Origin of the sequence: Streptomyces sp. NBC_00654, assembly GCF_026341775.1 — a bacterium.
Taxonomy (GTDB): domain Bacteria; phylum Actinomycetota; class Actinomycetes; order Streptomycetales; family Streptomycetaceae; genus Streptomyces.
Genome location: NZ_JAPEOB010000001.1, coordinates 1,033,572 through 1,090,981 on the forward strand (window position 1 = coordinate 1,033,572; position 57,410 = coordinate 1,090,981).

Consider the following 57,410-nt stretch of genomic DNA (forward strand, 5'->3'; position numbering starts at 1 on the left):
GACCCCTCTCGATTGTCAAGCTACGTTCCAACGCTATCAAGGCATCAGACATCTGACGTCTCATGCTTCTTCAGCTGGAAATGATCCCCGCGATCGTGTCTCGGCTCCGTGTTCCGCCCTCCGTCCCACCTTCACCTTCCTGGAGGACCCGTGCCCGAGCTGAGATCAGCCGGTGTGGAGCGCCGCACCTCGTGCTGATCGCCATGGCGCTGTCCCGCAGCCCGCGTCTGCTGATCGCGGACGAGCCGACCACCGCCCTCGACGTCACCGTCCAGGCCCAGGTCGTGGAACTCCTCGTCCGGCTGCGCGAGGAACTCGGCTTCGCCATGGTCCTGGTCTCCCACGACCTGGCCCTGGTCGGTGATCTCTCGCACCGGGTCGCGGTGATGTACGCGGGCCGCCTCGCCGAGATCGGCGCCACCCGCTCCGTACTCACCGACCCCACCCACCACTACAGCCGCGGCCTCCTCGGCTCGGTCGTCTCCCTGGAGGCGGGCGCCGAACGGCTGCACCAGATCCGCGGGGTCGTCCCGGCGCCCCAGGGCTTCGGCGAGGGCTGCCGGTTCGCCTCGCGCTGCGGCGAGGCCACCGAACTGTGCCGCACCGCCACCCCGGAACTCACCGCACGCGGCAGTGCGGACGACCACGGCTTCGCCTGCCACCACCCGGCGACGTCCGCCGCACAGCTGGAAGGGAGCGCCCTGTGATCAGGCTCGACGGCGTTCACGTACGCCACAAGGCACGCAGCGGAGGCGTCTTCCGCCGGGACGCCGTGCACGCCCTCACCGACGCCACCCTGGAGATCGAGCGCGGCGAGATCGTCGGCCTGGTCGGTGAGTCCGGCTGCGGCAAGTCCACCCTCGCCAGGGTCCTGACCGGGCTGCAGAAGCCCACCGAGGGCCGGGTCGGCTTCCGCGGCCGCGATCTGTGGGAGATGTCGGCGGCCGAGCGCCGCGACGACTTCGGGTCCGCGGTCGGCGTCGTCTTCCAGGACCCCTCCACCGCCCTCAACCCACGGCTCACGGTCCGCCGGATCCTGCGTGACCCGCTGGATGTGCACGGACGCGGCACCCGCACCTCCCGCGAGGCCCGGGTCGAGGAACTCCTCGACCTGGTCGGCCTGCCCGGCCACACCCTCGCCGCGCTGCCCGGCCGGCTCTCCGGCGGCCAGCGCCAGCGGGTGGCCATCGCCCGCGCGCTGGCCCTCGAACCGGAACTGATCGTCGCCGACGAGCCGACCTCCGCGCTCGACGTCTCCTTACGCGCCCAGGTCCTCAACCTCCTCGTCGACCTGCGCGAACGCCTCGGCCTCGGCATGGTGTTCATCTCGCACGACATCCAGACCGTGCGGTACCTCGCCGACCGCATCGCCGTCCTCTACCTCGGCCGCATCGTCGAGGAGGGCCGGGCCGCCGATGTCGCGGGCGCCCCGGCGCACCCGTACACCGAGGCCCTGCTCTCGGCGACGCCCAGCCTGCTGGAGACCACCGAGCGGATCGTGCTGACCGGCCCCGTGCCGTCGGCCACCAACCCGCCGTCCGGCTGCCCGTTCCGCACCCGCTGCTGGAAGGCGGACGACGAGTGCGCCACGGTCTTCCCGGCCGTCACCTCCGGGCCTGACGAACACCGCTGGCACTGCGTCCACCCCCAGAACCCCGCGTCCCTCACCGGGGACCCGACCCCCGTACCGTCCGCAAGGAGCACCGCATGACCGCCCGAACTTCCCAGTACTCCGGCGTGATCCCGCCCGTCGTCACCCCGCTCACGGCGGACGGGGACATCGACCGGGCCTCCCTGGAGCGGGTGGTCGGCCATCTCCTCGACGGAGGTGTCAGCGGCCTCTTCGCCCTGGGCAGCTCCGGCGAGACCGCGTACCTGACGCCGTCGCGGCAGGACGAGGTCATCACGGTGATCACCGGTGCGGCGGCGGGCCAGGTCCCCGTCATCGTCGGGGCCATCGAGACGACCACCAACCGCCATCGAGCGGGCCCGCGCCGCGGCCGGACTCGGAGCCGACGCGGTGGTCGCCACCGCACCCTTCTACACCCGGACCCACGCCGACGAGATCGACCGTCACTTCCGGGACATCGCGGCCGCGGTCGATCTGCCGCTGCTCGCGTACGACGTACCGGTCTGCGTCCACAGCAAGCTCGACCCGGAACTGCTGCTGCCGCTCGCCGCCGATCGCGTGATCGCCGGGGTGAAGGACTCCAGCGGCGACGACGGCTCGTTCCGCCGACTGGCCCTCGGAGCCCGCGAGCTGCCGGGCTTCTCCCTGCTCACCGGCCATGATCTGGTGGTCGACGCGATGATGCTCAGCGGCGCCGACGGCTCGGTCCCGGGCCTGGGCAATGTGGACCCGCACGGCTATGTGCGGCTGCACGAGGCGGCGGTACGGGGCGACTGGGTGACGGCGAGGGCCGAACAGGACCGGCTCGTCGCGCTGTTCGACATCATCCGCGCGGCCCGCCCCGGCACCGCGTCGGCCACGGCCGCCGGCCTCGGCGCGTTCAAGACGGCCCTGATGCTGCGCGGCATCATCGCGACGAACGTGATGAGCCCGCCGATGCGCCCCCTGGACACCGAGGAGACGGCGACGATCGCCGCCTGCCTGGACCGCGCGGGCCTGGACCGCGCCTGCCTGGACCGGGTGTGAGGACACACCGGGTGTGAGGGCACACCGGGTGTGAGGGCACACCGGGTGTGAGGGCACACCGGGTGTGAGGGCACACCGGGTGTGAGGGCACACCGGGTGTGAGGGCACACCGGGTGTGAGGACGGACCGGGTGTGAGGACGGACCGGGTGTGAGGACGGACCGGGTGTGAGGACGGACCGGGTGTGAGGACGGACCGGGTGTGAGGACGGACCGGGTGTGAGGACACACCGGGTGTGAGGACACACCAGGTGCGAGGACGGACGCCAGGTGCGAGGACAAGAGGGGCGTCCCGTGCGACGTCCCTCAGCCCGGCCGGGGCTCCCTTGACGGCACCGGGGCTCGGGCATAGCGTCGCCCGGATACTGAGCAAGCGCTTGGAGAGGCAGCCCGTGCCGCACACCGACCCGATGCCTGCCCCGGACCCGGTCGGGCCCGCCCCCGCGGACCCCGGAGCCACCGCTCGAATCGAGGCCTCCCTCACCGCGCCCGGCGCTCCCTTCGCGGTGACGCGTGCCGAACACGGGCCGCTGGTCTACGTGGACGGGCCGCGCACGCTCCGCGAGTTCGTGGAGACCACCTGGGCGTACGGCGACCGGCCGTTCCTGATCGCCGACGAACGCCGGTACTCCTACGGCGAGTTCTTCGCCGCGGCCTCCGCCCTCGCGTGCAGGCTCAGCGGGACGTACGGGCTGCGCCCCGGCGACCGGGCCGTCGTCGCGATGCGCAACCACCCCGAGTGGCAGATCGCGTTCTGGGCCGTGCAGCTGGCCGGACTGGTCGCCGTACCGCTCAACGCCTGGTGGACCGAGGAGGAGTTCGCGTACGCCCTCGACGACTGCGAACCGCGTGTGCTCCTGGTCGACGGGGAGCGGTTGCCCAGGGTGGCGGGCTGGGCGGGGAGGGCCGGGGCGCGCGTGGTGCTGTTCCATGGCGGGCCGCCCGCCGGGGGCGCCGATGCGGCGCGTGTGGAGCGGTACGAGGACCTTCCCGCCCCCGACCCGATGGCCGCGCCGCCCGACGTGGAGGTCCGGCCCGAGGACGACGCCACGATCATCTACACCTCCGGCACCACCGGGCGTCCCAAGGGAGCCGTCGCCACCCATCTCGCCCAGGCCGGAGCCGCCCTGAACCCGCGCTATCACGCCGCGGCCTCCGCGCTGGGGCGCGGGGTCCTCCCGGGGCAGGGGCCCGCGCCGGTCTCGCTGATGACGTTCCCGTTCTTCCACGTCGCCGCGTTCACCGCTTTCTACGCGGCGATGGCGGCGGGAGGCTCGCTCGTCCTGATGCGCAAGTGGGACGTGCCCGAGGCGCTCCGGCTGATCCGCGAGCACGGCGTCACGCACTACGCCGGAGTCCCGGCCACCGCGCTCCAGCTGCTCGCCGCCGCCTCCGAGGGGGCGGACGAGGGGCTGGAGAGCCTGGCGATGCTCAACACGGGCGGCGCCGCCGCTCCGCCGGACCTGGTGGCCCGGCTCACCGCCCGGTACGGCGAGCGGATCGAGCCCCGCAACGGCTACGGCCTCACCGAGACGAGCGGCGGCGTCCTGGCGAACTTCGGCGCCGAGTACCGGGCCCACCCGGACAGCGTCGGCCGCCCGACCCCGACCACCGAGGTACGGATCGCCGGGCCGCGGGGCGAGGCGCTGCCGGACGGCGAGGCCGGAGAGCTGTGGCTGCGCGGCCAGGCGCTGGTCCGGGGCTACTGGCGCGACGAGGAGGCGACCGCCGCGGCGTTCACCGACGGCTGGTTCCGTACGGGCGACCTCGCCGTGCTGCGGGAGGGCCGGATCAGCATCGTCGACCGGATCAAGGACATGGTGATCCGGGGCGGCGAGAACGTGTACTGCATCGAGGTCGAGGCCACTCTGCACGACCACCCCGATGTCGAGGACGCGGCCGTGCTCGGGGTGGAGCACCCCGTGCTGGGGGAGGAGGTCGCGGCCGTCGTCCGGCTGCGTACCGGTGCGGCGGTCACGGCGGACGGGCTGCGGGAGCACGTCGGGCGGCATCTGGCCGCGTTCAAGGTGCCGGCCCATGTCCTGTTCACCGATGAGCCGCTGCCCCGCAACGCGACCGGGAAGATCCTCAAGCGGGAACTGCGCGGCCCGGTCCGCGACCGGGTGCAGGAGCAGGAGCAGGAGCAGGAGCAGGCGTAAGGGCCAAGGGCCAAGAGCCAGAAGTCAGGGGTCAGGGGCGGGTGATCCGTATCCGGTAGTCGCCCGCCGAGTCCTTGCCGAGCACGGATATCCGTATGCCGTTGGCCCGGTCGGTGAACGTCTCGCCGGGCCGGAACGGCGCGTCGGACAGCTCGGCGTGCACATTGGGCCGCCGGGTGCAGCCGCCGCTGTCCTCGGTGCTGTCCGCGACGGAGACCGGGCCCTGGCCGGTGTCCACGTCGGAGCTGACCTTGTAGACCAGTACGCCGGGCCGGCAGACCGCCTCGTCGTTGCCCGCGGCCGTCCGTACCTCCACCGCGTAGCCGGACTGGGCGCCCAGTGGCACGAAGGCGAGCTTGGTCCCGCCGGTGGTGGCCAGCGGGCCGAGGACGTGGTCACTGGTGCCGGGCCGGGAGGCGCAGCTGATCTGGCTGTTGTCGAGCCAGCCGAGCTTCCACTTGTGCCAGCCGAGGAAGTCGTTGTTGGCCCCCCAGTCCTCGGACATGATGTCCCAGTGCCCGACGGAGCCGCCGCCCTCCATGGTGTAGAGGTCGGGCAGCCCGAAGACATGGCCGTTCTCGTGCGGCAGGACGCGGTAGCCCGTCTCGGCGTACGAGCCGGAGCCGTCGTCCTGGCGGCTGTAGACGAACGAGGTGTTGGCGAGCGGGACACCGTCCGCGTACGGGGCGTCGTCGTTGCCGGAGAAGGTCACCGACAGGACGGTGTCCAGCGCCGAGGGCCCGGCGTTCGGGGTGACCAGCACATTGACCAGGTCGTACGCGGAGAAGTCCACCCTCGGGTCGGCGACCTCGACGAGGTCCTTGACGAGCTTGCGGTAGCCCGGTTCGTAGGGTGAGCCGCGCTCTATCCCGTACTCCGCGAACGGCAGCGGCATCCGCAGCCAGGTCTTCACCGGGGCCTCGGGCCGGTAGTCGAGTCGGCCGTAGGAGCTGGTCCGGAACCAGTCCGAGGTCTGCGGGAAGAACTCCGCGAACCGGTCCTCGGCCGTCCCGGAACCCGGTGCGTCCGGGAAGTCGATCATCAGATTGAGCGCTCGGACCTGACCGGTGGAACGGGAGTAGCCGGGCGGGGTCGGCATGCCCTCCGACATCTGTACGCCCATGGTGGCCGGGATCCGGCAGGGGCCGTCCCCGGACTCCGGCACGGCGGCCACCGGGCCCGCGGCGGCGGGCCCGGATACGGGGAGGGTGGAGCTGGCCGATGCCATGGCCGCGATGACCAGGGCGGTGGCTCCGGCGAGAGCGGCCGGGCGGCGGTATCTGCGTATCCGGTGGCGGGGCTGCTGCATTTCAGGCGCCTTCGGGTCCGCGGCAGCCGGCCGACCCCTGACTGCGCTCTGGCGATCAGCCTGTGCCGGGCGGTGCGGGGCCGCTCGCTGGGTGCGCCGATCGGAGGGTTTTCCCCTCAAGTGGTGTGACCCAGGTCACCCTCAAGGGGGAAATAACCGGGGAACCTCTCCCCGTTTACACCTGTGTCCCCGCGAAACGGGGAAACGATCCCCGGTTACCCGGAGGGATCGACCGGACACTCGGAGGGAAGGCCGCAGTCGTGCAGACCGTCGACGAAACCGCAGCACCGGCAGCCCGGCGCCGTACGCCCCGTCCGCGGGCCGACGCGCTGCGCAACCGGGAGCGGATCGTGGCGGCCGCCCGCGAGATGTTCGTCGAGTTCGGACCCGAGGTCCCGCTCGACGATGTCGCGCGCCGGGCCGGAGTCGGCAATGCCACGCTCTACCGGAACTTCCCCGACCGGGCGGCGCTGACCCACGAGGTCGTCCTCGCGGTCACCTCCCGCACCACCGACCGGGCCGAAGAGGCCGTCGCGGCGGAGTCCGATCCGTTCGCCGCGCTCAGCCGCTTCGTGCACGCGGCCGCCGACGAACGGATCGGCGCCCTGTGTCCGATGCTCTCCGGCGTCTTCGACAAGGACCACCCCGACCTGCTCGCCGAGCGCCGGCGCCTCGAAGAGGCCGTCGAAGGGCTTGTGCGGCGGGCCATGACCGCGGGGCGGCTGCGCACCGACATCGCCGTCGGTGACGTACTCGTCGCCCTCTCCCAGCTCACCCGGCCACTGCCCGGCACCGCCTGCCTGGACATCGACCGGTTCGCCCACCGCCATCTGCAGCTGTTCCTGGACGGCCTGGAAACCCCGGCCCGCTCCGTACTGCCCGGATCGGCGGCGACCTTGGAGGACATGCGGCGTCGCTCCTGACGCCCGCGCCCATCTGACCTCTCCGGCCCGAGGGCCCCGCCCGGCCGACGACTTCACCCACGCCTCCGTTCGCCTTCGTGTGCGCACGGGTGCGACGCGCGGGCTCCGGCGTGCGCTCATTTCCGCCCGCTGACGACCTGCACGACCTGCACGACCCTGCACGGCCTCCACGACCCTGCACGGCCTCCACGGCCTCCACGACTTTCAAGGCCTCCGCGGCCTCGACGACTCCCACGACCTTCTCGACGATTCCCACGACCCTCACGGCACCCACGACCTTCACGACGTCCTTGCGCGTCCTCGCACGTCCCTAGGTGGCTACTCCCATGTCAAAAACGGCCGACACCCTGCTTCCCGACCCAAGTCGCTGGAAAGCCCTGGCCTTCATCGCGCTCGCCCAGCTGATGGTCGTCCTCGACGCGACCATCGTGAACATCGCGCTGCCGTCCGCCCAGACGGACCTCGGGATCTCCGAAGGCAACAAGCAGTGGGTCATCACCGCCTACGCGCTCGCCTTCGGCGGACTCCTGCTGTTCGGCGGACGCATCGCCGACCTCTGGGGCCGTAAGCGCACGTTCGTCGTCGGCCTGATCGGCTTCGCGCTGGCCTCCGCCCTCGGCGGAGCGGCCACGGGCGAGGCGATGATGTTCGGCTCCCGCGCGCTTCAGGGTGCCTTCGGCGCGCTGCTCGCACCGGCCGCCCTCTCGCTGCTCGCCGTGATGTTCACCGATGCCAGGGAGCGCGCCAAGGCGTTCGGCATCTACGGGGCCATCGCCGGTGGCGGTGGCGCGGTCGGCCTGATCCTGGGCGGCTTCCTCACCGAGTACCTGAACTGGCGCTGGACGTTCTTCGTCAACATCCCGTTCGCGGTGATCGCCGCGGCGGGCGCGTACTTCGTCATCCGTGAGCCGGCCGGCGGCCGCAACCGCTCGCCGCTCGACATCCCCGGTGTGATCCTGTCCACGCTCGGCCTCGTCGCCCTGGTGTACGGGTTCACCCGTGCCGAGTCGGCCGGCTGGTCCGACGCGCTGACCGTCTCCATGTTCGTCGCGGCCGGAGCGCTGCTGCTGGCCTTCGTCGTGACCGAGTCGCGGGTGAAGTCGCCGCTGCTGCCGCTGCGCGTCCTGACCGAGCGCAACCGCGGCGGGGTCTACCTCTCGCTGGGTCTCGCCGTCATCGCGATGTTCGGCCTGTTCCTGTTCCTGACCTACTACCTCCAGGTCGTGAAGGGGTACTCGCCGGTCAAGACCGGCTTCGCGTTCCTCCCGATGATCGCGGGCATGATCACCGGCTCGACCCAGATCGGCACCCGGCTGATGACCCGTGTGCCCCCGCGCCTGCTGATGGGCCCCGGCTTCCTGGTCGCCGCCCTCGGCATGCTGTTCCTCACCCAGCTGGACATCGACACCAGCTACGCGAGCGTCATCCTGCCCGGTCAGCTGCTGCTCGGCCTCGGCATGGGCACGGCCTTCATGCCCGCCATGTCCCTGGCCACGCACGGTATCGAGCCGCGCGACGCGGGTGTCGCCTCCGCGATGGTCAACACCTCGCAGCAGGTCGGCGGCGCCATCGGCACGGCGCTGCTGAACACCATCGCGGCCGGCGCCACCACGGCGTACGTCGCCGAGCACGCCGCCCGCGCCACGGACCCGAAGCTTCTGGAGCTCCAGGCGATGGTCAGCGGTTTCGCCAGCGCCATCTGGTGGGCGGTCGGCATCCTCGTGGCGGCTTCCGCCATCGCGGTGACGATGATCAACACCGGGCGTCCGGGCGCGGGGCCGGGCGTGGGTCCGGGTTCGGCCGGTTCTGCCGGGTCTGCCGGTTCGGGCCGGGGCGCCGGTGCCGAGGACGAGTTCAAGATCCCCGTCATCGCGCACTGACACCCGCCGGTACCCGTACCGGCAGCCGGATGTGATCTGCCCTGGCCCCGCTCAGCGGAGCCAGGGCAGATCCGCGTCCGTACCCTCCGGCTCCAGACCGGTGGCGAGTACCCGCATGATCTCGCCGAGGCTGCGCACCTGCTCGGGCGTGAGCCGTTCGAACATCGCCTGCCGTACGGCGGTGACGTGCCCCGGTGCCGAGCGGCGGAGCATCTCGTGGCCCTCGTCCGTGAGCACCGCGTTCTGGCCGCGTTTGTCGGACGGGCAGTCCTCGCGCCGCACCCAGCCGCTCTTCTCCAGCCGCGCGACGGCGTGCGAGAGCCGGGAACGGGTGATCTTCGCGTTCCTGGCCAGCTCGGTCATCCGCATCTGGCGCCGGGGCGCCTGGGCGAGCTGGACGAGCAGTCCGTAATAGATGTGCGGCATGCCGGCGTCGCGCTGCAACTGGCGGTCGAGGTGATCCTCCAGGAGCGTGGTGGCATGCAGATAGGCACGCCAGACGCTCTGTTCGTCGTCGGTGAGCCAGCGCGGCGCGCTGGTGGATGCCGTGGTCATGTACTCCACTGTACGACCTTTTCTTGAAAGTTTAACTAGATGAAGCTAAGGTCTCCAGAGATAGGAACTTGAAGATTCAAGAAGCATCGCCGGAAGGTTACGCAGGAAACCTGAAGAAGGAACCCCTGAGTATGGCCTTGTGTGACCTGTGGAGCGCCTGCCTTGAGCCACCGTGGATTGGGGAAGTGCCATGACTGTCACCGCGGAGCGGATGCCCGCCCTCTACCTCTCGCACGGCGCACCGCCGCTCGCCGACGACCCGGTCTGGCCCGGCCAGCTGGCCGCCTGGTCCGCGGGGCTGCCCCGCCCCCGCGCGATCCTGATGGTGTCCGCGCACTGGGAGGAGGCCCCGCTCGCGCTGGGCGCCACCGAGCCCGTGCCGCTGGTCTACGACTTCTGGGGCTTCCCCGAGCACTACTACGCCGTGCGGTACGACGCCCCGGGCGCCCCGCGGCTGGCCGAGAGCGTGCGCAAACTGCTGCGCGGCGCCGGTACGCCGGTGCAGGACATCCCGGACCGCGGGCTCGATCACGGTGCGTATGTGCCGCTGGTGGAGATGTTCCCGGGTGCCGACATCCCCGTACTCCAGATCTCCATGCCCACGCTGGACCCGCGGAAGCTGATGGACATCGGGCGCAAACTCGCCCCTCTGCGCGACGAGGGCGTACTGATCGTCGGCAGCGGCTTCTTCACACACAACCTGGCGGCCCTGCGGCACCCGGGCGGCGGCATCCCCGGCTGGTCGGCCGAGTTCGACGACTGGGGCGACCGGGCGCTCCAGGAGCAGGACATCGATGCCCTGCTGGACTTCGAGCACAAGTCTCCGGCGGGCCGGCTGGCGCACCCGCGCACCGAGCACTTCGCGCCCCTGTTCGTGACGCTGGGCGCCTCCGAGGACGAACTCGACCGCGGGCGCAGCGTCATCGACGGATTCTGGATGGGGCTGGCGAAGCGCTCGGTGCAGTTCGGCTGAGTTCTCTCTACAGGGCCGGCGGGTTCAGTTCGATCGCGCGCCGGGCCGCCGCGAGGGCGGTCGCGTCGCCGACGTCCAGCGCGGTGTCGGTGAACTTGATGGTGTGGTCGTCGCCGTGCGCGGCCGCCCGCTCGAACAGTTCCTCGGCCGTGGTGGCCGCCGGTGCGTACGGGGCAGGTGCGGCGGGTGTGTAGGCGGCGGTGACCGCGGCGCTCGCGGCCCAGGCCGCCGCCAGGCTCGGGGCCCACAGCTCGCGGGGGAGCGCGGGCAGGGTGCGCAGCACCGCGTTGGGCGCGGTCGCCGCGTGTACCAGCATGATCGGCTCGCCGTACCCGTGAGTGGCGTAACGGTGGGTCGAGGCCCGGACCAGCTCCTCGAGTGCGGTGCGGGCGGCGTCCGGGCCGGCGGGAGTCCGCTCGGGCCAGCCCGGGAATCCGGTGAGCTGCGCCAGCCGGTCCAGTACGCCGCCGCTCTGCACGGCCACCGCGGGCACCGCGTCCAGCGCGGCGGCGGCGCTCGGCGCGGGGGTGAGCGTGGGGAGGTCCGGCAGCGGCTGGTGCCGGGCGGCCCAGTAGCCGAGAGCGTGGGCCAGCTCCTGGACGCGGGGCGCGGTCGGCTCCCCGGCCAGCAGGGTGCGTACGGAGTGGCCCACCCGGATCACCGGGTGGGTGGCGCCCGCCGCGATGCCGGGCAGCAGGGTCGGCCACCACTCGGCGAGTACGTCGCGCCAGGGACGCTCGGCCGTCTCCCGCTCGAAGTACGCCGTCCAGTCGGCGATGCGGCGCGGATCGCCGAGCGCCTCCCGCCAGTTCCGTGCGGTCACCGGCGCATCGGTGTCCGGCATGTCCTCCAGCTTCGCCTTGTAGTGGTCGAGCCAGCGGTGCACGGCCGGGGCCTGGCCGTGCCGTACCAGTGCCTCCACGGCCATCGGCCCGTGATTGCTGAGCCAGCCGTCGCGCTCGGGACCCGAGAGATGGAGGCGCTCCAGGGCTTCGTCGAGGGTTCCTGTGGTGTCGTCCATGCCACTTCACGCTAGAGACCCGCGGGGCGGCGCGTATCGGGCCGCGGTCCCGGTCGGTATCGGTCCGAGGTCCCGGCCGGGATCGGGCCGCGGTCCCGGTCGTATCGGTCCGGGGTCCTGGTTCCGGAGGCCGCCCGGCTTCCGGCTGCCGACAATGCGGACATCCTGAGCAACCGGTGGACGTTACGGGTCGTCTTCAGGGGTGGGGGGCGCAGTCGGGGGCGTCGGGTGAAAGAGGCCGTTCGCGTGTGAGCGCGGTCTCACGGGCGACATGGTGGCAGATGTCCGTGAGTGCCCCCGGATCGGCTTCCGTACCGGTCCTGACCTGCGCTTCCGCGGGTAAGGACGGCATGCCTCCGGCGACCGGCGGCGGACAGGGTACTGCATGATCGCGAAAATGAATGAGTGGCATGGGAATTCTGTCCGGATTCCAGTCGTTGTTTCCATCGGATGCAGGGCACCCGAAAGGTGTCGCGACCTACATAGCAAGGGAGCACGCATGGCAACCCGTGCCGTCGCCCGTCGTTCGTCCACCACCGGTGGGACCGACCGGGCAAGCAGTGTTCGCGCCACAGGCGAGATCGCCGATCGCGACCTGGTCGGCATGTACCTGGACGAGATCGCACGCACACCACTGCTCGACGCCGCGAAGGAAGTCGACCTCTCGCAGACCATCGAGGCGGGCGTCTACGCCCAGCAGATCCTCGACGGCGAAGTGGAGAGCGAAGCCGGTGGGGCGAAGCGTGAGGAGCTGGAGGCGCTGGTCGCCGAGGGCGAGCGCGCCAAGGACATATTCATCCGTTCCAACCTCCGGCTCGTCGTTGCCGTGGCCCGACGCTATCCGCGGGCGGGGCTGCCCCTGCTCGACCTGATCCAGGAGGGCAACGCGGGCCTGGTGCGCGCGGTCGAGAAGTTCGACTACGCCAAGGGCTTCAAGTTCTCCACGTACGCGACGTGGTGGATCCGTCAGGCCATCACGCGTTCCATAGCCGACCAGTCCCGCACCATCCGGCTTCCCGTCCACCTGGTGGAGGAGCTCGGCCGGATACGCCGGGTACAGCGCGAGTTCAACCGCGAGCACGGACGCGACCCGGAGCACGCGGAGATCGCCGCCGAGCTCGACTCCAACGCTGAGCGGGTCGGCAATGTCCTGGACTGGGCCCGTGACCCGGTCAGCCTGAACATGTCCGTGGACGACGACGGCGACACGCAGTTCGGTGATCTGCTGGAGGACACCTCCGCCGTCTCGCCCGAGCAGTCCGTGATGACCTTGCTGCGCAGCGAGGAGCTGGAGGACCTGATCGGCAAGCTGGACAACCGGACGGCTTCGATCATCAAGATGCGCTACGGCATAGAGGACGGCCGCGAGCGGACCCTCACCGAGGTGGGCAAGGAACACGGCCTCACCCGGGAGCGGATCCGCCAGATCGAGAAGCACGCGTTGCTCGAATTGAAGCGAATGGCTCACGACACGGGCTTTGACGCTGCGGCGTGAGCCAATAACCCGTAACCTCCCAATCAAGCCGGTTCGCACCGGCCCACCCGACCGGTTCATGCCGGTCCCCTGAGCTGAGTCCCGGCGCCCACCCCCCCCGGCGCCGGGGCTCATTCATGTGTGCGGGGCGCGACGCCCTGTGCGCGGGCGCCCCGCTCAGGATGCGGCAGGCGGTGCCGCCGGTGCCTCCGCCGGTGCCTCCGCGGGGGATGCGGGGGCCGGGCCGGGCCGCGTGGCACGTGCCAGGCGGGCGCCCAGGCCGGCGACGTACTCCACCAGCTGCGGCGGACCGTGCACCGAGAACTCGCAGTCCACCAGGGCCAGCCGCAGGGCCAGCCACTCCAGCGAGTCGGAGGAGACGGCGCGCAGCCGGCAGCTCTGCTCCCCGGTCACCTCCGGCGCACCGAAGGCCGCGGGCAGCCGCGCCGCCACGAACTCCGCGGGCGCCCCGAAACTCACGTCGAAGCGCAGCTCCGGCTTCATCCGGGCCATCGAACGGGCCAGGAACTTCGCGGCGTCCCCGCTCCCGTCGCCCCTCGTGCCTCCCCCGCGCTCGCCGCCCCGGCCGCTCCTGCCTCCCTTGCCGCTCCTGCCCGTCCCGTTGTTCCCGCCGGTCCTGCCCGTCCCGCCGTCCCCGCCGTTCCCACCGCCATCGCCGGCCTCCTCGTCCTCACCGGGCAGCGGCCGGGGAACGAACCGGGCACCTGTCGCGAACGGCTCACTGACCCGGTCCACCCGGAACGTACGCCAGTCCTCGCGCTGGAGGTCGTACGCGACCAGATACCAGCGCCGCCCGGTGCTCACCAGCCGGTACGGCTCGACCTGCCGCTTCGTCTCGGTGCCGTCCCCCTTACGGTAGGTGAACCGCAGCCGCTCCTGCCCGGTGGCCGCCGAGGCGAGCGTCGTCAGGGTCTGTGGATCGATGAGGGAACCGTCGCCCCGGGTCAGCGGGACCGTGGCGTGCTGAAGCGCCGAGACTCGGTGCCGCAGCCGTGAGGGCAGCACCTGTTCCAGCTTCGCCAGGGCGCGTACGGAGGCCTCGTCGACGCCCTCGATGGCATGCCCGGCGCCTGCCCGCAGCCCCACCGCGATGGCCACCGCCTCCTCGTCGTCCAGCAGCAGCGGCGGCATGGCGGTGCCCGCGACGAGGCGGTAGCCGCCGACCGAACCGCGCGAGGCCTCGACCGGATAGCCCAGCTCGCGCAGCCGGTCGATGTCGCGGCGGATCGTCCGCGCGCTGACGTCGAGCCGCTCGGCAAGCTCGCTGCCCGGCCACTCGCGGGGCGTCTGGAGGAGCGACAGCAGATTCAGCAGTCGTGCCGAGGTATCGGTCATGGGTTCAGGATGCCGGTCCAACAGGTCATGAACTGACCTAATGGGTCTCTAGCTTCTCCGCATGCCTTCTTCCGAATCACTGCCGTCCACGGCGGCCGCACCCATGGAGCCGAAGGGGCCGACAGCCCCGGTGGCCCCCGCCGACAGGCGCCGCTGGTTCGCGCTCGCCATCGTGATGACCGCTGCCTTCATGGACCTGGTCGACGTCACGATCGTCAACATCGCCATCCCGAGCATCAAGCGGGACACCGGCGCCTCCTTCACCTCGATCCAGTGGATCACCGCCGGATACGCCCTCGCGTTCGCCGCCGGGCTGATCACCGGCGGCCGGCTCGGCGACATCTACGGCCGCAAGCGGCTCTTCCTCATCGGCATCGGCGGCTTCACCCTCGCCTCGGCCCTCTGCGGCTTCGCCGCGAACCCGGAGATGCTGGTCGCCTCCCGCATCCTCCAGGGCGGCATGGCGTCGCTGATGGTGCCGCAGGTGCTGTCGATCGTCCATGCCACCTTCCCGGCGCACGAGCGCGGCAAGGTCTTCGGCCTGTTCGGGGCGATCGTCGGACTCGGCGCCGTCTCCGGACCGCTGCTGGGCGCGCTGCTCACCGAGTGGAACCTCTTCGGGCTCGAATGGCGCCCGATCTTCCTGATCAACCTGCCGGTCGGCATCGCGGGACTGATCCTGGGGCGGAGGTTCATCAGCGAGTCGAAGGCGCCGAAGGCGCTCCGCCTCGACCTGGTGGGCGTCCTCCTGGTCACGCTGGGCCTGCTGATGCTGCTGTACCCGCTCACGCGCGGCCGCGAGCTGGGCTGGCCGCTCTGGGGCCACGTATCGATGGTGGGCAGTCTGCTCGTGTTCCTGGCGCTGATCGCGTACGAACGGCACAAGGCCCGTTCGGACGCCTCGCCGCTCATCGAGCTGTCGCTGTTCCGCGTCAAGAGCTTCGCCGCGGGCATCGCCGTACAGCTGACCTTCGGCATCGGCCTCGGCATCTTCTTCCTCGTCTGGACGCTCTACATGCAGATGGGCCTGGGCTGGAGCGAGCTGCGGGCGGGTACGACGGGCATTCCGTTCTCGATTGCCGTCTCGGTCGCCGCCGGGGTCTCGGTGCAGAAGCTCGTACCCCGCTTCGGCCGCAAGGTCCTCCAGGCGGGCGCGCTGCTGATGATCACTGGGCTGCTGCTCTACATCTGGGAGGCGGAGCGGTACGGCATGGGCATCGAGGCATGGCAGATGGCCCTGCCGCTGGTGGTCATGGGCGTGGGGATGGGGCTGATCGTGGCCCCGCTGACGGACGCGGTGCTCTCCGAAGTGCCCAAGGAGCACGCGGGATCGGCGTCCGGGCTGATCAACACGGTCCAGCAGATGGGTACGGCGCTGGGGCTGGGGCTGGTGTCGGTCGTCTTCTTCGGGGCGATCGGTGACCGGCTCGGCCCGGAGGCGGTGGGCCCGGCGTTCGTGAACGCGTTCCAGCAGTCGCTGTGGTGGGTGGCCGGAGTGCTCGCGGTGATCTTCCTGGTGATGTTCGCGCTGCCCGCCAGGCCGCGGGCCCATGTGGAGGGCGCGGGGGACGACGGTACGGAGGCGGACGGCACGAGGGGTGCGGACGGCACGGGTCGTGCTGGTTCCGCAGCCGGGACCGGTGACACCGGGGCCACCAAGGAGCCGGCGCTGACGCACTGACGTACCGGCGCACTGACGTGCCGGCACGGTGAGGTGGCCGGCGCACTGACGTGCCGGCTCGCGGTGAGGTGGCCGGGGGCTGAGCCCGGCCGATGCCTCCGCCGGTGTCCCGCCGACGCCCTCACCGGCGTCCCGGCCGACGGCTGCCCGCGCGCCCTGTACGAACAGGGGGCGCGGGCAGCCGTGCGTGGGTCAGCAGATCCGGGTGCGGTTCTCCATGGCCGCGCGGGCGTCGCGCTCGGCCCCGTACACCTCGCACATGTGGCGGCCGTCCGGGGTAGCCGTGTGCTCGACCTCCCACAGGCTCGTCTCGCTGCCGTCCAGCAGCAGGAAGGCGTGCTCGTAGAGCGTGAAGCCCGCGTCCTGCCCGTCGACACGGCACTGGCGCCCGAAGATCTGGGTGATGTGGTGGGCGAAGGCGGCCCGCAGCATCCGGGCGGTCTCCTCGCCCGGCCGGTCGCCGTTCTCCGCGCGGCGCAGGACGCGGCGGGCGTGGTCCGCCGAGTTGTCCGGTGCGTACATCCGGGGCAGCGGGGCCGGGGGAGCGGACATCAGGAGGGTGAGGACCTCCAGGTCCGGCTGCGGGCCGTCGTCGCCGAAGACCGGGGCGTCCGAGAAGCTCCCGGCCAGCCTGGTGGCGGCGACATGGGCGTCGGCCTCGTCGTCGTACAGCTCGTGGCGGCGGGGGACCGTGATGTCCCGGCCGCCGCTGTGGACCAGCTCCCACAGGGTCAGGGCGGAGCCGTCGGAGAGGAGATAGGTGTGCCGGTAGGTCTCACGGTGCAGGACGGAGCTGTGGTGCGAGGAATGCAGGGCACTGCTGTGCGCCAGAGCCGTACCGAGTCGGTCGACCGTGATGTCGGGCAGGTCGAACGAGTTGAGGGCGCGTCGCAGGAGTCGGTCGAGGTGCTGCTCGGTTGTCTCGTACGGATCGCTCAAGGTGCTGTCTCCAGGCCGTCGCCGCGTGTTACTTGATGCGTGCATAACGTAGTCCCTGGGTCTGACATCGTGACCGGGGTTCGTAAAAACGTAGGGCACACGCAGAAAGTTCCCGGACGATTTCGGGAGGTTCGGGTGAACTTCCTTGCCGGGGCGGTCAGTCGGGCCGCTGTGCGCCCCCTCGGTGACGATGCCCCGGCGGCTGCCGTTGGTGCGTGCCGCCGCCCAGGGGCGCCGCTCATGTCAGCCGCCGTAGAGGTCCGTGTACGAGGGGAACGCGCCCCCCGGGCCCTCGGTCCCCTCGGCCGCGCGTACCGCCTTCACGATGGCGCGGGCGAGGGTGTCGGCGCCCGCGGCGAGGATCTCGTTCAGCGCGACCGGATTTCCCGGCGTGAGCGGCAGCTGCCCCGTGGCCAGGGCGAAGACCGTATCTCCGTCGGTCAGCAGATGGACGGGACGCACGGCGCGCGCCAGTCCGTCGTGCGCGGTGCCCGCCAGCTTCTGGGCCTGGGCCCGTACGAGGGCGGCGTCGGTGGCGACGACGGCGATGGTGGTGTTGAAGGGCGGGGCGCCGCCCCCGGCCGCCTCATGCGCCTCCTGCGCCCGTGTGAGCCGCCGCAGCGCCTCACGGTGCGCCTCGGGTGACGGATGCGCGGGCGGCTCCCCCGCGCCGTACTCCCCGTAGAGCACCCCGGTCCTCGGATCCAGGACCGACCCCGCCGCGTTGACCGCGGCGAGCGCGGCGACGGTCACCCCGGAGGCGAGCCGCACGCTCGCCGTGCCGATGCCGCCCTTGAGCCGCCCGGCCACCGCCCCGGTTCCCGCGCCGACCGCTCCCTCGGCCACCGGCGCCCCCGATTCCGAGGCGGCGGCGGCCATCACCGCGGCGCGGCCGGTCGAGGCGTCGGGGCGGGCCCGCCAGTCACCGCCGCGCCCCAGGTCGAAGAGGCAGGCGGCCGGAACGACCGGTACCACCTGATCCGGGCGGGGGCCGACCCTGACGCCCCGGCCCTGCTCCTCCAGCCAGGCCATCACGCCGGACGCGGCGTCCAGGCCGTACGCGCTGCCGCCCGTGAGGACCACCGCGTCGACCCGCTGCACCAGATTGCGCGGGTCCAGCGCGTCCGTCTCCCGGGTCCCCGGTCCGCCGCCGCGCACATCCACGGCGGCCACGGCGCCGCCCTCGGGCGCCAGTACGACGGTGGTTCCGCTCAGGGCGCCCTCTCCGGCCACCCGGGCATGGCCGACGCGGATACCGGCCACATCGGTCAGCGCGTCCCTCCTCGGCGGCTCCGGGCGGCGGCGGGGGTCTTCACGGGTCATCACATGCTCCTCGGTACTGGGCTGCTCGGGCCTCGGACGGCTCGGCGGTGATGCTGCGGGCTATGCGGACGAACGTACAGGCGGGGTGAGCGGCAAGAGCCGGGAAATTTCTTGTGAAAGAATTCACAAGCGAACTAAGGTCCAAAGTCCCGGAGAAACCCGCAGTTCAGAAGGGGTGTGCCCGCGCACGTGCGGAAACGGTGGGGACCTTTGGCCTTTCGCCGGGGACCAATGCGGCCATCCGGAAGCGGAAATCGGGCGTGGAATGGAGGCAGAGAAAAAGAGGCGCACGGACGGAATCGGAAGGTACGGGCCATGACGGCAGCTGCTGCGGAGACGACGACGGACAGCGGAGCCTGGGACGGCTTCAAGGGCGGGCTGTGGCGGGACGCGATCGACGTCCGCGACTTCGTCCAGCAGAACTACACCCCGTACGAGGGTGACGGTTCCTTCCTCGCCGGCCCCACCGCCAGGACCACGGCGGTCTGGGAGAAGCTCCTCGCGCTGTTCCCGGAGGAGATCGCCAAGGGCGTCCTCGACGTGGACGTGAAGACCCCGTCCCGGATCGACGCCTTCAAGCCCGGCTACATCGACGCCGACCGTGACCTGATCGTCGGCCTCCAGACCGATGCCCCGCTCAAGCGCGCCATCATGCCCAACGGCGGCTGGCGGATGGTCGAGGGCGCCCTCGACGCGTACGGCTACAAGGCCGACCCCGAGGTCAGGGAGATCTACACCCATCTCCGCAAGACCCACAACGAGGGCGTGTTCGACGCCTACACCCCCGAGATCCGCGCCTGCCGCTCCTCCGGCATCATCACCGGGCTGCCCGACGCCTACGGCCGCGGCCGCATCATCGGCGACTACCGCCGCGTCGCCCTCTACGGTGTCGACCGCCTGATCGCCGCCAAGGAGGCCGACAAGGCCGCGCTCGGCGAGGAGTGGGCGACCGAGCACGTCATCCGGGACCGCGAGGAGATCTCCGAGCAGATCAAGGCGCTGAACGAGCTGAAGGCCATGGCGATGTCGTACGGCCATGACATCTCCGGCCCCGCCCGCACCGGCCGCGAGGCCGTGCAGTGGCTGTACTTCGGCTATCTCGGCGCGGTGAAGGAGCAGAACGGGGCGGCCATGTCGATCGGCCGCATCGACAACTTCCTCGACATCTACCTCCAGCGCGACATCGGGCGCGAGCTGCTGACCGAGGAGCAGGCGCAGGAGTTCATCGACGACTTCGTCATCAAGCTCCGCATTGTCCGCTTCCTGCGCACCCCGGAGTACAACGACCTGTACTCCGGCGACCCGACCTGGGTCACCTGGTCGATGGCCGGGATCGGTGAGGACGGCCGCCCGCTGGTGTCCCGTACCACCTTCCGGGCCCTGCAGACCCTCTACAACCTGGGCCCGGCCCCCGAGCCGAACCTCACGGTCTTCTGGTCGCGGCGGCTGCCCGCCGGATTCAAGGAGTTCGCCTCGCGGGTCGCCATCGACACCTCGGCGATCCAGTTCGAGTCGGACGAGCTGATGCGTCCGAAGTACGGCGACGACACGGCGATCGCCTGCTGCGTCTCCGCCATGGCGGTCGGCAAGCAGATGCAGTTCTTCGGTGCCCGGGTCAATGTCGCCAAGGCGCTGCTGTACGCGATCAACGGGGGCCGCGACGAACGCTCCGGCAAGCTCGTGGTGGAAGGCTTCGAGCCGATCACCGATGAGTACCTCGACTACGAGACCCTCGCCGAGCGGTACGACGCGATGCTGGACTGGCTGGCCAGGACGTATGTGCACGCGCTGAACGTCATCCACTTCATGCACGACAAGTACGCCTACGAGCGGCTGGAGATGGCCCTCCACGACCGGGAGATCCTGCGCACCATGGCCTGCGGCATCGCCGGCCTCTCGGTCGCCGCCGACTCCCTCTCCGCCGTCAAGTACGCCCGGGTGAGGGTGATCCGGGACGGGACGGGGCTCGCGACCGACTACGAGATCGAGGGCACCTACCCGGCGTACGGCAACAACGACGACCGCGCCGACTCCCTCGCCCGCGGGATCGTCCACGACTTCATGGAGAAGGTCCGCAAGCACCCCGCCTACCGGGACGCGGTGCACACCCAGTCGGTGCTGACGATCACCTCCAACGTCGTCTACGGCAAGAAGACCGGCAACACCCCGGACGGCCGCCGCACCGGCGAACCGTTCGCCCCCGGCGCCAACCCGATGAACGGACGCGACGAGCACGGCTACATCGCCTCCGCGCTGTCGGTGGCCAAGCTGCCGTACGACGACGCCGAGGACGGCATCTCGCTGACCAACACCATCACGCCGGACGCGCTCGGCCGGACCCCCGAGGAGCGGATCGCGAACCTCTCCGGTGTGCTGGACGGCTTCATGGCCAGCGACGGCTTCCACATGAACGTCAATGTGCTCAACAAGGCGACCCTGGAGGACGCCATGGAGCACCCGGAGAACTATCCCCAGCTGACCATCAGGGTCTCCGGATACGCGGTCAACTTCGTGCGGCTGACCCGCGAGCAGCAGCTCGACGTCATCAACCGCACCTTCCACGGCTCGCTCTGACCGGCCCCGGGGCCCCCGCCCCGGTCCACCGGCTCCGGCCGAGCCCCCAGAACCGCGCGGCGTCGGGTGCCCTTCCCCCGTAGGGCCCCGGCGTCGCGCGCCGCCACCCCGCTCCGCAGCCCACTGCCAGCCGTCCGCACAGGAGGCCCCTGCCATGGCCCTGATCCTCGACAACTCCCTCACCCCCGTCACTCCGGCGGGTGCGGCCACCCACCGTCCGATCTCCGGTTCGGTCCATTCCTGGGACCTGTCGACGGGTGTCGACGGGCCCGGCACGCGTTTCGTCACCTTCCTGGCCGGCTGCCCGCTGGCCTGCCTGTACTGCCACAACCCCGACACCATGCGGATGCGCAGCGGTACGCGCATGGCGGCCGGCGACCTGGTCGCGGAGGCGGCCAAGTACACGACGTTCATCCGGGCCGCCGGCGGCGGGGCCACCATCAGCGGGGGTGAGCCGCTGCTCCAGCCGGTCTTCGCCGGTGAGCTCTTCCACCGCTTCAAGCACGAGCTCGGCCTGCACACGGCCCTGGACACCTCCGGCTTCCTCGGCGCGCGTGCCACCGACGCGATGCTGCGCGATGTCGACCTGGTCCTCCTCGACATCAAGTCCTGGGACCGCGAGACCTACCGGAAGGTGACCGGCCGGCAGCTGGAGCCGACCCTGGACTTCGCCCGCCGCCTCGCCGGCCTGGGCAAGGAGGTGCACGTCCGGTTCGTGCTGGTGCCCGGACTGACGGACGACCCCGGCAACATCGAGGGCGTCGCCTCGTTCGCCGCCTCCCTCGGCAATGTGTCCCGCGTCGACGTCCTGCCCTTCCACAAGCTGGGCGAGGCCAAGTGGCAGGCGCTGGGCAAGCCCTTCACGCTGCACGGGACCCCCTCTCCCACGCCCGAGCAGGTCGCGGCCGCCCGGTCGCTCTTCGAGGCCCATGGACTGCGGGCCGTCTGACAGCGCCCTTCCACCCGTCCGCCGCTCCGCTGCCTCCCTCGCCGTTCCGTGACCGTTCTACGACTGTCCGGGCGACTCGTTCACCCCCTGGTCGACTAAAACGGGACCAAACGCCTCATACGTCCCTACGGTGGCGGAGTGACCGAGCCACCAGAAGCCTCCGCCTCAGCCGAGCGGCCCACCCCCGGCGGTCCCACCGGACCGGGCACCGCTTCCGATCCCGACGAGGGCCGGGGGGCCGCCGGATCCGCTCCGGGCGCCCCTGCCGCGCCGGACGCCCGGTCCGTCGGCAACCGCGCGAGGCTGGCCGGGGTGGCCGTCTCCGTCCTGCTGATCCTCGCGATCGTGTTCGGCAGCCGGATGCTCCACAACTTCGACTCGGCGCTCCTTCCGTACGCCGTCGCCACCGTCTTCCTCGCCTTCGGTGTCGCCTACCGCTACACGGTCTGGATCTCCGCGCCCGGCGCCCGCCGCCTGTTCACGCAGGGCTGGCGCAGCCTCTTCTCGGCCGCCAACTTCCGCAAGGCCCCCACCGCCCTGCCGAAGATGATCGCCACCTATCTGGGCTTCCAGAAGTTCCTCGGCGCCAGGTCGCACGCCCGCTGGGCCGCCCACCAGCTGATCTTCTGGGGCTGCATCCTCGCCTCCCTGATCACCTTCCCGCTGACCTGGGGCTGGTTCACCTTCACCTCGGGCAGCGGCTCCGGCCCCGGCTACGAGATGCGGATCTGGGGCTTCAAGATCCTCGGCTTCGACTCGCTGAACATTCTCGGCTGGCTGATGTTCCACGGCCTGGACATCGCCGCCGTGCTCGTCATCCCCGGCGCCTCGTACTTCCTCTGGCGCCGGATGAAGGACCGCGGTGCCATCACCGGCCAGCGCTTCGCCTACGACCTGGTGCCGCTGATCGCCCTGATCGTCATCTCCGTGACGGGCCTGCTGCTCACCTTCTCCTCGATCTTCCTGCACGGCGGCGGCTACGAGTTCCTGGCGATCCTCCACATGGTCTCGGTGGTCTTCACCCTCATCTACATCCCCTTCGGGAAGTTCTTCCACATCGTCCAGCGCCCGGCCGCGGTCGGCATGCAGCTGTTCAAGTACACCGGCCGCAAGGACGACCAGGTCTTCGCCTGCCGCCGCTGCGAGGAACCCATCGACACGGGGCCGTACGTCGAGAACCTGCGCGGCACCATGCGCGACCTCCGGCTCGACTTCGACGAATGGGCCGAGTACTGCCCGCGATGCAAGCGGGTGCTGCGCGGCAGCGCCTACCTCTCCCATGTGAAGAAGGGCTTCCAGTGACCGCGGATCCGCGAGCTGCCGACCGCCGTACGCATCTCTCCCTCGACCCCTCCCTCGCACCGCCCGGCACCCGCGGCTTCCGGGACGCCGGGGGGATCCCGGCCGACCAGTGGCACGCCGACCAGAACGGCGAGACGCTCGTTCCGACCCACTGCTGCTTCTGCGGAGTCCAGTGCGGGATGTATCTGCGGGTCGACCGTGGAGGCAAGGTCTTCGGCGTCGAACCCCGCAACCACGACATCAACCGGATGCGGCTGTGCCCCAAGGGCATCAACGCCTACCAGCAGGTCAACCACCCCGACCGGCTCACCGCCCCGCTCATGCGCCGCTCCCGCGACGAGGAGTTCCGCGAGGTCTCCTGGGACGAGGCGCTCGACTTCACCGTCTCCGAGATCAAGCGCATCCAGCAGGCGCACGGGAACGATGCGTTCGGGCTTCTCGGCGGCGCCAGCCTCTTCTCCGAGAAGACGTATCTGGTCGGCAAGTTCGCCCGGGTCGCCCTCAAGTCCCGCCACGTCGACTACAACGGCAGACTCTGCATGGTCAGCGCGGCGGGCGCCAACAAGCTCGCCTTCGGCATCGACCGGGCCGGCAACCCCTTCTCCGACATCCTGCTCACCGACTGCCTGCTCATCGCGGGCTCCAACGTCGGCGAGTGCTTCCCCGTGATGACCCAGTACGTGTGGGGGGCCCGGGACCGCGGAGCCAGCCTCATCGTCATCGACCCCCGCGAGACCGCCATCGCCCGCACCGCCGACATCCATGTCGCGCTCAAGCCCGGCACCGACTCGGCCTTCTTCAACTCCGTGCTCCACGTGGTCATCGAGGAGGGCCTCACCGACGAGAGCTATCTCGCCGCCCACGCCACCGGCTGGGCGGAGGTCAGGGCCAAGGCCGCCGAATACCCACCGTCCCGCGCCGCCGGGATCTGCGGGGTCCCCGCCGAACAGATCGTCCAGGTCGCCCGCGCCTTCGCCCGCGCGCCCAGGGCCATGGCCTGGCACGCCCGGGGGATCGAGCACCACTCGCAGGGCGTCGAGAACTGTCTCTCCGTGATCAACCTCTGCACCGCCACCGGCCACATCGGCAGGCCCGGAGCCGGCTACGGCACCATCACCGGCCAGGGCAACGGGCAGGGCGGCCGCGAACACGGCCAGAAGTCCGACCTCCTTCCCGGCGGACGCTCGATCATGAACGAGGAGCACCGACGGCAGATCTGCGAGATCTGGGGCATCGAGGAGTCCGAACTCCCGCCCGCCGGTACCTCGATGATGGAAATGGTCTGGCAGATGCAGCGCCGCGAGATCCGGGGCCTGATCGGCATCTGCAACAACCCCTTCGTCTCCCTCCCCAACTACAAGGTCGTCAAGGAGGGGTACGACGCCACTGAATTCCATGCCCAATTCGACTTCTTCCTTTCCGAGACCGCTGCCAACGCGCATGTCGTCTTCCCCGTCACCACCTGGGCCGAGGACGACGGGGTGATGGCCAACGCCGAGGCCCGGGTGGTCAAGCACAACAAGGCCCAGGACCCGCCCCCCGGCGTACGCACCGACACCTGGGTGATGTGCGAGCTCGCCCGGCGCCTCGGCGCGGGGGACAAGTTCGCCTTCGCCGACTCCCGGGCGGTCTTCGACGAACTGCGCGTCGCCTCCGCCGGCACGGTCAACGACTACTACGGCATCACCTACGAACGGTTGGAGGAGACCGGCGGTATCGCCTGGCCCTGCCCCTCCACCGACCACCCCGGCACCCCCCGGCTCTTCGAGGACGGGAAGACCTACCACCCCGACGGCAAGATCCATATGCAGGTCGTCGAGTGGCACCCGCCGATGGACCCGTACGACGACGAGCACCCCATGTCGCTCACCACCGGACGCACCGTCGCGCACTTCCTCTCCGGCAACCAGACCCGCCGCCTGGGCGCCCTCGTCGAACAGACCCCGCGCCCCTGGGCCGAGCTCCATCCCTCCCACGGCTTCCGCAACGGCGAACCCGTCCGCGTCGTCACCCGGCGCGGCAGCGAGGTCTTCCCCGCCCTGGTCACCGAGGCGATCCGCCCCGACACCGTCTTCATCCCGTACCACTGGCCGGTCCCCACCTCGGCCAACGCCCTCACCATCGACGCCCTCGACCCCCGTTCCAAGATCCCCGAATACAAGGTGTGCGCGTGCCGCATCGAGCACGCGGAGAAGATCGACGAGGTCCCCGCGCCTCCGGTCGCCCCCGGCCATGTCGCCTATCCGGAGACCCAGGTGTCCCGTACCGACCCGCTGCCTCCCACCGCCCCGCAGGGCCGTGGCACCTCGGAGAGGAGCTGAGCCCCGCATGATGGGCAGAACGATCTTCATCGACCCGGGGCGCTGCATCGGCTGCCAGGCCTGTGTCTCCGCCTGCCGCGAATGCGACTCGCACCGCGGCAAATCGATGATCCACCTCGACTACACCGACGAGGGCCGGTCCGTCGCCTCCCTTCCCACGGTCTGTATGCACTGCGAGGACCCGGTCGCCCCGTGCGCCGAGGTCTGTCCCGCCGACGCGATCCTGGTCACCGCGGACGGTGTGGTGCAGCAGGCCGACACCACCCGGTGCATCGGCTGCGCCAACTGCGTCAACGCCTGCCCCTTCGGTGTCCCGAAGATCGACCTCCAGGCGAAGCTGCAGATGAAGTGCAACCTCTGCTACGACCGGACCGCCTACGGTCTCGCCCCCATGTGCGCCACCGTCTGCCCCACCGGAGCGCTCTTCTACGGGACGGTCGAGGAGCTCCAGGCCGAACGCCCCGGCGTCCAGGTGGCAGACACCTTCGTGTTCGGCGAGACCGAGGTCCGCACCGGCGTGGCCATGGTCGTCCCCGCCGACAAGGTCCAGTGGCCGGTACCCGGCGGTCTTCCCGTCGTCGAGATCAACGGGAAGGACGTCCGCCGATGAGCGTCACCGAACAGCAGCCGGGCAGCGACCGGGGCAACGGCGGAGACCCGCGCGAGGCGCTCCACGACCGGATCGCCGCCGACTCCCTGACCACCCGGCGCGACTATCTCCGGATCGTCGCCACGGTCTCCGGCGGGCTCGCCGTCGGCGGCCTCGGTGTGGCGAGCGGCATCCTGCACCGCCACGGCGACGGGGAGGACGGCAAGGCCCCCGAGCCCAAGCGGATCACCCCCCAGCTCCTGCCCGGCGAATCCATCGCCTTCCGCTACCCGGGCGAGGAGGACAGGGCCGTCGCCGTCCGGCTCAACGACGGCACCCTCGTCGGCTACTCCGCGGTCTGCACCCATCTCGCCTGTGCCGTGCTCTGGCGCAAGGACCGGGGAACGGAGGGCGAGCTGTACTGCCCCTGCCACGAGGGCGTCTTCGACGCCCGGTCCGGAGAGGTCACCGCCGGACCGCCGCCCCGCGGACTGCCCAAGGTGGTCCTCACCGAACAGACCGACGGCAGTGTCTGGGCGATCGGCACCACACGCTCCGGCGAGAGCATCGAGCAAGGGCTCTGCCGCCAGCTCGGTGATGACCGCCCGGACCTTGCCTCCCGCATCGGATGCCCCGGCACCGGGGGCGGCCCGGAGGCACCACCCCGTGCCGCCGCAGCCGCCGGAGCGGCAACGGCAGCCGGCACCGCCGACGGCGCGGCCCGAGCCGAGACCCCCGGCAGGCGGACATGAGCGAACACCGGCAGCCTTCGGACCCGCGGTACCCGGAGTACCACCCGGGCAGCGCCCGCCCCGAACTGAACCGTCCCGTCCATGAGCGCTATCCGCAGATCCGCGCCACCAGCGGCTACGGAGACCCACGGGTCCGGCACACCGGCCCCGGTCCCGGCGCGGGAACCGACCAGGAACCCGAGCGCTCCTCGAAACTGACGGCCCGCCTCACCCTCGCCATGACCGTGGTCATCGGGCAGCTCTGGGGTCTGACGGTGATCATCGACGAATGGATGGAGGGCAACACCGGAACAGCCTGGTGGGGGGCCGGTTTCCTCTGCCTGTCGTTCCTCGTCGTACTGGGACTCTGGCTGATCGACCCGAAGGACCGCTGACGGCCGTCACCCCGCGGGGAGCCGCCGTACCCTGGAAACATGAGCACCGCCCCCGCCCCCGGACCGCGAGATTCGAAGCCGCAGCAGCAGCACCAGGAGCAGCCGCCGCGGGAACCGAAGCCCAAGCCGGTTCTGATCTTCGACGATCCACTGGACCAGCAGTCCGCGGACGATACGGACCGGGGGTGGGGTGAGCGGCCTCCGGCCGGCGGCAGCGCCGCCGATCTGGCGCGCTTCCTCGACGAGAAGCCGCCCCACCACATCTGAGCCGCTACTGGCCGCGCTCCTGTCCGAGGGCCGTGCCACCGCCGTCGCCCGACCCGCTGCCACGCTGGGCGACAAGGGCGTCGCGGATCTCCTTGAGGACCTCCAGCTCGCTCACCTCCAGCGTCTCCTGCACGCCTTCCTTGGCAGCCTGCATCGCTGCCCGCCTGGCGAGGTACTTGGCCATCGGCAGCACCATCAGGAAGTAGACGACCGCGGCGGTGATCAGGAAGCTGAGCGCCGCGCTGAGCACCGAACCCCACAGGATCTCGATGCCCTCCGTCGTGCCCGTCTTCGGGTCGGTGACGCAGGGGGCCTTCAGGCAGTAGCGGTACTTCTCCAGGTCCTGGGTGCCGAACGCACCGACCAAGGGGCTGATGACGCCCTTGACGATCGCGTTCACGATGTTGGTGAAGGCGGCACCGATGACGACGGCGACCGCGAGGTCGATCACATTGCCGCGCATCAGGAAGGCCTTGAAGCCTTCGAGCAGACTGACCTTTTTCTCGCTCACAGGTGAGCCTTCTTTCGCATGTGCCGTAGGGGGAGCGAACTGCTCCGCAACCTAAGGCGGGCGAAGGCGAAACTGTCCAATTCGGTACTTCCCCAGGGTGACTTGGCAGCATGTCAGTACGCATGTGACACCGCCACGGCCAGTCGGCCCGTCACGCCCGCCCCGGCCAGCGCCACCGCCGTCTCCCGCTTCACGGAGAGCATCACCAGCGCCCCGCCGCCTTCGCCCGAACCGGCCCCGCCGCCCGAGCCCATGAGATCCGCTCCCTCCACGGAGGTCCGTGGCACCTCCGCCACCCGTACGTCTCTCGCCACCACCCGTGCCTCCCCCCGCGCGTCGTCGGACGCGATCACATCGACCCTGTCGCCAGGCCGCAGCAGACGGACCGTCGCCGCATCCGCGATCCGGACCGGCGCCGACACCAGCCGTACCGACAGCCGTCCGGCCTCCGGAGCCGCACCCGGGGAAGCGGCCCTCCCCTCCTCGCCGCCCAGACCGGAGGCCGCGAGCGCGGCCGCCGTCAGCGCGAGCCCCGCAGCCATCGCCCGCCGCTGCCTGCGCACCATCCGCCGCAGCCGGTGGCCCCCGCCGCCACGCACCCGCAGCGGTGCGAACGGGGGCACCCCGACCGGCGCGGGCGCCGACACCGGCGGCCAGGACGGCCCGACACCGGTGTCCGAGCGGAAGCGGGAGGGCGGACCGGGGGGAGAAGCGGAGGGAGAGCCAAAGGGAGAAACGGAGAGAGAGGCGGAGGAAGAAGCGGAGGGAGAAGCGGGCGGAACGTGAGAAGCGGCAGAAGGGACGGGAGACGTGGAAGGAGCGGTCGGAAACATGGGCGCCACCTGGAATCGAGTGAGGGGAGCCCGGCCGGACGTCCCGGCCGAACTCCCCTCACGATCCACCGTCAGCCGGAATGCCGCTGAGCCCTGTGGACAACCCCGGCGTTGTGGAAAACTCCGTCACCCACATCCACCACAACACCCACATCCACCACAACACCCACATCCACCACAACACCCATGCGCGCGGATCAGCGCACCGCAGGCCGCGCACCGCAGGCCGCGCACCGCAGGCCGCGCACCGCCTGCCGCGCACCCGCCCTACGGCAGCTCGATGCCCGTGTCGATCCCATCCAGGGCGTGGACGCACGCGCAGTTGCGGTGCTCGGTGGCCGGCAGCGCGGTCACGGCGTCGAACAGCACCGAGCGCAGCCGGTCCACGTTGGCCGCGAACACCTTCAGCACCTCTTCGTGGGAGACGCCCTCGCCCGCCTCGGCACCCGCGTCCAGGTCCGTCACGAGGGTCAGCGTGGTGTAGCAGAGCCCCAGTTCGCGGGCGAGCACGGCCTCGGGGTGCCCGGTCATCCCGACCACGGACCAGCCCATCGACGCGTGCCAGCGCGATTCCGCCCGGGTGGAGAAGCGCGGGCCCTCGACGACGACCAGCGTCCCGCCGTCCACCGGCTCCCAGTCGCGCCCGCGCGCCGCCGCCAGCGCGGCCTTGCGGCCCTCGGCGCAGTAGGGGTCCGCGAACCCCAGATGCACGACGTTCGGCACGGCCCCGTCGGCGCGGGTCTCACCGTCGTAATACGTCTGGGGACGGGCCTTGGTGCGCTCGACCAACTGGTCCGGGATCAGCAGGGTCCCGGGGCCGAACTCCGGCCGCAGTCCGCCGACCGCGCACGGTCCGAGCACCTGACGCACTCCCACGGAGCGCAGTGCCCAGAGGTTCGCGCGGTAGTTGATGCGGTGCGGCGGCAGGTGGTGGCCGCGTCCGTGACGGGGCAGGAAGGCCACCCGGCGGCCACCGATCTCACCGAGGAAGACCGAGTCGCTGGGCTGCCCGTACGGGGTGTCCACGCGAACCTCGGTGACGTCCTCCAGGAAGGAGTAGAAGCCCGAGCCACCGATGACACCGATCTCCGCGCCCGCGGCTGACGTGCCCGAAGCCGTCGATGAACCCGTACCCACGCCCGTACCCGTGCCGGTACCCACGCCCGTACCACCCGTTCCCGTACCCGTTCCCGAATGCGCCTCTTCGTTCGCCATGCGGCCACAGTATCGGGGGGAAAACGCCGGGACCCCGCCGAGTCGATCGGCGGGGTCCCGGTGAGGCGTGCGGTTGTACGAGGGCTCAGGCGGCCGACGTACCACTCGACGAAGTCGACGCGGATGAGGACGACGACGAGGAGGAAGAAGAGGACGACGAAGAAGACGAAGCGGTCGACTTCGCGTCCGAACCCGTCGACGACGAGGTGGATGCGGAATCGGACGACTTCGAGCCCGACGACGCCGGTGTGCTGCTCGACGAGGAGCCACGGCTGTCGTTCCGATAGAAACCGGAACCCTTGAAGACGATGCCGACCGCAGAGAACACCTTCTTGAGGCGTCCGTCGCAGCTCGGGCACACGGTCAGGGCATCATCGGTGAACTTCTGCACCGCCTCGAGGCCCTCGCCGCACGCGGTGCACTGGTACTGATAGGTCGGCACTTGCTCCTCCTGGCACTCTCACTCAATGAGTGCTAACGACGCTCCATACTGACGTATTCCGCTCGATCAGTCCACCGTGACCGGCTCGCGGTGACCGATCCCACGTGCCACAGTGCGTCCCGCGGCCTTCGGAGTCAGCCGTGAACGCAGGGCCAGCAGCGTCACCAGCGCCAGTACGGTCCCCACGAGCGGCACCAGGAAACCGGTGCTCGCCCCGCGGGCGTCCGCGAGCTGTCCGGCCACGGTCACCGCTGCCGCCTGACCGAGCGCCACCGCGCCCGTCAGCCAGGTGAACGCCTCCGTCCGGGCGGACGCCGGGACCAGGGCGTCGACCAGGGTGTAGCCGCTGATCAGCGCGGGAGCGATGGAGAGGCCGACCAGCAGTCCGAGTCCGGCCAGCAGCGGCACCGAGTGCACGGCCCACAGTCCGGACGCGGTCAGGGTCAGTGCCAGATAGCCGATGATCAGCCGGCGGCGCGGGCTGATCTTCCAGACGATGGCGCCGCAGGCGATGCCGGCCAGCATGTTGCCGGCCGCGAAGATCCCGTACAGCATGCCGTTCACTCCGGGGCGGCCGATCTCCTCGGCGAACGCGGTCAGGGAGACCTGCATGCCGCCGAATACGGCGCCGATGCCCAGGAAGGTGATCGCGAGCACCCGGACGCCCGGCACGGAGAGCGCCGAGGCGTGCGGTTCGGCGGCGGTGGCGGCGCTCCGGGGCGCGGGCTGCGTGGAGCGCTGGGCGGCGAAGAACAGTCCGCCGACGAGGGTCAGAGCGGCCTCCGTGATCAGCCCGGCCGCCGGATGCACGCCGGTGCACAGCGCGGTGGCGAGGACCGGTCCGAGGACGAAGGTGAACTCGTCCGTGACGGACTCGAAGGCGGCGGCGGTGGCCATCAGCGGCGAGGCCGGCCGGCCGGGGGCGGCCCCCAGCTTGGCCGCCCAGCGGGCCCGCACCATCGGCCCGATCTGCGGGATCGAGGCACCGGTGGGCACAGCGGCCAGGAACAGCGCCCACAGGGGCGCATCCGCCAGCGCGAGCGCCGTGAGCGCGCCCACGGAGACGGCGTGCACCAGAACGCCGGGCAGCAGCACCGCGCGCTGCCCGAAACGGTCGGCGAGCTTGCCGCTCTGCGGGGCGAACAGCGCCATGGACACGCCGGAGACGGCGGCGACGGCGCCCGCGCTGCCGTACGAGCCGGTGGTGTGCTGGACGAGGAGCACGATGCCGATGGTCAGCATCGCGAAGGGCTGCCGTGCGGCGAAGCCCGGGAGGAGGAAGGTCCACGCACCGGGGGTGCGCAGCAGTTGCCCGTATCCGGGGCGGTCGGAGACCGTGGACGCCACGGTCCTTGCCTTTCTGCCGCCTGGTGGCCGCGCCACCTCGGAGCCCTTGTGGGGCCCGTGCGGAGGCTGCGCCGAGAGCTGTCCTCATTCGCGCGGAACTGCGGTAGATGCCGGGCGCTCACTGCGAGGGGCGAGGGCGCCACGACCGCCATACGGGTCGCGCCAGCTCTGCATCAGGCAGAGTTGGTCGATCAGATTGCCTTCATGCTACAGGCAGGAGTCCCCGCTCCCCTGCGATTGCGCGCAGGGTCACCATGACCACCGGTGACGGATGGCCGCCGATGACCGCTGACCGCCGGTGACAGATGACCGCTGGTGATCAGCGGTCACCCGTGATCGGTGGTCACCCGTGATCAGTGGCGCGCTTTCGTGGCGGGCCCGCGGCCCGTCCCCAGCCATCCGGCCAGCTTGCCGCCCTCGCCGACCGCCCGCAGCCGGGCCTCCGTCGCGTCGCGCACCGGATCGGTCGCCACGACCAGCAGTTCGTCGCCGCGCCGCAGCACCGTGGCCGGTGCCGGGACGAAGCTCTTCCCGTCCCGTACGACCAGCGTGACGGCGGCGCCGGCGGGCAGCCGGAGCTCGCCGACCTCCACGCCGTGCATCTTCGACCTGGCCGGGATCGCGACCGACAGCAGATGCCCGCGCAGCCGCTCCAGCGGCGCCGACTCGATGCCCAGGTCGGCGGCCTCCGACGGATCGTCGGCGATCTTCAGGGCCTTCGCGAGCCAGGGCAGGGTCGGCCCCTGGATCAGTGTGTAGACGATGACGAGGACGAAGACGATGTTGAAGACCCTGGTGCTGCCCTCGATCCCGGACACCATCGGAATGGTCGCCAGGATGATGGGCACGGCTCCGCGCAGGCCCGCCCAGGACATCAGGGCCTTCTCGCGGTGCGGCAGCCGGAACGGCGCGAGGCTCAGGAAGACCGACAGCGGGCGGGCCACCACGGTCAGCACCAGCCCCACCACCACCGCGGGCCAGAAGTCGTCGACCAGGTCGTGCGGCGTGACCAGCAGCCCGAGCAGCACGAACATGCCGATCTGGGCCAGCCAGCCGAGCCCGTCGGCGAAGCCGCGGGTGGCCGGCCAGTGCGGCAGCTTGGAGTTGCCGAGCACCATCGCGGCCAGGTAGACGGCCAGGAATCCGCTGCCGTGCGCCATGGCGCCGGCCGCGTACGCCGACACCGCGATGGCCATCACGGCGATCGGGTAGAGACCGGACGCGGGCAGGGCCACGTGCCGCAGGCCGAAGGAGCCGAGCCAGCCCACGGCGAGGCCGATGGCCGCGCCGATCGCCAGCTCCAGCGCTATCTCGCCGACCAGGATGTACCAGTGCTCCACGGGGCCGACCGCGGAGAACGCCACCACCAGGATGACCACAGGGGCGTCGTTGAAGCCGGACTCGGCCTCCAGCACGCCCGTGATCCGGGAGGGCAGCGGCACCTTGCGCAGGACGGAGAAGACGGCCGCGGCGTCGGTGGACGAGACGACCGCTCCGATGATGAGCGCCTGGCGCCAGTCCAGCCCGACGAGATAGTGCGCCGCGCTCGCGGTGACGCCCACGCTGATGCCCACGCCGACGGTCGACAGCATCGCGGCAGCCGGCAGCGCGGGTTTGACTTCCTTCCACTTCGTACCGAGTCCGCCCTCGGCCAGGATGACGACCAGGGCGGCATAGCCGATCACCTGGGTCAGCTCGGCGTTGTCGAACTTGACGTCGAAGATGCCGTCCTGCCCCATGGCGATCCCGATGCCGAGGTACAGGAGCAGGCTGGGAAGCCCGCTGCGCGAGGAGATGCGTACCGCCGCCACGGCGACGAGCAGGACCAGTGAGCAGACGAGCAGGAGTTCATTGAGCGCGTGGACAGTCAGGGTCCGTTCCTTCCCTGCGTACGCCTGCCGGATCGGCCTCCGGTGGCCAGTACTTCGTTACCTTACCTAATCTTTAACGCTTTCTTGACGCGTTCGAGTGTTCGTACGAACACAACGCATGTGGAGGCATCCCGATACCGCGTCCGAGTGGCTTCGGCGCTGCGCCTATGGTTGCTCCTGCACTCCCAGGACCACCCTGCCCCTCGAAGGACAGCGATGCCCGCCAACACAACCGCCTCTTCCGGCTCTTCCGACACGAAGAAGCCCGGCAGGAAGAAGGGGCGACGCGCCCGCCTGCTCGTGATCGTCCTGGTGCTGGCGCTTGTCGCGGGTGTCGGGTACGGCGCCTACTGGTCCGTGTCCACCGTGCGGGCCTCGTACCCGCAGACGACCGGATCGATCAGACTCGACGGCCTCGCCGCCGATGTCGATGTCAAACGCGACGAATACGGAATCCCGCAGATCTACGCGGACTCCGACGCCGACCTGTTCCGCGCCCAGGGCTTCGTCCAGGCGCAGGACCGCTTCTGGGAGATGGACGTCCGCCGTCATATGACGTCCGGCCGGCTCTCCGAGATGTTCGGTTCGGGACAGGTGGAGACCGATGCCTTCCTGCGCACGCTCGGCTGGCGCCAGGTCGCGCAGAAGGAGTACGACACCGTCCTGGACGAGGACACCAAGAAGAACCTCCAGGCGTACGCGGAGGGTGTCAACGCGTACCTGAAGGGCAAGGACGGCAGGGACATCTCCGTCGAGTACGCGGCGCTGGGCCTGACCAACGACTACAAGCCCACGGAGTGGACCCCGGTCGACTCGGTGGCCTGGCTCAAGGCGATGGCCTGGGACCTGCGCGGCAACATGCAGGACGAGATCGACCGTTCGCTGCTGACCAGCAGGCTCGACGGGGACCAGATCAAGGACCTCTACCCGGCCTACCCGTACAAGAAGCACGAGCCGATCGTCGGCGAGGGAGCGGTCTCCTCGGTCACCGGCAAGTTCGACCCGGAGGCCCAGCCCTCGGACGGCGTCGGCGAGGGCACCCCGGCGGACGCCGCGAAGGGCCTGAACACCCAGCTCTCCGCGCTCTCCGACACCCTGGACGAGATCCCCGCGCTGCTCGGCCCGAACGGCAACGGCATCGGATCGAACTCCTGGGTCGTCTCCGGGAAGTACACGACCACCGACAAGCCGCTGCTGGCCAATGACCCGCACCTGGCGCCGATGCTGCCCTCGCTCTGGTACCAGATGGGGCTGCACTGCCGGGAGATCTCGAAGTCCTGCCAGTACGACACCGCGGGCTACACGTTCTCCGGGATGCCCGGTGTGATCATCGGCCACAACCAGGACATCGCCTGGGGCTTCACCAACCTCGGCGCGGACGTCACCGACCTCTTCCTGGAGAAGGTGTCCGGCGAGGGCTACCAGTACGACGGCAAGGTGAAGCCGTTCACCACCCGCGAGGAGACCATCAAGGTCGCGGGAGGCAAGAGCCGGCACATCACGGTGCGGGAGACCAACAACGGGCCGCTCGTCTCCGACCGCAGCGGCGAACTGGAGAAGGTGGGCCAGAAGGCCCCCGTCACCAACGCCGCCCCCGACCGCGCCGGTGGTTACGCGGTCGCGCTGAAGTGGACCGCGCTGGAGCCCGGCAAGTCCATGGACGCCGTCTTCGAGCTCAACCGCGCCAAGGACTTCACGTCCTTCCGGGCGGCGGCCGAACACTTCGAGGTTCCCTCGCAGAACCTCATCTACGCGGACACCAAGGGCAACATCGGCTACCAGGCGCCCGGCCGGATCCCGGTCCGTGTCCAGGGCGACGGCACGCTGCCGACCCCCGGCTGGACCTCGGAGTACGGCTGGAAGAAGGATCCGATCCCGTTCGCCGAGCTGCCCTACGAGTACAACCCGAAGCGCGGCTACATCGTCACCGCCAACCAGGCCGTCATCGACGAGGAGAAGTACCCCCACCTGCTCACCAAGGACTGGGGCTACGGCACCCGCAGCCAGCGGATCAACGACCTCATCGCGTCGAAGATCAAGGGCGGCGAGAAGATCTCGACCGACGACATGCAGAAGATGCAGATGGACAACAACAGCGAGATCGCCGCGCTGCTGGTGCCCAAGCTGCTGAAGATCAACATCTCCGACAAGAGCGTGCGCGAGGCACAGAAGCTGCTGGAGGGCTGGGACTACACCCAGGAGCCCGACTCGGCCGCCGCCGCGTACTTCAACGGGGTCTGGCGCAACATCCTCAAGCTGGCCTTCGGCAACAAGCTGCCCAAGGAACTGCGGGCCGAGGGCGACTGCCTCAACGTCCGTCCGGCCGACAGCACCGGCCCGGTGGACGAGCGGCACAAGCTCGTACGGGAATGCGGCCAGCGCGACCCGGACTCGGCGCAGCCGGACGGTGGCGACCGCTGGTACCAGGTGGTCCGGAACATCGTGGACGACCCGGACAACGAGTGGTGGAAGGTGCCCGCCCGGGGCCGTGACGAGGCGCTCGAAAGCCGCGACGACCTGTTCGCCGCGGCCATGGAGGACGCCCGCTGGGAGCTGACGGCCAAGCTCGGCAAGGACATCAGCACCTGGAGCTGGGGACGGCTGCACCAGCTGACCCTGAGGAACCAGACCCTCGGTACCGAGGGACCCGGTCTTCTCCAGCGGGCCCTCAACCGGGGCCCCTGGAACCTCGGCGGCGGCGAGGCCGCGGTCAACGCCACCGGCTGGAACGCGGCGGGCGGCTACGAGGTCATCTGGGTGCCGTCGATGCGGATGGTCGTCAACGTGGGGGACTGGGACAAGTCCCGCTGGATCAACCTCACCGGCGCCTCCGGCCACGCGTTCAGCGCGCACTACACCGACCAGACCGACAAGTGGGTCGACGGCGAACTGCTCGACTGGTCCTTCGGGACGAACGCGGTCGGCCGGACCACGGTCGACACGCTGACGCTCAAGCCATGACGGTGCGGGCCGGTTCAGCGAGAGGCTGACCGGCCCGCACGAACGCCGGACCGGCCACGGGGCTCAGCGTCCCACGGGGCTCAGCGTCCCACGGGGCTCACCGCCCCACCGAACTCACCGGTTCGGCGGCGGGGTGAAGCGCTGTACTCCGGCCGGCGTCACCACGGCATCCACGGGGTGGTCGTGCGGTTCCTGAGGGACCCGCGCGACCACCTCGTCGTCGTACAGCAGCACGACCAGCGCCGGATGCGCGCCGGCCGCCGACAGTCTGGCCAGCACCCGGTCGTAACTCCCGCCGCCCCGGCCCAGCCGCATGCCGCGCGCGTCCACCGCGAGGCCGGGCAGCAGGACCGTATCGGCGTCGAGCACCGTGGCGGGGCCGAGGCGCATCCCGGTGGGCTCCAGCAGCCCGCGTCCGGCCGGTGCGAGACGGTCCGCGCCCTCGTACGGCGCCCAGTCCAGATCGTTGTCCGGCAGGAGCACCGGCAGCAGCACCCGTACGCCCCGCGCGCGCAGCGCGTCCAGCAGCACCCGCGTTCCCGGCTCGCGCCCCACGGACACATAGGCGGCGACCGTGCGGGCCTCGGCCAGTTCGGGGAGGCGCAACGCGGCGGCGGAGAGGAGCCGGGCGGTGCGACCGGCGTCCTCCGTGCTCAGGAGCCGTCGAGCGGCGAGGTGTTCGCGCCGGAGGGGCGCCTTTCCTGACTTGTCGGTATTCAACGGTTACTCACGCAGTTCTCGTATGGGCTTATTTAAGGCCAAAGTTAACCGGAGGATCATCTTCTGCCCATGCGCACCCGTTATGGTTCTGCGCATGAATGAGCCGTCCCCCAGGATCAGCAAGGCCGTCATTCCGGCAGCCGGTCTCGGTACGCGTTTCCTGCCGGCCACCAAGGCCACTCCCAAGGAGATGCTGCCGGTCGTCGACAAGCCCGCGATCCAGTATGTCGTCGAGGAGGCCGTGGCTGCGGGCCTGTCCGACGTACTGATGATCACCGGCCGCAACAAGCGCCCTCTGGAGGACCATTTCGACCGCAATTACGAGCTGGAGTCCGCGCTGACCCGCAAGGGGGACGCCGCGCGGCTCTCCAGGGTCCAGGAGTCCAGCGACCTGGCCACCATGCACTATGTGCGGCAGGGCGACCCGCGTGGTCTGGGACACGCGGTCCTGTGCGCGGCGCCGCACGTCGGCGACCAGCCCTTCGCGGTGCTGCTCGGTGACGACCTGATCGACCCGCGCGACCCGCTGCTGGCGCGGATGGTGGAGATCCAGGAACGTGAGGGCGGCAGCGTCATCGCGCTGATGGAGGTCGAGCCGTCGCAGATCCACCAGTACGGCTGCGCGGCCGCGGACGCCACCGTCGAGGGCGACATCGTCCGCATCACCGATCTCGTGGAGAAGCCGGATCCGGCCGAGGCACCCAGCAATCTGGCGATCATCGGCCGTTATGTCCTGGACCCCGCGATCTTCGACATACTGCGGCACACCCAGCCGGGCCGCGGCGGCGAGATCCAGCTCACCGACGCCCTCCAACTGCTCGCCGCCGACGAGAAGATCGGCGGCCCGGTGCACGGGGTCGTCTTCAAGGGCCGCCGCTATGACACCGGCGACCGCGGCGACTATCTGCGTGCCATTGTCAGACTCGCGTGCGAACGTGAAGATCTGGGCCCGGACTTCCGGGCCTGGCTCCGCAGATACGTCACCGAGGAGATGTAACACCTTGAGCAGCACGATCTGGTCGGTGGACGAGCACCTGGACGACATCCTCGGCGCAGTGAGGCCCCTCGAACCCATCGAGTTGCAGCTGCCCGACGCCCAGGGCTGCGTCCTCGTCAAGGACGTCGTCGTGGAGATCGCCCTGCCGCCCTTCGACAACAGCTCGATGGACGGCTACGCGGTCCGGGTGGCCGATACCGAGGGCGCGAGCGAGGAGTTCCCCGCCGTTCTCACGGTCATCGGCGATGTCGCGGCGGGCAGCGCCGGACTCGCCGACGGCCAGGTCGTGGGGCCGGGGGAGGCCGCCCGGATCATGACCGGTGCCCCACTGCCCGAGGGTGCCGACGCGGTCGTCCCGGTCGAGTGGACCGACGGAGGCTCGGGCGAGGGCCCGGCCACCGCCATGCGGGCGCACAGCGACGCTCCCGAGGGGGCGGCCGGCGAGGTCCGCGTGTACCGGCCGGTCGAGGCCCGCGCCCATGTCCGGGACCGGGGCAGCGACGTCCGGCCGGGCGATCTGGCCCTGCGCGCCGGGGCGATCGTCGGCCCGGCGCAGATCGGGCTGCTCGCCGCGATCGGCTGCTCGACCGTCGTCGTACGGCCCCGCCCGCGGGTCGTCGTCCTGTCCACCGGCAGCGAACTGGTGCAGCCGGGCGAGACGCTGACGGGCGGCCAGATCTACGACTCCAACAGTTTCGCGCTGACCGCGGCCGCCCGGGACGCCGGAGCCATCGCCTATCGGGTCGGAGCGGTGGCCGACGACGCGGAGACCCTGCGGGCCACGATCGAGGACCAGCTGATCCGCGCCGACATCGTGGTCACCACGGGCGGCGTCAGCGTCGGCGCCTACGACGTGGTCAAGGAGGCCCTGTCCTCCGTGGGCGACGAGGACGAGCCGGGCAGCGGTATCGACTTCCGGAAGCTCGCCATGCAGCCGGGCAAGCCCCAGGGCTTCGGTTCCATCGGCCCGGACCACACCCCGCTGCTCGCTCTGCCGGGCAACCCGGTCTCCAGCTATGTCTCCTTCGAACTGTTCGTACGGCCCGCGATCCGTGCGCTGATGGGCCTGACGGATGTCCACCGGCCCACCTCCACGGCCACGCTGAAGATCGACAAGGCGCTCTCCTCGCCGTCCGGCCGGCGCCAGTTCCTGCGTGGGACGTACGACGCGGAGGAGGGCACGGTCACGCCCGTCGGGGGTTCCGGATCGCATCTGATCGCGGCCCTCGCCCAGGCCGACGCGCTGATCGTGCTGCCCGAGGACGTCACCTCCGCCGAGCCCGGCACGGAGACCGAGGTGATCCTGCTCCGCTGACCGCGGTCCGGTGGCGGTACGGTGTCTGCCGCTGTGCCTTCCCGGGGGACACCCCCCGGGCCCCGGGCCCGCACCCCGGTGCGGGCCGCGCGGGCAACCGGCGCCCTACCGCTAGGCGGAGTTAGTTGAGTACGCAGAACAGGCTGACGCACCTCGACGAGGCGGGCGCGGCCCGCATGGTCGATGTTTCGGACAAGGACGTCACCACGCGCGTCGCCCGCGCCAGCGGCCGGGTCCTCGTCTCGCCGCGTGTCATCGAACTGCTCCGCGGTGAGGGAGTCCCCAAGGGCGACGCCCTCGCGACGGCCAGGATCGCCGGAATCATGGGGGCCAAGCGCACCCCGGACCTGATCCCGCTCTGCCATCCGCTCGCGGTCTCCGGCGTGCGGGTCGACCTGGGAGTCGCCGATGACGCGGTGGAGATCACGGCCACCGTGCGGACCACGGACCGCACGGGTGTGGAGATGGAAGCGCTGACCGCCGTCTCGGTCGCCGCGCTCACCGTGATCGACATGGTCAAGGCGGTGGACAGGAGCGCGGTGATCACCGACGTACAGGTCGAGGCGAAGTCGGGCGGCAAGTCCGGCGACTACCGGCGCACCGCGCCGGAGGAGGCGGGCGCATGACGGCGCCCGGCACCCCGTCGCGCGAAGCCGCGCCGACGCCCGGGGCCGCGTCGGCGCCCGGAGCGCATTCGGCGGGCGACACCTCCGGTTCCGCGCCGGCGACCCCGTACACCGCCCTTGTCGTGACCGCGTCCAACCGGGCCGCGGCCGGTGTCTACGAGGACCGGGGCGGACCGATCGTCGCCGAGGCGCTCACCGCCCTGGGCTTCGCCGTGGACGGGCCGCGCGTGGTTCCCGACGGCGACCCGGTCGAGGAAGCCCTGCGTGCCGGGGCGACGGCCGGGTACGACGTGATCATCACCACCGGCGGTACGGGCATCTCGCCCACCGACCGGACCCCCGAGGCCACCCGCCGCGTCCTCGACCACGAGATCCCCGGCATCCCCGAGGCGGTCCGTGCCGAGGGCCGCGAGAAGGTCCCCACCGCGGCCCTCTCCCGCGGCCTCGCGGGTGTCGCGGGCGGCACCCTGATCGTCAACCTGCCGGGCTCCACCGGCGGGGTGCGCGACGGCCTCACGGTGCTGAGCCGGCTGCTGGTGCACGCCGTCGACCAGCTGCGCGGCGGCGATCACCCCCGACCGGGGAGCCCGAGCTGAACGTGTCGAACTGGCCGGTGGTCCTGGCCGACGGCGAGGTCGTCCTCCGCCCGATCAGACTGCGCGATCAGCGCGAATGGCGCGAGGTCAACCGGCGCAACCGTGAGTGGCTGCGCCCCTGGGAGGCGACCGTCCCGCCGCCCGCCCCGGGCGGCCCGGTGGCACAGCGCCCCACCTACCGGCAGATGGTCCGGCATCTGCGCGCGGAGGCGAACGCGGGCCGGATGCTGCCGTTCGCCATCGAGTACGAGGGCCGGCTCGTGGGTCAGCTCACGGTGGCGGGGATCACCTGGGGCTCGATGTGCTCCGGGCACGTCGGCTACTGGGTCGACCAGAGCGTGGCGGGCCGCGGTGTGATGCCGACGGCCGTCGCCCTCGCCGTCGACCACTGCTTCCGCACGGTCGGCCTGCACCGGGTCGAGGTGTGCATCCGCCCCGAGAACAGGCCCAGCCGAAGGGTCGTGGAGAAACTCGGTTTCCGTTCGGAAGGGGTGCGTCCGCGCTACCTCCACATCGACGGGGCATGGCGGGACCATCTGATCTTCGCGCTGACCGCCGAGGAAGTGCCTGACGGGATGCTCCGGCGCTGGCGCCAGGCGCGGCCGCGGGCCCCGCGCAGCGCAGGGGAATGAAATAAGTGTTCGAAATTGACCGAGGCGTGATTGTCGATGTCTCCGCAAACATCATCGGTTGATCTGAACAATCACAAAAAAAGTCCCTGATACCAGCCTGATCGTGCGACACACCGGCCCAATTGGCGGATCCCTCCGTGCAAACCCCTCTACGGTGTGAGCGTGAGCAGCAGCGGCCTCATCTACGCAGTCATCGTCGGGGCCTGGGCCGCCTACTTGGTGCCGATGTGGCTCCGCAGGCAGGACGAGCTCAATGAAGCCCGTCCTACGGAACGCTTCAGCACCGCCATCCGGCTGCTGTCCGGACGGGCGGCCATGGAGCGCCGGTACGCCAAGGAGCTGCGGGACCGCACCGCCGAGGAGGCGGGGCCCGACGTCGACCCGGACGCGGAAACGGACCGAATGGAAACCGTTGACGTCCGGGCCTTTTCCGCGCCTCCGGCGCATACCGAAGCCCGGATGCACGACCCGGCGCACGCCCCCGACCGCTCGCCCGGCCGTCCGGTAGCGGACCGCCAGGCGTCCGAGCGGCAGGCGCACGACCGCCCGGCGTCCGGTCACCAGGCGGCGGACCGGTCCGAACCGGCGCGCCCGCCCCAGCAGCGCGCGCGCACGAGCGGCGCGGACGCCGAGCGGGTGCGGCGGGCCCAGCGCTCGCAGGTCCTGGCCCGGCGCAGACGGACCACCGTCGTCCTGTTCCTGGCCTTCACGCTCGGCGCGGTCGTCGCGGCGGTCGGCGGGCTCAGCTTCCTGTGGGCGCCCGCCGTGCCCGCCGTGCTGCTCAGCACGTACATCGTGCATCTGCGCGCCCAGGAGCGACGCCGGTTCGCCTTCACCATGGACCGCCGCCGGGCGGAGGTGGCGGCGCAGCGCCTGCGCGAGAGCCGCCCGCGCCGGCACCAGCCCGCGGCACCGGCTCCCGCCGAGCCCGACGAGGAGCCCGAAGCGCACCACCCCCAGCCGGAACCCGCACCCGTGGTCTCCCCGCAGGAGGCCGGCCGCCGCGCCCTCGTCGAGCAGACGGACCACGCGGAGTGGGTGGACCAGCAGCGCGAACGCGGCCCGGTCCAGGGCGACAGCTGGGAGCCCGTCCCGGTCCCGCTGCCCACCTATGTCACCGCCCCGGTGGCCCCGCGCGCCACGGGCGGGGTGGAGGTCGGCGACCCGGAGACCTGGAGCGCGGCCCGTTCCAGCACGGCCGAGCCCACCCAGACCGGCACCTCGCACCCGACGGTGCCCGCCGTGGACCCGGCGCCACGCCAGCGCACGAACCAGCCCCGTCGCACCCGCGACCGGGGCAGGACCCCCCTCTTCGACCAGTACGACGACGAGGACCGACCCCGAGCGGCCAACGAATGAGGCGCTCGGGACTCCGGCTCGGCTGACCAGCGGGGAACGGATTTCCAAGCACCCCTGTGGGGGTGCTAAAGTTTCACTCGTCGCAAGGGCCTGTGGCGCAGTCTGGTAGCGCACCTCGTTCGCATCGAGGGGGTCTGGGGTTCAAATCCCCACAGGTCCACAACCGACAGTTCTTGAGTAGCTCTCACGAATCGTCACGAGATCCCGTTCAGCCGAAAGGCTGGGCGGGATCTCGGCGTTTCCGGGGGTTGTTCGAGGAGTGATCCGAACGCGATCGGTGCCGGAGGCGGTTGCCTGACGGGCGTCGGCCTGATGTTTCGGGGTGGTTCGGGTGCGTGAGGCGTTTTTAGGCTGTACGCGGGCGGGCGTGATCCCGGACTGTGGTGCTGGGATCTCGGATGGTCTCGCGGATCTCCGGCCCTGTGGGCGGCGGCAGCCCGGCCGCGGCGGGGGGCGTGGATGCCGATCCAGCGAACGCGGTGACTCCGTGGGAGGTGCCGGTCGTTTGTGTTCGGGTGGTCCGGTCCCAGCTGAAGAGGATGTGCAAGTTGATGCTGCAGATCATCAGCGCGAGCAGGATGGTCTGCGCGACCCCTCCGTGAGCGAGTCGCTTCGTGGGGTCGGAGATGTCGATGCCGTGGCTCTTGGCCCTGCCGTTGAGGCCCTCGATGTCCGCTCGCTCGGGCCGGTAGGCGTCCTGCCAGGTGGGGTGGAGGTAGTGCCGGTCCTGGCGGAACTTGTCGAGCTTGCCGAGGGCGCCGGGGCGGACGGTGATCGTGGGCTTCTAGCAGATCCGCGGCAGCTCGTCCTGGGGCAGGGGCCGCAACCGTTCACCCTGAGGGATCGGGACGGTGGGCTTGGCCGCACTGTGTGCGGCGGTAGCCCGCTTATCCGTGAGGTCGACCGCGGCCGGCCGTGGTGCTGGGACGCGGTGGACCTGGTTGAAGCGGGGACGCACCACGGCGGGCGAGGGTCCGCTGGCCGGGCACTGGAGCCTGATCGCGCCCCGCTCGTCGGCGGACTCCTTGAGCTTGAGGTAGTACGGTTCCCGGCCCGCGATCCGCTCGCTGAGCTCGGTGCCGTCAGCGAGGTCGCGTACGGCCTTGTCGTCGAGCCCCGTGGTCGCGTGGGCCAGTGCGTGCGGCATGGCGGGGCAGGCGAGGGATCCGTCGACGAGAGGGGCGCCTTGGTGGGTGCCCTGGATGCCTCGGTGTTGCTGCTTGTAGCCGAGAACCATTTGGTAGCCCAGGGTGCGGACCGGCTGGGCGAAGTGCTCGGTGATCTGGTCGGTGCAGGCGCGGTCGGCGGCCAGCAGCCCGGTCGGGAAGCCGAACGGGGCAAGCTGGGTCAGGGAGCGGACCGCGGTCGGGCCGACGCGCTTGCCCGGGGTGTCCAGGACAAGGCCGAGCGCCAGCTGCGGGTGGCGGCTGACGCGCTCACCGGCCTGCGGGTGACCAGCACGATATCGTCGGCGCCAAGCGGCAGCGACAGCTCTGGCCTCTTCGGCCGGCAGGCGGCTGCGCCGGTCGCAGGAACGGCAGATACGACGGGAGAACGCGATCCTGGCGTGGCCATCAACACGACTGCCCTCCGGAACACCGAGCCAGGAGCGCGCGGGGGCCCGCAGCTCATCGAGGAGCACCCGGGAGACAACCGCGAGGCCGGTGCTCTGGTGATAGTGCAGCGCAAGCAACAAGCCCACCAGGACGGTCCGCACGGGGAGTCCTTTCGGGCCGGGGCGAATTCCCAGCTCGGTGTCGATCAGATGGAGGACTCCGGACTCGTGCAGGAGCGCATCGAGTTGTCCGACCTTGGAGTCCGGGATCTCCATCGGTGCGTCGGTGACCGGTCGTGGCCGGCACTGCTTGATCTTCTCCGGGCTTCGCCACGCCCGGGGTTTGGTCACCTCGCCTCCGGGCCTCGCAAGAGCCTGGCTGCAGTCAGCTCATCCACGGGTGGGACCAGGCGCTGCCAGCGGGCCAGAGACGCGGCGGAAGACAGCCCGGCCGCCTGGGCGATCAGCTGGTGATCGATATGCGCGCGCATCAGCTCGACGATCCACGTCGCCCGCAGCCGGCCGACCGACACCGGGCAGCCTGCGGAGGCCGGTGGATCAGGGACCAGGAGCCGATCAGGTTCTTCGCGTACTCGACAGTCCGCCTCGGCCGGAACAGGCAGCCGCCGCCCGCCGTTTCTGCCAGCCCCCCCAGAACCGTGTCCCAGGCTGCCCCGGCCACCAGCGGGATCAGCCGCTCGACGCCCCGGTGCAGCAGCGGTCCGCCCCGGCTCGGACGACACAGATCGAGCCCTCGGCTGGCCGCGACCTCCTTCGGCATCAGCCCCAGACCGGCACCCAGCCCCAGCAACGCGAGCGCATCGGTCCGCTGCTGACGGGGCAGATGAGTGGCCCAGTGCCGCAGCCCCGCCAACTCAGCCGCGCAGTACGGCTGATGCGGGCTTGCGTCCGCGTGCATCCGTGCCGGGGGCGCTTCCCCGCGCTCACTCCAGGCGAGGGCGTCACGTACGCGCAGCAGCCATGTCCGGTACGTCCGTGCCGACGACCCCTCGATCTCCCCCACCCGCGAGAGCACGAACGCGTCGATCACCTCATTGCGCAACCATGCGTCCGCGGACCGTTCGAGCCCCGCCGCCTCGGCCCACAACGCCAGCCTGCCGACCACATGCAGCAACCGCTCCACGTCATGGGGAGCGGCCGTCACAGCTGCGGCAACGATCGACCGCACCAGCGGACCGACCTCGCCCCAGACAGGGGGAGCGTTCCAGGGCCGATAGCGAGTGATCTTCACGGACGTAGCGGGATCAAGAACCACGGTCCATACATGCCGGCTGGACACGCGGGCATTCCACAGCTGATCAACTTCAACGTACAGGGCGGGCATAGCAAGATCGCAGAAGGTGACCGCAGATGCCCCCAACCGACCGCCCGCGATCGCCTTACGCTCGCACCCCTCCAACAGACGACAACATCCGTTCGCACCGGACCGCTTCGGCGGCCACGTCGGCGCTCGGCTGTTCGGGCCAGGCTTTCGGATCGCCGGTCAGCTCCCTGGGGGAGCGTGCGCGGGCGCGTCCGCCGACCATGCGCGCACCATCTTACGACCGCTTCACCGCCGCTTGCCCGCGAGCGGCCCAGACCGTTCTGGACATCGTCGCCGACCAGGCCCGCCACGCGGCGGTACTTCAGCGCCGCTTCTTCAGCCTGCTCCACAGCAACGACCCGGACATCCGGTTCGAACCGGTCGGAGCCATGCCCGTCATGTGGAACAGAGACGAATGGGCTGACGCCAACCGTCGGTGAGAACGCGGGGGTGCATCAGGGCACGTCTAACCGCTGCGGGGCTTTCATCCTCTGGCGATGGGCTTCCAGGCGGCAGTGACACACCCTTCCTCCCCGTGCCACCATCCCTTGGCCTCACCGTGCCCCATCGTCGACCTCCACCCGGATGATGTCGTCTGGCAACCCCGCGTGCGAACCACGGAGTGTTGTCCAACCGCACCGTTCCATCATCAAGGTCCACCGCCCACAGACTCTCGACACTCGCCGGCGGCCGGCCGCGGTCGAGTAGAAGCGCCCACGGCGCGTACGGCCCGCGCGGGGGCCAATTCCGTCGCGAAACCCGTCTACCAGGAGCTTTCATCATGCCTACCAGCGGGGCGGGGCTGTCGACCCAGCTATCCGTCAGGTCGGAAAAGGTTCATTCTTGCCAATCATGGATATACGGCCCAAAGCTTCCGACGAAAATTTCCTCTTCTCCCCATGCCTTGAATGTCATGCCAGCCTTTACAGCTCCATCAACCTTTATTCCTGTTATGTTCGCACATTCGAGATTTGCGTTACTCAAGTTTGCTTCACTTAGCCAAGAATTTGACAAGTCGGCAGCAATGAGGCTGGCTTTAATTAGAATGGCTGAAGAGAGATATGCCCATCCCAATTTCGCATCCCTCAGTTCAGAGCCTGAAAGGTTTGCCCCTGAGAGATCTGCTCCGAAAAGTTTTGCATCGCGAAGGTTGATGCGTTGGAGGTCAAGGTCAGAAAGGTCGCAGTTGTATAGTATTGCTTTGCGCAGGCTTGGTTGGTATATGCTCCAAGACCCTGCGCTGCCCTCTGGGAGTAGACGCCTCTCAGCTATAATTTTTACGACTTCTTGCCTGTACAAGCATTCAGGATGAATCACCTGAACATCGTAGACAGCCGATGATTTGTACGGCTGAGCAACGAAGTCGACTGGATACGGAGAACGCAGAGATATAACCAAGGCGTCGATGCATAATTGAACCCTAGGGTCACGACGATTGGCGCCGAAATCGGCAAATCCTGAGCATTCGTCCGCAACTGCAACGATTTGCTTAGCGGCAATAATCCTGCGCGGGGCGCTGTTCTGCGAGTCGCATATGATATTCGCTGCATTTTCGAAACGGGTCTGCAGGCCATTTGGCCACGATAGGGTTGTGGATTTAGAGTACTTTGGATTGCGTGCGAGAGAAACACGGTTCCCGAGGCCGCCTCCGCTGGCCCGCGGTACGGGATACGTGTCATCCAAGGAGCGTTCCTTGCGCGCCCTGATTCTTAGTTCATTAAAGATGACGTCCATCGTGAGATACTCGTGATCAGCCGAGGAGCCCTTGCGCATAATGTCAATTAGATCTCCCGTGAAGGAGGTGTATCCCTCCCTTCCCTCCGCTAACGCAAGCGGGCTTTTTGTGTCGGTTGCAGTTAATACATAACTTCCTTCTATCTCTGGAATTATTACTGACTCTGGGTTCACTAAAGGCTCCCCCAGTGTGATTCTCCCATGCGCAATTCCGCTGTAGCAGCAGTCGAGAATTACAACCTTGCTTGCGGCGGCAGAGTCAATCATCAAATTTTTGATGAAATCATACCTAATGTTGGGTGATGCCTCCTTCTCTCTCATGATGGAATTCTTGACAGTGAGTGCTAGGGAGTTGTCTCTCAGGCTTACGCCATGACCGACAAAATAGAATAGGAGCATGCCTCCTGTGGCTTCACTCCCCGCAGTTTTGAGTATTCTTCCAACTTCCAGGGAGTCAACAGGATCATCTACCACGCAGATGTGTGCGTCGCTCAGTCCAGTCAGGCTTCTGAGATTTTCTGCGAAAGCGTCGAGGCTTCTCTTCACCGAAGGGTTGCTCGCGTACTCGGATCCCTCGATATAGTTGGCGGTCCCAACCAGAACCGCCCTCGACCTGGTCGGGTCAGGAAGGCTCATGTGAACCACTGGATATAATCTCTATAAGTTTCTCCATCGTTTTTTCAGAAATTTTCCCATCAGTTACAAGAGTGTGCTTTTCCTCGAATAGGGTAATTTCCAGCCTGCCTGGCTTTCGGGTGTTAATCCACGCCAACAAGCACCGGCTAAAAGCTGCGACGCTACCTGCGCCAGAGAGTGACATGATCACTGTCTCTGCAAGCCCCAGGCGCCCAGGAACGGGGGCATGTGACTCCAGTTGCATGCTCTCGGCGGAGAGTCTGTCGTCATCACGAAAGAGCCTGTACAGCTCGCGTAACTCCTCGGTGTCGTTATCGGAATCACTGATTCCGATTTCAAATCGCGCCATCCATGAACCTCCGCGACTTCTGAGAGCTGTCAAAAGTAGTGTGACAGCCAGTCGGTTGCGAGGCCAGACTCGATCGTCCTGAACTGCTGCGTAGTCACTGAGCCGTTTCCGACCTGACGGGTGGTTGGAGCGGTGACCCCGGTGTGCGGGCATGAAGAAAGCTCCTGGTAGACGGGTTCACAACCAAGATCACCAGTCCACCAGGAGCTTTCGCGTGCTTGTTCACCCGTCCGGTATCGATCTGTCCAGCCGCACCCTGCAACACCTCTCCGGTCTCCTCGCAGGTCACCGCCGTCGGATCGGCTCCCGGTGGCGTCGCCTGACCTGGGGCCGACAGGCAATGCTCGTCCTGGCCCACCTGCGCTGCGGCGACACCTACGCCCGCCTCGCAGCAGGTTTCCGCATCGCCGCAGACCGGCCGTACTACTCGGGGAAGAAGAATGGCCGTGGCGCGTTCACCGAGGCTGCGGTGTGGCTCCCGGCAGTGCCTGTCGGCGAGCTCGTGCTCGCGAAACCGGCCCTCGATGAGCTTGTCCATCTCGTCGTTTCGGAGGTCGTTCGATGCCTGTTAGGGGTGGTGGATGGCGGCGTATCGGGTCTGACGGTCAGGGACACGCGCCTATCCGTCGCCGAGACATGCAGAACAGGCTCCGGTTGCCCGGGGCCGGTGATCGTGATGTGCGGCTGTGACGCGGACCGATCAGAGGCAGCGGATCGGCTTGTAGCCGCGCTCCCAGGACTGGCTGAGGCAGTGGCTGTCCTGTCGGCGCATCCGCCGGCGGCGTGTTCGCGGGTGCCACCGGAGATCTGGGGATCGCCACGCCGACACGTCGCAGCGTTGGCCGGAAGCCGACTGCACTCCGCTGCCAGCCGACCAAGTTGTCACAGGCACATGGTGGAATTGGCGTGATGGCGTGGGACGAGTGGGAGAACTCGAAGGCGGCGGTGGCCGCCGGCCGGCAAGCCTCGATGCGAATCAACCAAGTGCCGGGCGGCTCAGGGGGCGGCGGACAGGCCGACCTCGTCGTGAACCAGGACGACCTCGGTGGTGTCGGCCACGAGGCCTTCATGCTGCACAGCCAGTTGCACAAGGAGGCCGACATCGCCGGCGCCGGCGCCGACAAGGAGGGGGCCGGCTCCACGATGCAGGCAGCAGCGGCCTTGAAGGGCAGCGACTTCGCCCTCGGTGACGAGCTGCAGACGACGGTGTCGGTATGGACCTCTCAGGTCAAGAGCGTTCTCCAGGCTTGTGCGCACATTTCGAACCACCTGGACTACTCGAAGAAGGCACACGCCGAGGACGACGCCGCGATCGCCGCGTCCCTCCGGAACAGGGACGGCTCGGCCGTGCCCGCTTCCCGTCTCGCCGAGTACTTCACGTAGAGGACGAGCACGTCATGAACTACACAGAGCTCATGGAAGTCGACCTCGGCAAACTGGGGACGGTGGTAGCCGACTGGAAGCGCGTGGCCGGGGAGATGCGGCGGCTCGGCGGTGAGGCCCGCGACGGTATGAAGGCGAAGGCTGACAAGGCACGTTGGGCGGGTGCCAACGAGAGTGTGACCCGGGCCTTCGTCGACAGGACGGTGAAGGAGTTCGGGGACCTCCACACGGAGGCGCAGAGCATCTTCAGTGTCCTCGATGATGCGCACAGCGAGCTGAAGAGCATCCAGCAGAAGGCCAGAAGCGTGACCGCCGAGGCCGAGGAGAAGGGCTTCAGCGTCACCGGACGCAAGGACGGAACCGTAGTGATCGCGGACGCCGTCATCTGCGAGGTGGATGGGCCCGGTCAGCGGAAACGCGACATGATGCAGTGGTACGCCGACACACTGACCGGGATCGTGAGCCACGCCACCGAGGTGGACGCAGCTGCGGTACGGGCGCTGCGCGCGAGCCACGGCAGTGATCCGACCAACGCCGGCCACGCGTCGTACACGTCACTCGATCAGGACATGCTGCCCCGCGCCATGAAACTCGCCGGCCTGGGAGAGGGCGCCGACGACAAGCAGCGCAAGGAACTGCGGCGGCTGTGGCAGTCTCTGAGCCCCGAGTCCCGGGCGCAGCTGTGGACGCAGCACAAGGACGAGTTGTTGGCGTCCGGCCTGTTGTCCCCTTCGGTCAAGCGGGTTGCCGCCGACGACGGGGCCGGACCGTACGATGTCGATTCACCGGGCTTCGGGGACTACTGGGAGGAGTTCCAGGCCAACGGAATCTCGAACAGCGGTGACTTCGTCGGCAAGACGGATGCGGCCCGGCATATGGACCACTACCTGAACGGGACCGGCAGGACGCTCGACCTCGATGTCGACCGGATGCTGAGTGACGAGAACGACACGGTCCTGCAGGACGTGTCGGCGGCGACGCGTGCCAAACAGGAGGACGCGTGGCGCCGCCAGGCGCTGGAGGCCTTCGCGCAGTCGGGCGGCAAACCCATCGCGATCCCTGTAGAGACCGCGGGTCAGGGTTACACCCACGACAAGGGGTCGGACGGGACAGCGAACTGGTACCTGGCCGTGGGAAGCGCCATGACCAACACCACGGGCGTAGTGACGGCGGTGCCCGGCCCGGATGGCAAGCCGCAGGTCAGCATCGACTATCAGGTCAATGTGTGGGACCGGTACAACTGGGACCCCGGGAAGGCCACGCCCATCGGTCCGACCACGGTGACCGACGCCGACATGGCCCGCATGCACATGACGGGACAGGCCAGGGAATTCGAGATGAGGGGCAGCAGTTCGGTGCAGCAGCACGACATGAGTTCCGGCGGCGCCTGGCCCGACCCGAAGGAGCCGGGGCGGGACGGCACGCGTAAGGACATCGGCCGGAACGGGGACGCCCGGTGAGCCTGACGCGAGTACGGACCGGGCGCCCGCTGCTTGTCGCCGGCGTGGGATTGCTCGCTGGTCTGCTGGTCGGATGCACGGCGTCGACGGCCGAACAGGGTGGTCGGAACGTGAGCCGCTCACCGGGACGGCAGGTGCCGTACTGGATGGACGGGGTCACCGTGGACTCGGTCGCCAAGACCTTGCAGGTGCAGATGCCCTCGACAGCGACCGAGGCCAAAGCCGCGTACCAGAAGGGCTTCCAGGACGACGGCCTGCTTTTGTCCTTCGTTCTGCCCACCGGCGCGGTGGACGGCTTTCTCACGCAGCTGAAGCCGGAGCAACCGCTCAGCCTGCGGGAACAGCCACTCCCCCGTAACACGAACTCGACGACGCCGTTCTCGCACCTCGGGCTGCCGGAGCCCGATCTGCTGGCCGGCGTCCGCGAAGGCCAGGTATGCGCGCCGTGCGAGGACAACCTCAACTGGCTGAAGGTCGCGGTGGCGCCGGTCGACGACCGCACCAGCCGGGTCTATCTCAGCGGCGTCGACTGAGCACCGCCGGGTGAGGTATCCGGCAGAGCTGTGCGGTACTGCGTCCGGCTGCCCGCCCGTCGGCCGGATCTATCGCGGCACCAGGCGCCACAGCTGGTTGTATCCGGGGGCCGAGCAGTGGGCCTGGACGACGTCCGTACCGTGTCGCACGCTGTAGTGCGCGACATCGAGGCAGTGCCCGGAGTGCTTGGCCACGAGCTTGTAGTTCGCGTAGACCCTCGGCATCTCCTGACCGTCCGCCCTGCGCTCGTACTGCGGCCCGCCGAAGAATCCCCAGGCCTGGTTGTCCCCGCCGTGGCAGTCGGCCTGGACGACCCGTGCGGCATGAGCGCTGCTGGCATGCGCGACATCGAGGCACAGGCCCGAGTGCATGGCCCTGATGAGGAAACGGTCCCCACCCAGCGGCTTGATGTTCCACGCCTGGTTGGTGCTGCCGGGCGTGCAGGTGGCCTGGACCACCTTCGCGCCGTGGTGCAGGGCCTTGCCCGCGACGTCCAGGCACATGTCCGAGTGCGCGACGCGGAGTTCGTAGTACCCGTCACCGGCAGGCTCCGAAGGTGCCGCGCCTGCTGAACTGCCCAGGCCCCAGCACGCGGCGCTCAGCGCCACGGCGCAGGACATGGCACGCCATGCGGTTCTTGAATGAGTCTTCATGGTCATGGAACTGTCCTTGACCAGTCGCCGTTCGCGTTCGCCCCACGCGTGCCGCACCGGGCCGAAGCCAAGAGGCAGGAGGCAGGAGGCAGGCGACGGCGTGCAAGGCGCTGTTGGTGTGCCGCTCCGAGCGCGTATCCCCGAGAGTTCGTTGATTCGTCAAACGCCCTGCGCTCAGGGCAACTTGTGCGTTCGACTTTATTTCACCGCTCGCGCGGGCGCGACTCAACGGGGTGCAGGTCCGGTTCGACGGCGACATACCTCTCAGGTGTCCCGCGCCTCGGCCCGGGTACTGCCGGTGCCCTACACGTAAGTCCTCATCCGGGCGGACGCCCCGTGGTGGAGGGGTTGGAAGGGTGGAACCGGCAAAACACGTGTTCGTCCGACCGAGGGGAATTTCCGTGTCACGTCGTTTGACCTGTGCCGTCGTCGCCACACTCTGCCTGGCGGTGGCCGCGCCCACGGCTTCCGCCGCGGAGCCCGGTGTGGAGGGGGCCGCGGCGGCCGCTCCGTCCTCCCGGCCCGGTGGGGATGACCGGCAAGCAGCCCTGCGCGGACTGACCGACGCCGGGGCGGTGTCCGCGATAGCCAAGGTCCGCGACGGGGGCGGGACCTGGCGGGGGAGTACGGGGGTGGCCGATCTCGTGAGTGGGGAGCCCGTGCGGGGGGACGGGCGGTTCCGGATCGGCAGTGTCACCAAGATGTTCGTCGCCACCACCACGTTGCAGCTCGTCGGTGAGGGACGGCTCGGCCTGGAGGACTCTGTGGAGAGTCATCTGCCGGGGCTGGTGCCCAACGGGGGGAACATCACCGTGCGCCAACTGCTCAACCAGCGCTCGGGACTGTTCGACGTCATCAACGAGACCACCGAGATATTTCCCCATCCCACCGACGCCCAGGGCTTCCGGGACTGGATCGCGGCGGGCGGGCTGAACCGCACCTTCACGGCACGTGAGCTGGTGTCCAAGTCCATGGCCCACCCGCCCCACTTCGAGCCCGGCGCGAAGTACCGGTACTCCAACACCAACTTCACGCTCCTCGGCATGATCATCGAAGCGGCGACCGGGAACTCCTACGCGCACGAGATCCGCCACCGCATCCTGCGCCCGCTCGGGATGACGAAGACCAGCCTGCCCGGTGCCTCCGCGGTCATCCCGGGCCGCCACGCCCACGGTTACTGGACCACCGTCGACGGCGCCGGTACGCCGAACCCCGTCAAGACCGACATCGACGTCACCCGCCACAACGCCTCATGGGCGGGCTCCAGCGGCGGGATCATCTCCACCACCGCGGACCTGCTCCGGTTCGACAAGGCCCTGTTGCACGGGAAGCTGCTGGCCCCCGCGCAGCAGCGTGAGATGACCACGATGCTCGGCACCGACTCCGACAAGCTCGCATACGGGATGGGCCTGGCCCGTACCCCGCTGTCCTGCACCACCGTGCTCGGCCACTCCGGCTCGGTCCTCGGATACAGCACCCACCTCTGGGGCACGGCCGGCCGGCAGGTCGCGCTGTCCTACACTCCGCGCGGCGACAACGCCGAGAAGGAAGCGCAGGCCAAGGCGGTCGGCGCGTTCCTCGAAGCCGCCTTCTGCGGCACCGGCCGAGGCCGGTAGGCACGTGGACGTCCCGCCGGTTCTGGCATGATCCCTCGCCATGACCCCAATCCCCGGCTGTGTCGCCTGTGGTGGAACGGTGGCCCCCGACGGCCGCTGCTGGGACTGCGGTGCGGCACAGCCGGCCTTCCGCGCGCATGTGGAGCTCACCGCCGAAGGCGGCGCGGCGGGGGTCAGCGACCGGGGCAAACGGCGCGACATCAACGCGGACGCCATGGTGCTGACCGGAGTGGGCGGTTGGACGGTCGGCGTCGTCTGTGACGGGGTGTCCATGTCGCCCCGGTCGGAGCGGGCCGCCCGGGTCGCGGCCGAGACCGGGGCGAACGCCGTGGTGGCGGGGCTGGCGGCGGGTGCTCTGCCGGAGGACGCGCTCGCCGACGCGGCCGTTCGTGCCGGGCGGGCGGTCGCGGCCCTCGCGGCGTCGGTGGACGCCGCCCCGGCGTGTACGTATGTCGCGGGCATCGCGGGACCGGAGGGCATCTGGAGCGCGTGGATCGGCGACAGCCGTGCCTACTGGCTGCCGGACCGGGGCCCCGGGAAGCGGATGAGCGAGGACGACACCGGGGAGCACGGCGCCCTCGCCGCCTGGCTGGGGGCGGACGCCGGTGCGCCGGTGGCGCGTATCCGTAGCTACCGGCCGGGCGGGGCGGGCTGTCTGCTGCTGTGCACGGACGGGCTCACCCGTGGTCTGCCCGATCCCGACGCGCTGCGGGCCGTACTGACCCGTGGCCGGTCCGGGGCGGCGGCGGGCGGCGGACTTCTCGGCGGTGCCCGCGCGTTGGTCGGTCACGCCCTCGACGCCGGGGGGCACGACAACATCACCGCGCTGCTCATCCCCGCCGGGGCGGCCGGCGGCTGAGCCGGGATCCGGAGGTCCCGTATCCGGCACCCTCGCCTACGCTGGTGCCGCTCACCCGGCTTCCCGGTGCCCGTGGCCGCGGGCCGCCTCGCTCCGGGGCGAGCCCGTCCCGCCCGCGATCACCGCACGGAGGAGCGTCCTGTGACTGCCGATCTGCCCCAGTCCCGCATCGACACCGGCAAGCCGCACCCGGCGCGCGTCTACGACTGGCTCCTCGGCGGCAAGGACAACTACCCGGTGGATCAGGCGGTCGGCGAGAAGCTGCCCGCCGAGGCGCGGGCCAACGCGGCGCGGAACCGGGCCTTCATGCACCGGGCCTCCGCCTGGCTGGCGCACCGGGGGATCGGCCAGTTCCTCGACATAGGCACCGGTATTCCCACCGCGCCGAATCTGCACCAGGTGGTCCAGGACATCGTGCCCTCGGCCCGGGTCGTCTACGCCGACAACGATCCCATCGTCCTGCGGCATGCCGAAGCGCTGCTCATCAGCAGCCCCGAAGGCGCCACCGACTACATCCACGCCGATGTCAGGAAGCCGGAGGCGATCCTCGAACACGCCCGTGAGCTGCTGGACTTCGACCGGCCCGTCGCCCTGTCGCTGATCGCGCTCATGCACTTCCTGCCCGACGACCAGGACCCGTACGGCATCACCCGTACGCTCGTGGACGCCCTTCCCCGGGGCAGCTTCCTGGTCCTCTCGCACGGCACCGCCGACCAGCACCCGGAGCTCCGCCAGGAGACCGAGAGCGCCTACCGGAAGGGCGCCATCGCCCTGCGGATGCGTACCCGCGCCGAGGTCGAGCCGTTCTTCGAGGGACTGGACCTCGTCGCACCGGGCCTGGTCACCGCGACCGAGTGGTACCAGCGGGAGCCCGCGCCGGAGAACGAGCGCAGCGGCTTCTACGTGGGTGTGGCGCGGGTGCGCTGAGCGGCGTGCACGATGATCGGGTGTGACGGGCCGGACAGTCGGTCGTGACGGGCCGGACAGTCGGTCGCGACGGGCCGGACAGTGGGCCGGACAGTCGGCAGTGACGGGCCGGACAGTGGGGATGGGGACGGAATGGACTTCGTGACCGGGCACGGCAACGCCCTCGCGTACGACGACCGGGGGCCGTCCGACGGCCTGCCGGTCGTCCTGGTGCACGGGCACCCGTTCAACCGGACGATGTGGAACCCGCAGGCCGAGGCGCTGGTGCGGGCCGGGTACCGGGTGATCGCGGCGGATCTGCGCGGGTACGGCGACAGCGCGGTCGTCCCCGGCCGCACCCTGCTCGCGGACTTCGCCGGGGACACCGCCGAGCTGCTGGACCACCTGGGCATCGGCCGGGCGGTGATCGGCGGGCTCTCCATGGGCGGCCAGATCGCCATGGAGTTCCACCGGCTGTACGGGTCCCGGGTGGCCGCCCTGGTGCTCGCCGACACCTCCCCGGTCGCCGAGACCGAGGACGGCAGGGCCTTCCGCAACCGGCTGGCCGACCGGCTGCTCGCCGAGGGGCTGGACGGCTACGCGGCCGAGGTCATCGACAGGATGGTCGCCCCGTACAACGTGACGGGGCTCCCCGAAGTCGCCTCGCAGGTCCTGGACATGATGCGGACGACCGCCCCGGAAGGGGCCGCGGCGGCGCTGCGGGGCCGGGCCGAGCGGCCCGACTACCGCGACTCGCTCGCGGGGGCCCGGGTGCCCGTGCTGATCGTCGTCGGGGAGGACGACACCTATACGCCGGTCGCGGAGGCGGAGGCCATGCACCGGCTGGTCCCGGACTCCGGGATCGTGGTCGTCGGGCGGGCCGCCCACCTGCCCAACCTGGAGCGGCCCGAGGAGTTCAACGCCGCGCTGCTGGAGTTCCTCGCGCGGCTGTGAGCGGCGCTCGCGGAGTGCGGGCCGGTGACCGCGGAGTTCGGGCCGGCCGGCGCGGCGTTCGTGGTGCTCAGGCCTGCTGGAGGGGCTTGGCGAAGCACATGCTGCTCTCGTACGTGCGGTAGTGGCCGAACTTCTCGCAGGGCGCGTAGCCGCTGGAGGTGTACAGGGCTATCGCCTCGGGCTGCTGGTCGCCGGTCTCCAGCACCATGCGGGTGCGGCCCGCCGCCCGGGCGTCGGCCTCCAGGGCGGCGAGAAGGCGCCGCGCCAGTCCGTTGCCGCGGGCTTCGAGCACCACGTACATGCGCTTGAGCTCGGCGTCGCCGTCGGAGTAGCCCTCCTCGTTCCGCTCCTGGGCACGCCAGCCGCCGGTGGCCACGGGGTTGCCCGACGCGTCGTAGGCGAGGAGATACAGACCGTTCGGCGGTTCGAACATCCTGGCGTCGAGGGGTGTGGCATCGCCCTCGCCGTCCCCGTAGCGCTCGGCGTACTCAAGCTGCACCTGATCGTTGAGTTTGACGGCGTCGGGGTGATCGAACGGCTGGGTCTGGATATTCATACGCGGTATGGTACATCTATGCGGATCGGCGATGTCGGTATGGTGCCTAAATGTTCAATGTGACCTCTGTGAATGTCAACGGGCTCCGTGC

General features: G+C 69.9%; 50 protein-coding genes, 1 tRNA gene and 3 pseudogenes (1 of these 54 only partly in view). 35 read left to right on the plus strand and 19 right to left on the minus strand.

Annotation, left to right across the window (positions count from 1 at the left end; translation table 11 throughout):
- Positions 1–191: 191 nt before the first annotated feature.
- The 4 genes and pseudogenes from OHA98_RS04470 to OHA98_RS04485 form a co-directional block, all read left to right on the plus strand.
- Positions 192–707, plus strand: a pseudogene (locus OHA98_RS04470) (oligopeptide/dipeptide ABC transporter ATP-binding protein); the annotation flags it as partial.
- Positions 704–1,711, plus strand: coding sequence for an ABC transporter ATP-binding protein (locus tag OHA98_RS04475; protein ID WP_266922791.1), 1,008 nt, complete (start codon positions 704–706; stop codon positions 1,709–1,711). The pseudogene OHA98_RS04470 and the gene OHA98_RS04475, both read left to right, overlap by 4 nt.
- A pseudogene (locus OHA98_RS04480) lies at positions 1,708–2,656 on the plus strand (dihydrodipicolinate synthase family protein). The gene OHA98_RS04475 and the pseudogene OHA98_RS04480 overlap by 4 nt, the downstream one beginning before the upstream one ends.
- Before the next feature lie 408 nt (positions 2,657–3,064).
- On the plus strand, positions 3,065–4,813 hold the full coding sequence (locus OHA98_RS04485; RefSeq protein ID WP_266927710.1) for a class I adenylate-forming enzyme family protein: 1,749 nt from the start codon (positions 3,065–3,067) through the stop codon (positions 4,811–4,813).
- A 31-nt stretch (positions 4,814–4,844) separates the two neighbouring features.
- On the opposite strand, the gene OHA98_RS04490 is transcribed toward OHA98_RS04485, so the two are convergent.
- Entirely contained in the window at positions 4,845–6,122 is a 1,278-nt protein-coding gene (locus OHA98_RS04490; RefSeq protein WP_266922792.1) for a M6 family metalloprotease domain-containing protein, read from the minus strand.
- 260 nt (positions 6,123–6,382) lie between these two features.
- Between OHA98_RS04490 and OHA98_RS04495 the strand changes: the two genes are divergently transcribed.
- Together OHA98_RS04495 and OHA98_RS04500 are read left to right on the plus strand one after the other, a co-directional pair.
- The gene (locus OHA98_RS04495; protein ID WP_266922793.1) at positions 6,383–7,045 is read left to right on the plus strand and encodes a TetR/AcrR family transcriptional regulator; all 663 of its coding nucleotides are present in this window, start codon (positions 6,383–6,385) and stop codon (positions 7,043–7,045) included.
- A gap of 326 nt (positions 7,046–7,371) precedes the next feature.
- Entirely contained in the window at positions 7,372–8,925 is a 1,554-nt protein-coding gene (locus tag OHA98_RS04500) for an MFS transporter (RefSeq protein ID WP_266922794.1), read from the plus strand.
- 51 nt (positions 8,926–8,976) lie between these two features.
- On the opposite strand, the gene OHA98_RS04505 is transcribed toward OHA98_RS04500, so the two are convergent.
- Positions 8,977–9,489: a MarR family winged helix-turn-helix transcriptional regulator gene (locus OHA98_RS04505; RefSeq protein WP_266922795.1), complete on the minus strand. Its 513-nt coding sequence runs from the start codon at positions 9,487–9,489 to the stop codon at positions 8,977–8,979.
- A gap of 181 nt (positions 9,490–9,670) precedes the next feature.
- On the opposite strand from OHA98_RS04505, the gene OHA98_RS04510 reads away from it, so the two are divergent.
- Positions 9,671–10,453 (plus strand): dioxygenase, encoded by a 783-nt coding sequence (locus tag OHA98_RS04510; protein ID WP_266922796.1) that lies wholly within the window; start codon positions 9,671–9,673, stop codon positions 10,451–10,453.
- 7 nt (positions 10,454–10,460) lie between these two features.
- Here OHA98_RS04510 and OHA98_RS04515 read toward each other — a convergent pair whose 3' ends face one another.
- A complete protein-coding gene (locus OHA98_RS04515; protein WP_266922797.1) occupies positions 10,461–11,474 on the minus strand; it encodes a questin oxidase family protein in 1,014 nt (337 codons plus the stop codon).
- A 499-nt stretch (positions 11,475–11,973) separates the two neighbouring features.
- Between OHA98_RS04515 and OHA98_RS04520 the strand changes: the two genes are divergently transcribed.
- Complete coding sequence (locus OHA98_RS04520) at positions 11,974–12,969, plus strand: RNA polymerase sigma factor RpoD/SigA (RefSeq protein ID WP_266922798.1); 996 nt, start codon at positions 11,974–11,976, stop codon at positions 12,967–12,969.
- 156 nt (positions 12,970–13,125) lie between these two features.
- Here OHA98_RS04520 and OHA98_RS04525 read toward each other — a convergent pair whose 3' ends face one another.
- Positions 13,126–14,304 carry a YafY family protein gene (locus OHA98_RS04525; protein WP_266922799.1) on the minus strand — a complete coding sequence of 393 codons (1,179 nt, stop codon included), beginning with the start codon at positions 14,302–14,304 and terminating at the stop codon, positions 13,126–13,128.
- Between the two features lie 103 nt (positions 14,305–14,407).
- Between OHA98_RS04525 and OHA98_RS04530 the strand changes: the two genes are divergently transcribed.
- A complete protein-coding gene (locus OHA98_RS04530) occupies positions 14,408–15,985 on the plus strand; it encodes an MFS transporter (RefSeq protein ID WP_266927712.1) in 1,578 nt (525 codons plus the stop codon).
- 192 nt (positions 15,986–16,177) lie between these two features.
- Here OHA98_RS04530 and OHA98_RS04535 read toward each other — a convergent pair whose 3' ends face one another.
- On the minus strand, positions 16,178–16,924 hold the full coding sequence (locus tag OHA98_RS04535; RefSeq protein WP_266922800.1) for a DUF6227 family protein: 747 nt from the start codon (positions 16,922–16,924) through the stop codon (positions 16,178–16,180).
- A gap of 243 nt (positions 16,925–17,167) precedes the next feature.
- Positions 17,168–18,247 (minus strand): P1 family peptidase, encoded by a 1,080-nt coding sequence (locus OHA98_RS04540; RefSeq protein ID WP_266922801.1) that lies wholly within the window; start codon positions 18,245–18,247, stop codon positions 17,168–17,170.
- A 315-nt stretch (positions 18,248–18,562) separates the two neighbouring features.
- Between OHA98_RS04540 and pflB the strand changes: the two genes are divergently transcribed.
- The 8 genes from pflB (at position 18,563) to OHA98_RS04580 (ending at position 27,375) form a co-directional block, all read left to right on the plus strand.
- Positions 18,563–20,821, plus strand: a complete 2,259-nt coding sequence (gene pflB / locus OHA98_RS04545) for a formate C-acetyltransferase (RefSeq protein ID WP_266922802.1) — start codon at positions 18,563–18,565, stop codon at positions 20,819–20,821.
- Positions 20,822–20,975: 154 nt separating this feature from the next.
- On the plus strand, positions 20,976–21,770 hold the full coding sequence (gene pflA, locus OHA98_RS04550) for a pyruvate formate-lyase-activating protein (RefSeq protein WP_266922803.1): 795 nt from the start codon (positions 20,976–20,978) through the stop codon (positions 21,768–21,770).
- A gap of 138 nt (positions 21,771–21,908) precedes the next feature.
- Positions 21,909–23,072 (plus strand): MFS transporter, encoded by a 1,164-nt coding sequence (locus tag OHA98_RS04555; RefSeq protein ID WP_266922804.1) that lies wholly within the window; start codon positions 21,909–21,911, stop codon positions 23,070–23,072.
- Positions 23,069–25,393, plus strand: a complete 2,325-nt coding sequence (locus OHA98_RS04560; protein ID WP_266922805.1) for a molybdopterin oxidoreductase family protein — start codon at positions 23,069–23,071, stop codon at positions 25,391–25,393. The genes OHA98_RS04555 and OHA98_RS04560 overlap by 4 nt, the downstream gene beginning before the upstream one ends.
- 7 nt (positions 25,394–25,400) lie before the next feature.
- Entirely contained in the window at positions 25,401–26,003 is a 603-nt protein-coding gene (locus OHA98_RS04565) for a 4Fe-4S dicluster domain-containing protein (protein ID WP_266922806.1), read from the plus strand.
- A complete protein-coding gene (locus OHA98_RS04570) occupies positions 26,000–26,734 on the plus strand; it encodes a ubiquinol-cytochrome c reductase iron-sulfur subunit (protein ID WP_266922807.1) in 735 nt (244 codons plus the stop codon). Before OHA98_RS04565 ends, OHA98_RS04570 begins: the two co-directional genes overlap by 4 nt.
- On the plus strand, positions 26,731–27,108 hold the full coding sequence (locus tag OHA98_RS04575) for a hypothetical protein (RefSeq protein ID WP_266922808.1): 378 nt from the start codon (positions 26,731–26,733) through the stop codon (positions 27,106–27,108). The genes OHA98_RS04570 and OHA98_RS04575 overlap by 4 nt, the downstream gene beginning before the upstream one ends.
- Before the next feature lie 39 nt (positions 27,109–27,147).
- A complete protein-coding gene (locus tag OHA98_RS04580; RefSeq protein WP_266922809.1) occupies positions 27,148–27,375 on the plus strand; it encodes a hypothetical protein in 228 nt (75 codons plus the stop codon).
- A 4-nt stretch (positions 27,376–27,379) separates the two neighbouring features.
- Here OHA98_RS04580 and mscL read toward each other — a convergent pair whose 3' ends face one another.
- From mscL to OHA98_RS04610, 6 genes are all read right to left on the minus strand, one after another.
- Positions 27,380–27,886, minus strand: a complete 507-nt coding sequence (gene mscL / locus OHA98_RS04585; RefSeq protein ID WP_266922810.1) for a large conductance mechanosensitive channel protein MscL — start codon at positions 27,884–27,886, stop codon at positions 27,380–27,382.
- Positions 27,887–27,999: 113 nt separating this feature from the next.
- Complete coding sequence (locus tag OHA98_RS04590; RefSeq protein ID WP_266922811.1) at positions 28,000–28,719, minus strand: hypothetical protein; 720 nt, start codon at positions 28,717–28,719, stop codon at positions 28,000–28,002.
- Between the two features lie 267 nt (positions 28,720–28,986).
- Positions 28,987–29,934, minus strand: a complete 948-nt coding sequence (locus tag OHA98_RS04595) for an S-methyl-5'-thioadenosine phosphorylase (RefSeq protein ID WP_266922812.1) — start codon at positions 29,932–29,934, stop codon at positions 28,987–28,989.
- A gap of 85 nt (positions 29,935–30,019) precedes the next feature.
- The gene (locus OHA98_RS04600) at positions 30,020–30,376 is read right to left on the minus strand and encodes an FmdB family zinc ribbon protein (protein WP_266922813.1); all 357 of its coding nucleotides are present in this window, start codon (positions 30,374–30,376) and stop codon (positions 30,020–30,022) included.
- A 66-nt stretch (positions 30,377–30,442) separates the two neighbouring features.
- Positions 30,443–31,723 (minus strand): MFS transporter, encoded by a 1,281-nt coding sequence (locus OHA98_RS04605; RefSeq protein ID WP_266922814.1) that lies wholly within the window; start codon positions 31,721–31,723, stop codon positions 30,443–30,445.
- Between the two features lie 353 nt (positions 31,724–32,076).
- Positions 32,077–33,534 (minus strand): potassium/proton antiporter, encoded by a 1,458-nt coding sequence (locus OHA98_RS04610; protein WP_266922815.1) that lies wholly within the window; start codon positions 33,532–33,534, stop codon positions 32,077–32,079.
- Between the two features lie 276 nt (positions 33,535–33,810).
- On the opposite strand from OHA98_RS04610, the gene OHA98_RS04615 reads away from it, so the two are divergent.
- A complete protein-coding gene (locus OHA98_RS04615) occupies positions 33,811–36,555 on the plus strand; it encodes a penicillin acylase family protein (protein ID WP_266922816.1) in 2,745 nt (914 codons plus the stop codon).
- Positions 36,556–36,669: 114 nt separating this feature from the next.
- On the opposite strand, the gene OHA98_RS04620 is transcribed toward OHA98_RS04615, so the two are convergent.
- Positions 36,670–37,275 (minus strand): 5-formyltetrahydrofolate cyclo-ligase, encoded by a 606-nt coding sequence (locus OHA98_RS04620; protein WP_266922817.1) that lies wholly within the window; start codon positions 37,273–37,275, stop codon positions 36,670–36,672.
- Between the two features lie 94 nt (positions 37,276–37,369).
- Between OHA98_RS04620 and galU the strand changes: the two genes are divergently transcribed.
- The 7 genes from galU to OHA98_RS04655 all read left to right on the plus strand — a co-directional run bounded on the left by galU (position 37,370) and on the right by OHA98_RS04655 (position 42,960).
- Positions 37,370–38,272: a UTP--glucose-1-phosphate uridylyltransferase GalU gene (gene galU, locus OHA98_RS04625; RefSeq protein WP_266922818.1), complete on the plus strand. Its 903-nt coding sequence runs from the start codon at positions 37,370–37,372 to the stop codon at positions 38,270–38,272.
- Between the two features lie 4 nt (positions 38,273–38,276).
- The gene (gene glp, locus OHA98_RS04630) at positions 38,277–39,587 is read left to right on the plus strand and encodes a gephyrin-like molybdotransferase Glp (RefSeq protein ID WP_266922819.1); all 1,311 of its coding nucleotides are present in this window, start codon (positions 38,277–38,279) and stop codon (positions 39,585–39,587) included.
- Between the two features lie 125 nt (positions 39,588–39,712).
- Positions 39,713–40,213, plus strand: coding sequence for a cyclic pyranopterin monophosphate synthase MoaC (gene moaC, locus OHA98_RS04635; RefSeq protein ID WP_266922820.1), 501 nt, complete (start codon positions 39,713–39,715; stop codon positions 40,211–40,213).
- Entirely contained in the window at positions 40,210–40,809 is a 600-nt protein-coding gene (locus tag OHA98_RS04640; RefSeq protein ID WP_266922821.1) for a molybdenum cofactor biosynthesis protein B, read from the plus strand. Before moaC ends, OHA98_RS04640 begins: the two co-directional genes overlap by 4 nt.
- Before the next feature lie 17 nt (positions 40,810–40,826).
- The gene (locus OHA98_RS04645) at positions 40,827–41,441 is read left to right on the plus strand and encodes a GNAT family N-acetyltransferase (RefSeq protein ID WP_266927714.1); all 615 of its coding nucleotides are present in this window, start codon (positions 40,827–40,829) and stop codon (positions 41,439–41,441) included.
- A gap of 162 nt (positions 41,442–41,603) precedes the next feature.
- The gene (gene glpR / locus OHA98_RS04650) at positions 41,604–42,800 is read left to right on the plus strand and encodes a gephyrin-like molybdotransferase receptor GlpR (RefSeq protein ID WP_266922822.1); all 1,197 of its coding nucleotides are present in this window, start codon (positions 41,604–41,606) and stop codon (positions 42,798–42,800) included.
- Positions 42,801–42,886: 86 nt separating this feature from the next.
- A tRNA-Ala gene (locus OHA98_RS04655) sits at positions 42,887–42,960 on the plus strand.
- A 624-nt stretch (positions 42,961–43,584) separates the two neighbouring features.
- Here the strand turns inward: OHA98_RS04655 and OHA98_RS04660 are convergent.
- A complete protein-coding gene (locus OHA98_RS04660; RefSeq protein ID WP_266922823.1) occupies positions 43,585–44,706 on the minus strand; it encodes a hypothetical protein in 1,122 nt (373 codons plus the stop codon).
- A gap of 139 nt (positions 44,707–44,845) precedes the next feature.
- Positions 44,846–45,700 carry a hypothetical protein gene (locus OHA98_RS04665; protein WP_266922824.1) on the minus strand — a complete coding sequence of 285 codons (855 nt, stop codon included), beginning with the start codon at positions 45,698–45,700 and terminating at the stop codon, positions 44,846–44,848.
- 200 nt (positions 45,701–45,900) lie between these two features.
- Between OHA98_RS04665 and OHA98_RS04670 the strand changes: the two genes are divergently transcribed.
- Positions 45,901–46,119 (plus strand): hypothetical protein, encoded by a 219-nt coding sequence (locus OHA98_RS04670; RefSeq protein WP_266922825.1) that lies wholly within the window; start codon positions 45,901–45,903, stop codon positions 46,117–46,119.
- Between the two features lie 397 nt (positions 46,120–46,516).
- Here OHA98_RS04670 and OHA98_RS04675 read toward each other — a convergent pair whose 3' ends face one another.
- Both OHA98_RS04675 and OHA98_RS04680 read right to left on the minus strand, forming a co-directional pair.
- Positions 46,517–48,049, minus strand: coding sequence for a pentapeptide repeat-containing protein (locus OHA98_RS04675; protein WP_266922826.1), 1,533 nt, complete (start codon positions 48,047–48,049; stop codon positions 46,517–46,519).
- A complete protein-coding gene (locus OHA98_RS04680) occupies positions 48,036–48,398 on the minus strand; it encodes a hypothetical protein (RefSeq protein WP_266922827.1) in 363 nt (120 codons plus the stop codon). Before OHA98_RS04680 ends, OHA98_RS04675 begins: the two co-directional genes overlap by 14 nt.
- 214 nt (positions 48,399–48,612) lie before the next feature.
- On the opposite strand from OHA98_RS04680, the pseudogene OHA98_RS04685 reads away from it, so the two are divergent.
- The 4 genes and pseudogenes from OHA98_RS04685 to OHA98_RS04700 all read left to right on the plus strand — a co-directional run.
- Positions 48,613–48,798: pseudogene (locus OHA98_RS04685) on the plus strand (IS5/IS1182 family transposase); the annotation flags it as partial.
- Between the two features lie 509 nt (positions 48,799–49,307).
- Complete coding sequence (locus OHA98_RS04690; RefSeq protein WP_266922828.1) at positions 49,308–49,781, plus strand: hypothetical protein; 474 nt, start codon at positions 49,308–49,310, stop codon at positions 49,779–49,781.
- Between the two features lie 14 nt (positions 49,782–49,795).
- Positions 49,796–51,241 carry a hypothetical protein gene (locus OHA98_RS04695; RefSeq protein ID WP_266922829.1) on the plus strand — a complete coding sequence of 482 codons (1,446 nt, stop codon included), beginning with the start codon at positions 49,796–49,798 and terminating at the stop codon, positions 51,239–51,241.
- Between the two features lie 146 nt (positions 51,242–51,387).
- On the plus strand, positions 51,388–51,774 hold the full coding sequence (locus OHA98_RS04700; protein ID WP_266922830.1) for a hypothetical protein: 387 nt from the start codon (positions 51,388–51,390) through the stop codon (positions 51,772–51,774).
- Between the two features lie 69 nt (positions 51,775–51,843).
- On the opposite strand, the gene OHA98_RS04705 is transcribed toward OHA98_RS04700, so the two are convergent.
- Complete coding sequence (locus OHA98_RS04705) at positions 51,844–52,434, minus strand: RICIN domain-containing protein (protein WP_266922831.1); 591 nt, start codon at positions 52,432–52,434, stop codon at positions 51,844–51,846.
- A 395-nt stretch (positions 52,435–52,829) separates the two neighbouring features.
- Between OHA98_RS04705 and OHA98_RS04710 the strand changes: the two genes are divergently transcribed.
- The 4 genes from OHA98_RS04710 to OHA98_RS04725 all read left to right on the plus strand — a co-directional run bounded on the left by OHA98_RS04710 (position 52,830) and on the right by OHA98_RS04725 (position 56,763).
- On the plus strand, positions 52,830–54,044 hold the full coding sequence (locus OHA98_RS04710) for a serine hydrolase (protein WP_266922832.1): 1,215 nt from the start codon (positions 52,830–52,832) through the stop codon (positions 54,042–54,044).
- 40 nt (positions 54,045–54,084) lie between these two features.
- Positions 54,085–54,903, plus strand: coding sequence for a PP2C family serine/threonine-protein phosphatase (locus OHA98_RS04715; protein ID WP_266922833.1), 819 nt, complete (start codon positions 54,085–54,087; stop codon positions 54,901–54,903).
- Between the two features lie 141 nt (positions 54,904–55,044).
- On the plus strand, positions 55,045–55,830 hold the full coding sequence (locus OHA98_RS04720) for an SAM-dependent methyltransferase (RefSeq protein ID WP_266922834.1): 786 nt from the start codon (positions 55,045–55,047) through the stop codon (positions 55,828–55,830).
- Between the two features lie 132 nt (positions 55,831–55,962).
- Positions 55,963–56,763, plus strand: coding sequence for an alpha/beta fold hydrolase (locus tag OHA98_RS04725; RefSeq protein ID WP_266922835.1), 801 nt, complete (start codon positions 55,963–55,965; stop codon positions 56,761–56,763).
- A gap of 67 nt (positions 56,764–56,830) precedes the next feature.
- Here the strand turns inward: OHA98_RS04725 and OHA98_RS04730 are convergent, their stop codons facing one another.
- A complete protein-coding gene (locus tag OHA98_RS04730; protein WP_266922836.1) occupies positions 56,831–57,319 on the minus strand; it encodes a GNAT family N-acetyltransferase in 489 nt (162 codons plus the stop codon).
- Positions 57,320–57,369: 50 nt separating this feature from the next.
- Between OHA98_RS04730 and OHA98_RS04735 the strand changes: the two genes are divergently transcribed.
- Positions 57,370–57,410: the beginning of an exodeoxyribonuclease III gene (locus tag OHA98_RS04735; RefSeq protein WP_266922837.1), read on the plus strand. The gene runs 775 nt beyond the window's last position; only the first 41 of its 816 coding nucleotides appear in the window; the start codon lies at positions 57,370–57,372; its stop codon lies beyond the right edge, outside the window.

Excerpts from the sequence above, each read along its gene's own strand:
- OHA98_RS04485 (WP_266927710.1), top strand. The coding sequence starts at position 3,065 with ATGCCTGCCCCGGACCCGGTCGGGCCCGCCCCCGCGGACCCCGGAGCC.
- OHA98_RS04490 (WP_266922792.1), bottom strand. The coding sequence starts at position 6,122 with ATGCAGCAGCCCCGCCACCGGATACGCAGATACCGCCGCCCGGCCGCT.
- OHA98_RS04500 (WP_266922794.1), top strand. The coding sequence starts at position 7,372 with ATGTCAAAAACGGCCGACACCCTGCTTCCCGACCCAAGTCGCTGGAAA.
- OHA98_RS04510 (WP_266922796.1), top strand. The coding sequence starts at position 9,671 with ATGACTGTCACCGCGGAGCGGATGCCCGCCCTCTACCTCTCGCACGGC.
- OHA98_RS04515 (WP_266922797.1), bottom strand. The coding sequence starts at position 11,474 with ATGGACGACACCACAGGAACCCTCGACGAAGCCCTGGAGCGCCTCCAT.
- OHA98_RS04520 (WP_266922798.1), top strand. The coding sequence starts at position 11,974 with ATGGCAACCCGTGCCGTCGCCCGTCGTTCGTCCACCACCGGTGGGACC.
- OHA98_RS04525 (WP_266922799.1), bottom strand. The coding sequence starts at position 14,304 with ATGACCGATACCTCGGCACGACTGCTGAATCTGCTGTCGCTCCTCCAG.
- OHA98_RS04530 (WP_266927712.1), top strand. The coding sequence starts at position 14,408 with ATGGAGCCGAAGGGGCCGACAGCCCCGGTGGCCCCCGCCGACAGGCGC.
- OHA98_RS04540 (WP_266922801.1), bottom strand. The coding sequence starts at position 18,247 with ATGACCCGTGAAGACCCCCGCCGCCGCCCGGAGCCGCCGAGGAGGGAC.
- pflB (WP_266922802.1), top strand. The coding sequence starts at position 18,563 with ATGACGGCAGCTGCTGCGGAGACGACGACGGACAGCGGAGCCTGGGAC.
- pflA (WP_266922803.1), top strand. The coding sequence starts at position 20,976 with ATGGCCCTGATCCTCGACAACTCCCTCACCCCCGTCACTCCGGCGGGT.
- OHA98_RS04565 (WP_266922806.1), top strand. The coding sequence starts at position 25,401 with ATGATGGGCAGAACGATCTTCATCGACCCGGGGCGCTGCATCGGCTGC.
- OHA98_RS04570 (WP_266922807.1), top strand. The coding sequence starts at position 26,000 with ATGAGCGTCACCGAACAGCAGCCGGGCAGCGACCGGGGCAACGGCGGA.
- OHA98_RS04575 (WP_266922808.1), top strand. The coding sequence starts at position 26,731 with ATGAGCGAACACCGGCAGCCTTCGGACCCGCGGTACCCGGAGTACCAC.
- OHA98_RS04580 (WP_266922809.1), top strand. The coding sequence starts at position 27,148 with ATGAGCACCGCCCCCGCCCCCGGACCGCGAGATTCGAAGCCGCAGCAG.
- OHA98_RS04590 (WP_266922811.1), bottom strand. The coding sequence starts at position 28,719 with ATGTTTCCGACCGCTCCTTCCACGTCTCCCGTCCCTTCTGCCGCTTCT.
- OHA98_RS04595 (WP_266922812.1), bottom strand. The coding sequence starts at position 29,934 with ATGGCGAACGAAGAGGCGCATTCGGGAACGGGTACGGGAACGGGTGGT.
- OHA98_RS04615 (WP_266922816.1), top strand. The coding sequence starts at position 33,811 with ATGCCCGCCAACACAACCGCCTCTTCCGGCTCTTCCGACACGAAGAAG.
- galU (WP_266922818.1), top strand. The coding sequence starts at position 37,370 with ATGAATGAGCCGTCCCCCAGGATCAGCAAGGCCGTCATTCCGGCAGCC.
- OHA98_RS04640 (WP_266922821.1), top strand. The coding sequence starts at position 40,210 with ATGACGGCGCCCGGCACCCCGTCGCGCGAAGCCGCGCCGACGCCCGGG.
- OHA98_RS04665 (WP_266922824.1), bottom strand. The coding sequence starts at position 45,700 with ATGCCCGCCCTGTACGTTGAAGTTGATCAGCTGTGGAATGCCCGCGTG.
- OHA98_RS04670 (WP_266922825.1), top strand. The coding sequence starts at position 45,901 with ATGCGCGCACCATCTTACGACCGCTTCACCGCCGCTTGCCCGCGAGCG.
- OHA98_RS04675 (WP_266922826.1), bottom strand. The coding sequence starts at position 48,049 with ATGAGCCTTCCTGACCCGACCAGGTCGAGGGCGGTTCTGGTTGGGACC.
- OHA98_RS04680 (WP_266922827.1), bottom strand. The coding sequence starts at position 48,398 with ATGGCGCGATTTGAAATCGGAATCAGTGATTCCGATAACGACACCGAG.
- OHA98_RS04690 (WP_266922828.1), top strand. The coding sequence starts at position 49,308 with ATGGCGTGGGACGAGTGGGAGAACTCGAAGGCGGCGGTGGCCGCCGGC.
- OHA98_RS04695 (WP_266922829.1), top strand. The coding sequence starts at position 49,796 with ATGAACTACACAGAGCTCATGGAAGTCGACCTCGGCAAACTGGGGACG.
- OHA98_RS04700 (WP_266922830.1), top strand. The coding sequence starts at position 51,388 with ATGGACGGGGTCACCGTGGACTCGGTCGCCAAGACCTTGCAGGTGCAG.
- OHA98_RS04705 (WP_266922831.1), bottom strand. The coding sequence starts at position 52,434 with ATGACCATGAAGACTCATTCAAGAACCGCATGGCGTGCCATGTCCTGC.
- OHA98_RS04715 (WP_266922833.1), top strand. The coding sequence starts at position 54,085 with ATGACCCCAATCCCCGGCTGTGTCGCCTGTGGTGGAACGGTGGCCCCC.
- OHA98_RS04725 (WP_266922835.1), top strand. The coding sequence starts at position 55,963 with ATGGACTTCGTGACCGGGCACGGCAACGCCCTCGCGTACGACGACCGG.
- OHA98_RS04730 (WP_266922836.1), bottom strand. The coding sequence starts at position 57,319 with ATGAATATCCAGACCCAGCCGTTCGATCACCCCGACGCCGTCAAACTC.